Raw genomic sequence first — 57348 nt, forward strand, 5'->3', positions numbered from 1 at the left:
CGCGCCGGCCGTGCCGCGCCCGCAGGAGCAGCGCCACCAGCCCCGCGCCGATCCCGGCGGCGGCCGTGACCCCGACCGCGCCCGCGAGCGTCGCCGCCCCCGTCCGGCGGTCGCCCGTGGCCGCCGCCTCCGGTCCCGCCCCCGGCTCCGCCTCCGCCTTCCTGTCGGCACCGGGTGCCGGTGGTGACGCCGGAGCGGTCGGTGGCGCGGTCGGTGCCACGGGGCGCGGTGGTGGGAGCGAGGCCACCGCGTCGACGTGCCCGGCCGCCCGGAACCCCCAGTCGAGCAGGGAGCGGGCCTCCTCGTACACGGCGAGGCTGCCGCCGTCCTGGGGGTTCATCACCGTGACGACCAGGGTGCGTCCGTCCCTGCGGGCGGCGGCGACCAGCGTGTTGCCCGCGGCGCTGGTGTAGCCGTTCTTGATGCCGATCAGCCCCGGGTACCGGGCGACCCCGTCGCCGGTGAGGAGGCGGTTGGTGTTGCGGATGCCGTACGTCCGGCCGCCCGCCGGGAACTCGGCCTCGACCGTGGCGGCGTACCGCGCGAGCTCGGCCTCGCGCAGCCCGGCCCGGCCGAACACCGTGAGGTCGTACGCCGAGGAGACCTGGTCCGGTGCGTCGTAGCCGTCGGGGGAGACGACGTGGGTGTCGTGGGCGCCGAGCGCGCGGGCCCTGGCCTGCATCCGGGCGGCCGTGGCGCGCCAGCCGCCGGCCAGCTCGGCCAGCACGCGCACCGCGTCGTTGCCGGAGCTGAGGAAGACCCCCCGCCACAGGTCGGACACCCGATAGGTGTGGTGCTCCTGGACGCCGACCAGGCTGCTGCCGGGACCGATGTCCGCCAGCTCCTCCTCGGTGACGGTGTGCCGGAGGCCGGCGGGCAGGGCCGGCAGCACGGTCAGCGCGAACAGGATCTTGAGGGTGCTGGCGGGCGGCAGTCTGCGGTGCGCGTCGTGCGCGGCCAGCACCTCACCGGTGCCGGCGTCGGCCACCAGCCACGACAGTGCGGAGACGTCGTCCGGGACCTGCGGCGCCCCGGGCCGGGGCCGCACCCGTGTCCCGGACCCGCGAGGCGGCGGCTGCCGCTCCACAACCGTGAGTCCCGGCGCGCGCGGGTCCGCCACGGGGGAGGCCGCGACGGCGCCCGGTACGGCGCCCGTCGCTCCGATCACGCAGGTGACGGCGCAGGACACGGCGGCGCGGGCCGAGAATCCGATGGTCATGCCGCCAACGTAGGAACGCGCACCGCGCGCGTCCGGGTGCCGGGGCCGCGCGGGGGCGTCGAGCACTCGGATGCGCACTCGGATGCATCAAGACGTGCATCAAGACGTGCATCAGGGCGTGCGCCGGGTGGTGCATCGGGACACGCGTCAAGAACGGTGCGGCAGCGTGGGCGAGACCTGGCGCAGGAAGGCCGCGTTGTCCGGGGTGGCGCGCAGCCGCTCCAGCAGCGTCTCGAGGGACGCCCGGTCCTGGCCGTCCCGTGACCGCAGGGCGCGCCGCAGTCCGCGTACGGCCGCCGTCTCGCCCGCGGAGAGCAGCAGTTCCTCGCGGCGGGTGCCGGAGGGGACGATGTCGACGGCAGGGAAGAGGCGGCGCTCGGCGAGGGCGCGGTCCAGGCGGAGCTCCATGTTGCCCGTGCCCTTCAGCTCCTCGAAGAAGAAGTCGTCGGCGCGCGAGCCGGTCTCCACCAGCGCCGTGGCGAGGATGGTCAGCGAGCCGCCCTCCTCGGTGCGGCGCGCGGCACCGAAGAGCCGCTTGGGGCCGTGCAGCGCGGCCGCGTCGACGCCGCCGCTGAGGGTGCGGCCACCGGCGGCGGCCGCGTTGTTGTGGGCCCGGCACAGCCGGGTCAGCGAGTCCAGCAGGACGACGACGTCCTCGCCCTGCTCGACCAGGCGCTTGGCGCGTTCCACGACGAGTTCGGCGAGCGCGATGTGCTGCTTCGGAGTCTGGTCGAACGTCGAGGCGAAGACCTCCCCCCGGACGGAGCGCCGCATGTCCGTCACTTCCTCGGGGCGCTCGTCGAGCAGCACCACCATCAGCCGGCATGCGGGGTGGTTGCCGGCGACCGCGGCGGCCAGCTGCTGGAGCAGCACCGTCTTGCCCGTCTTCGGCGGTGCCACGATCAGTCCGCGCTGCCCCTTGCCGACGGGCGCGACGAGATCGACGAGCCGTCCGGCGACACCGCTCGCGGGATGTTCGAGACGGAGGCGTTCGTGCGGGTGCAGCGGTGTGAGGTCGTGGAAGTGCGGGCGGTGGCGCAGGTCTCCGGGCAGGCGCCCGTTGACCAGCGTGACCTCGGCGAGGGCGCGCCGGTCGCCGCGCAGGCCGTCCACGGTGTCGCCCTTGCGCAGGCCGTACCGGCGGACGAGCGCGGCGGGCACCTGGGGGTCGCCGGGGGAGGGCAGGCAGCCCTGGGTGCGCAGCAGCCCCTGGCCGCCCTGCGCGAGGTCGAGGACGCCGGAGACGGGGGCCGGGAGCCGCCGTGGAGTGGTGGGTGTTTCGAGGGTGGTGGTCATGGAGGGTGTCCTTTCGTGACTGCATGGACATGCGTGGACGAGCACAGGGGGGGGGAGGGGTCTGCCGGGAGGCGGAAGGGACACGCCTCGGAACGGCGGGGGGACACCGACGTCGTGATCACACGGTCGTGCGAGGTCGCGGTGTGACGACGTGACGCGGTGATGTGGGAGCCGTTACGCCTGGCCGGCCATCGGTGGCGGGCAGGTCGGAGAACGGGGGAGGAGCAACTGGCACCGGAGCCCGAGAGTGGGCGTGCGCGTGTGCTGGTCACATCGTAGCACGAAAGGAATCCGCGGTGGCGAAAGGCGTACCGGTTGAACTCCGGCCGCCCACGGGCCGTACAGGTGGGCGCGGACCCGGCCTCCCGAGCCGGTGCGCCGCGCCGCCACCGCGTTACCCATCGGAAGGACACTCGGGGTGTCGCTCTTCACGCGTCTCCGCCACTCACCCGCGCCGGACGAGGTGACCGCGGACAAGCCGGTCACGGACGATGACTCCGCCTCGCGCCGCCCGGCCCCGCGCCGTCTGCGCGCACTGCGCGGTCTGCGCGCCAAGTACCCCCGCGCCGCCCGTGTCCTGGCCCGGTCGGGCACCGTACTGGCCGTCGTCGCGGTGCTGTTCGCCCTGCTCATGCCGGGCAACGTCGCCTACTTTGAACCGAAGCAGTTCCTGCGGATCCCGGCCGAGGCGATCCTCGGCGCGGCCCTGCTGATGGTGCTACCGCGCCGACCGCGGCGGATCGCCGCCGTGGTCATGGGCGTCGGCCTCGCCCTGGTGGTGGCGCTGAAGCTGCTCGACATGGGGTTCCGCCAGTTCCTCGGGCGGGACTTCGACCCCGTGCTCGACTGGGGCCTGCTCGACGACGCCACGTCGTACCTTCAGGACACCGCCGGCCGGACGGGCGCGCTCGGCGCCGTGGTCGGGGCCGTGGTGCTGCTCCTGCTGCTGCTCGCCGGGCTGACGCTGGCGGTGCTCCGGATCGCCGGTCTCATGGCCCGCAACAGGCGGACCGCGGTACGGACGGTCGTCACCGCCGGCGCCGTGTGGATCACCTGCTCGGCGCTGGGGCTGCAGCTCCTCGGCACCACGCCGGTCGCCGCCAGGAACACCGTCGCCCTCGTGGAGGCGCGGGGGAAGGGGGTGCGGGCGGCGCTGCGGGACGAGGCCGCGTTCGCGAAGGAGGCGCGGAAAGATGCCTTCGCGGACGTACCGCCCGATCAGTTGCTCACCGCGCTGCGCGGCAAGGACGTCATCTTCGCCTTCGTCGAGAGTTACGGCCGCACCGCGATCGAGGACGAGGCCACCGCCCCCGGAGTCGGCGCGGTGCTCGACGCCGGCACCGAGAGCCTGCGCGAGGCCGGGTACTCCGCCCGCAGCGGCTGGCTCACCTCCGCCACGTACGGCGGCAGCAGCTGGCTCGGCCACTCCACCTTCCTGACGGGACTGTGGATCGACAACCAGAACCGCTACCGCACCGTCACCAACAGCGAGCGGCTCTCCCTCCCCGGAGCCTTCGCGCGCACGGGTGCCTGGCGCACGGTGGGCGTCATGCCGGGCGTGCAGAAGAACTGGCCCGAGGGCCGCTTCTACGGCTTCGACCGCGTCTACGACTCCCGCGACCTCGGTTACCGGGGGCCGAAGTTCAGCTGGTCGACCATGCCCGACCAGTACGCCCTCACCGCCTTCGAACGCCTGGAGCACGGCAGGGAGCAGGACAAGCCGCTGATGTCGCAGCTCATCCTCACCTCCAGCCACCAGCCGTGGGCCCCGCTGCCGAAGATGGTCGACTGGGCGGACGTCGGGGACGGCTCGGTGTACGAGGACATCGAGAAGGCGGGCAAGGACCCGGCGAAGGTCTTCTCCGACTCCACCGAGGTGAAGCAGGAGTACGGCGAGTCCATCCAGTACTCGATGCGCAGCCTCGTGGAGTACGTGGAGCGGTACGGCACCGACGACACCGTGCTCGTCGTCCTCGGCGACCACGAGCCCGTCGCGCGGGTCAGCGGCGACGACGGCGGCCGTGACGTGCCCATCAGCATCGTCGCCCACGACCCGGACGTCCTGGACCGGATCCAGGACTGGGGCTGGGCCGACGGTCTGACACCCGGCGAGGACACCCCGGTGTGGCGGATGGACGCCTTCCGGGACCGCTTCCTCACGGCGTACGGTCCGGGCCGGTGAGGACGGCCGCCGCCTCGACACCTGCCCTGCGGCGGTCCAGCGGTGCGGTTCAGCGGTTCAGCGCGAAGACGCCGAAGCCGAACCCCTGCGCCTTGACCGTGCCGTCGTCGAGGGCCACGCCCGAGGCCTCCAGCACCTCGCCGTCCCCCGCGCCGCTGCACCGTCCCCCCTCCGCCCACGGCCAGCGCGCCTCCTCCCGGCGCGGGTTGATCACCACCAGGTACCGTCCGCCCCGTACGTACACGAACGGCCGGCCCGGGTGGAGCACCTCCACCGAACCGCCGGGACCCAGCTCCGGGGTACCGGCGCGCAGGGCGATCAGACGGCGCACCAGATGGAGCAGCGAGGTGTCGTCGGCGCGCTGCGCGGCGACGGAGGGGCGGTTCGGGGACGGGTCGAGCGGCAGGTAGAAGCGGTCCGCGGGGGCCGTCGAGAACCCGGCGCCGGGGCTGTCGTCCCACTGCATGGGGGTGCGTGAGCCGGCCCGGTTGTACCGGGGGCCGAGGACGCTGCCCTCCTTGTCGGGCAGGCCGGGGACGTAGCGCATGCCGATCTCGTCGCCGTAGTAGATCGCCGGGAGGGTCGGCCAGGTCAGCTGGAACGCGAACGCGGCGGGGAGCTGCTCGGCGGACCGGGGACCGCAGTTGAGGCGGGAGAAGTCGTGGTTGGCGGTGGGCAGGGCGATGAACCCGCCGTCCCCGATGACGGCGGTCGCCTGCCGCCACGCCCGGAGGAAGGGTTCCGTCGAACCCTCCCCGCTCGCCCCGAAGAAGCAGTCGAGGGGAGGCCAGGTCTCCTTGACCGTGCCCGCGCCGTTGTTCCACAGCGAGCGCAGGGCGAGTCCGTCGGCGGGTCCGCCGGTCTGCAGGAAGAAGTCCGCGTGGAAGCCGGCCGGGATCGACACCTCCGGCTCGCCCCACTCCGACAGCAGCACCGCGTCCGGGTGCGCGGTGTCCAGCCAGTGCCGCAGCTCCGTCCACACGCGGGCGGTGCCGGCCCGGCCGGGGTCGTCCTTGACCAGGGAGGCGGCCATGTCGACACGGAACCCGGACACGCCCAGCCGCAGCCAGTGGTCCATGACCGTGCGCAGGGCCGCCCGGTTGGCGCGCGGCCCCTCGGCGTCCTCCGGCTGGCGCCAGGGCTCCGCGGGGTCCTCGCGCGCGTGACCGAAGTTGAGGGCGGGCTGGAAGCCGAAGAAGTTCGGCAGGTACGCACCCGGACGGGTGCCGGGGGAGGGGACGAAACCCTCCGGGCAGCCCTCGGGCGCCCAGATGTAACGGTGGTCGTCCGGGTCGTCGACGGCGGCGCGGAACCACGGGTGCTCGTCGGAGGTGTGGCCGGCGACGAGGTCGAGCAGGACCCGGATGCCGCGCCGGCCCGCCTCGTCGACCAGCCGGGCGAGGTCGTCCGCCGAGCCGTAGCGGGGCGCGGTGGTCAGGTAGTCGGCGACGTCGTACCCGGCGTCGCGGAACGGCGAGACGAAGCACGGATTGAGCCAGACGGCGGTGACGCCCAGCCACACCAGGTGGTCCAGGTGTTCCGTGATGCCGGCCAAGTCGCCGATGCCGTCGCCGTCGGAGTCGGCGAACGACTGCGGGTAGATCTGGTAGAAGACGGCGTCGGCCAGCCAGGCGGGGGCGGGACGGAACGAGGTCATGGAGCGACCATAGGCCGCCGCACCGGCGACGCGCTGCCTCCGGCGCTGCCTCTAGGCTGACGGGATGTTCACTCCGCAAGGTCCCGGCCTCCGTGAACTGGCCGTGCAGGCACTGTCGTCCGTCGAACGCGGCTACGACCTGCTCGCACCGAAGTTCGACCACACGCCGTTCCGCACACCCGACGACGTCCTGGACGCGGTGCGGGCGGCGCTCCCCGCGTGGGGGCCGTTCCGGCACGGGCTCGACCTGTGCTGCGGCACCGGTGCCGGGATGGAGGTGCTGCGCGAGGTGTGCCGGGAGAGCGTGACCGGGGTGGACATCAGCGCGGGAATGCTCGCGGTGGGAAGGGGGAAGTCAGCCCCGGGCGCGGCGGGACGGCCGGCGGGGGACACGGGGCCCCGTACCGCCTGGGTGCGCGGTGACGCCCTCGCCCTGCCCTTCGGGCCCGCCTTCGACCTGGTGGTGAGCTTCGGCGCGTTCGGGCACTTCCTGCCGCGGGACCTGCCCGCGCTGTTCGCGCAGGTCCACTCGGTGCTGCGGCCGGGCGGGCGGTTCGCGTTCCCGCTGCCCGCGCCCGCCCCGCCCGGATCCCGCGGGTACTGGGCCACGCTGGGTTTCGACGCGGCGATGCGCGTGCGCAACGCCGTGTGGCGCCCGCCGTTCGTCATGTACTACCGGCCGTTCCGGCTCGGGCTCGTGCGGCCGGAGCTGGAACGGGCCGGTTTCGACGTGGAGCTGTCCGCGCTGCCCGAGTTCGGACGCACGCACGACGGCGGCCCGCGGTGCCGGCTGGTCGTGGCGACCCGCCGGCCCTGACGGCGACCGCTACACGTGCGACGGCAGCCAGGCCAGCTTGGCCGCCTCCTGATAGGGGCCGCCGCCCTCGTGGTCGTTGAAGTCGTACACCTCGATGTGCTTGTCGTCGCCGGCCCAGGCGTTGAAGGCCGCGAACACCGTCGACGGCGGACACGTCTGGTCCTCCAGGGCCGCGGAGAACAGGGCCGGCGCCCGGCCGCGCGCGGCGAAGTGCACCCCGTCGAAGTAGGCGAGCGTGTGCCGCACCCGTTCGGTGCGGCCGCGGTGGGTCTTCAGGTAGTTGCCGATCTCGCGGTACGGATCACGGTTCGTCAGCGTCGTGGCGCGCGGGAAGTCGCACAGGAACGGCACGTCCGGGGCGACCGCGGCGAGGTCGGGCACCAGGCCGCCGGCCGCGAGGGCGAGGCCGCCGCCCTGGCTCGTGCCGATGACCGCGGTCCGCGCGGCGTCGGTCAGCGGATGGGAGCGGGCCGCCTCCACGGCGCGTACCGCGTCCGTGTACACGCGCCGGTAGTAGTACGTCTCCGGGTCCTCGATCCCGCGGGTCATGTAGCCGGGGTAGGCGGGTGCGCTGCCCACCGGGTCCGCGGTGTCACCGGCCGTCCAGCCGCTGCCCTGCCCGCGGGTGTCCATGACGAAGTGCGCGAAGCCCGCCGAGGCCCACAGCAGGTGGGTGTGCGGCAGGCCCCGGCCGCCGCCGTACCCGATGTACTCGACGACGGTGGGCAGCGGCGCGGTGGCCCCCGCCGGCAGGGTCAGCCAGCCCTTCACCGGGTGGCCGCCGTAGCCGGCGAAGGTGACGTCGTGGACCTCGACCGTGCGCAGGTGCGTCTCGACCGGCGCGAAGACGGCGTCGAGGTCGTGCTCACGGGCCTCCTGCAGCGTCTTCGTCCAGAAGGCGTCGAAGTCCCCGGGCTCGGTCGAAGCGCTTCGATAACCGCGGAGCTGGTCGAGGGGAAGATCGAACAGGGCCATGGATGAACACCTTCTGCGGTCCGTGGGTGCGAGCGATCACACCGTACGGTGCCCGGGCGCCCGCCGCCAGGGTCCCGCTCCGGCGGCTGCGGGCCCGCGTCCCCGGCCCGACCGCGCCCGGCCGGGGGACGTGGCACGGGTGCTCAGCCGAAGCGCTCGATGCGGATCCGGTCGACGGGCTGACCGGCCCCGACCAGGAGCCGTGCGGCGTGTTCGGCGAAGGAGTTGGAGCCGCACACGTAGGCCTCCCAGCCGCCGGGAGGCCCCTCGGCCAGGAGCGGCGCGACGTGGGCGGCCGTCAGACGGCCGACGGGCACACCCGCGGGGGCCCGCCGCGTGAACACGGGCGTCGTCTCCGGGCCGTACTCCCGCGCGTAGAGGAGGTCCTCGGGCGTCCGCGCGGACGCCAGCAGCCGCACCGGCACGGACAGGTTCCGCGCCCGGTGGTGCCGGACCATCGACATCAGCGGGACGACCCCGGAGCCGGCGCCGACGAGCAGCGCGGGCCGGTCGCCCGGCCAGGCGAAGAAGCCGCTGAGCGGGCCCCGCACCTCGATCCGGTCCCCGGCTGCGGCCACCGTGTGGAACCAGCCCGACACCTCGCCGTCCTCGACGTGGTCCAGGGTCAGTTCGATGTGCCCGCTGTCGTCGGGCGCGGACGCGATCGAGTAGTGGCGCTGGGCCACGTGGCCGTCCCCCGCGGTCAGCCGCAGCATCAGGTGCTGCCCGGGCAGGTGCCCCGGCCAGGCGGGCACGGCCAGCCGGAAAGTCGACGCGCGCGGCGTCTCGCGGCGGATCTCCGCGAGCGTCGCGGTCTGCCACACCGAGGCGGCCTGCTCGCTCACGGCGATCCGCCCGGGCACGGCGAAACGCGTCGGGGGAGTGAAGGGGGCCGGGGAGGCCGTGGTCTCAGTCACCGGCGTACCGCTGTTCTTCCCAGGGGTTGCCGCGTGCGTGGTAGCCGTTGCCCTCCCAGAAGCCGGGCTCGTCGTGGTCGAGGAGGTGCAGGCCCGCGATCCACTTCGGGCTCTTCCAGAAGTACAGGTGCGGCACCAGCAGCCGCGCGGGACCCCCGTGCTCGGCGGGCAGCGGCTTCCCGTCGTCGTACGTGAACGCGATCCACGCCCGCCCGCCCCGGAGGTCGGCGAGCGGCAGGTTCGCGGTGTACCCGGTGTGCGCGTACGCGACCGCGTGGGTGGCCGACGCGTCGGGCCGTACCGCGTCCAGGAAGACGTCCAGGGACACGCCCCCGAACCGCGTCCCGAACTTCGACCAGCCCGTCACGCAGTGGATGTCGCCCTCGTAGGCGGAGGCGGGCAGCGCGTGCGCCGCGTCCCAGTCCCAGGTGCGCTCCCCGGCCACCAGGCCGTCGATCCGGAACGTCCAGTCGCCGGGCGCCAGGTCCGGCGTCACCTCGGCGGACAGGACGGGCCAGTCGTCCCCGGCGTCGTACTGGCCGGGCGGCAGCCCCGGGTCGGGGACGCGCGGGCGCCCGGTGAAGCCTCGGGTGACGTGCATACGGTGCGGTGCCTCCAGGCCGGCCGTGCGGGAAGGCGCCGGCCGGGTGCGCGCCGGTGTCGGCGCTGGTCAGTGACTGCTCCTTCCCACCGTACGCGGCCGAGGACCGTGCTCCGTACCGCTGCCCTCCCCGTCGCACCCGCCGTCCGTGGTTCCTGCCGTCCGGCGTCCGTGATTCCCGTCATCTGTGATCATTGCGGTCTCGTGAACGCGCGGGCGGGGCGGGAACAACCGGCGGCCGGCCCTCCTTGTCGCTGGTGCGACCACATGCGATGACAGTGAAGGAGAGGGACACAGCCATGCCCAAGGCGTACGTCTTCACGCGGTACGGCGGCCCGGAGACCGAGGAGCTCGTCGAGCTGGAGCGGCCGGTCCCCGGCCCCGGACAGCTGCTCGTCGCGGTCCGCGCGGCCGGCGTCAACCCGGTCGACTGGAAACTGCGCACCGGTTACGTCCGCCCGGGCGAGAGCGCGCGCGAGTTCCCCGCCGTGTTCGGCAGCGAGGCCGCCGGTGTCGTCGAGGAGGTGGGCCCGGACGTCACCGGGTTCGCCGTCGGTGACGAGGTCTTCGGCAACCCGGTCGCCGGCGGGTACGCCGAGTACGCGCTGCTGCCCGTCGCGATCACCGCGCACAAGCCGGCCTCCGTCCCCTTCACGGACGCCGCGACCCTTCCCGTCGCGGCGGCCACCGCGTACGACGGCGTCCGTCAGCTGGACCTGCCGGCCGGGGCCACCCTGCTGGTCACGGGCGCGGGCGGCGGGGTCGGGGTGGCCGCCGCGCAGATCGCCCGCGCCTTCGGGGTGCGGGTCGTCGGGGTCGCGAGCACGGGCAAGAAGGACCTCGTCGAGTCGTTCGGCGCCGTGCACGTGCCCTCAGGCCCCGGCTTCCCGGAGCGGGTGCGGGCCGCGGCGCCCGACGGCGTGGACGCGGTGTACGACCTGGTGGGCGGCGACGTGCTGAGGGCCGCCGCCGAGCTGGTCCCCGACCGGACGAAGCTGATCACCGCGGGCGGCAAGGACATCGTGGCCGGGCTCGGCGGCGCGCCCGTCGCCCGCGCCCGGAACGCCGCCGTGCTCGAGGAGGTGGCGCGGCTCGCCGCCGACGGCCGGCTGCGGGCCCACGTCACGGCGACGTTCCCGCTGGACCGCGCGGCCGAGGCGCTGCGCACGGTCGAGGCGGGCCACGCCACCGGCAAGACCGTGATCGAGGTCGCCCGATGAGCCCTGCGGCCGGCGGGGGCACGGGCCGGCCGCCCGGCGTCGGCCGCCCCGTGCGGCACATCCTCGACCACCCCGCCCGGGCCTCGCTGACCGGCCCGCACGCCCGCTTCGCCGAACGGCACGGCCGGATCCTGCGCTACCCCGTCGACGTGACCCCGTGGGTGGCCCTGCCCGAGGAGCCGGACGCCGGTGACTGGGCCGTCCTCGCGGCGCTGTCGGGCCCCGGCGCCCAGGTGCCGCTGCTCGGCTTCAACGGGCGGATCCCCAACGGCTGGGAGGTGACGTCGGACATCGAGGGCGTCCAGCTCGTCGACGACGGCGTCGCCGCCGCACCCGACCCGGAGGCGGTCCTGCTCGGGCCCGCCGACGTGCCCGAGATGCTGGACCTGGTGGCGCGCACCCGCCCCGGCCCCTTCCTGCCCCGCACCATCGAGCTCGGCACCTACCTCGGCATCCGCCGGGACGGCGCCCTCCTCGCGATGGCGGGCGAGCGGCTGCACCCGCCGGGCTGGACCGAGATCAGCGCGGTCTGTACCCACCCGGACGCCCGGGGCGAGGGGCTGGCCGGCCGGCTCGTCCGGGCCGTCGCCCACGGCATCCGCGCGCGCGGCGAGACCCCGTTCCTGCACACCGGCGCGGACAACACGAGCGCCCTGCGCGTGTACGAGGCGCTGGGCTTCGCGCTGCGGCGCCGCACCAGGTTCATGGCGGCCCGGGTGCCCGCCGCGGCGGTACGGCGGGACGAGGTGGTGGGGGCCGGAACATGAGGCACGGCGGGTGGCCGTGGACCGTCATCGAGTAGGGTGACGGGGCCGGTCGGCACGGCCTCCGTCGTCGTCGACATGCCGTCAGGTCAACGTCGTCGTCAGGTCAACGTCGTCGTCACGTCGACTTGGTCGTCACGTCAAGCCATCGAGGAGGTGGGACCCATCACCGCAGTGCCAGGTCGGGTGCTCCCTCCTCCCCGCGGCGTGGTGCGCCGCCGGTAGGCCGTACGAGAGCGCCCTTCGCTCGAACGAAAGGCTTCTCGGCGCCATGCCATCCCTTCCGACGTCCCTTCCGGCGTCCGCTGTCGTCGCCGCGCTCCGTTCCGCCGGCTGTGTCTTCGCCGAGGACGAGGCGGAGCTGATACTCTCCACCGCCCGCACCCCCGACGAGGCCGCCGCCATGGTGGACCGCCGGGCGTCCGGCCAGCCCCTCGAACTGGTCCTGGGCTGGGCCGGGTTCAGCGGACTGCGCGTCACCGTCGGCCCCGGGGTCTTCGTGCCCCGGCGCCGCACCGAATTCCTCGTCGAGCGGGCCCTGGCCGCCGCCCCCACGGCGTCGGTCGTCGTGGACCTGTGCTGCGGCTCGGGCGCGGTCGGCGCGGCGCTGGCCGCGTCCCTCGACGGCGTCGAACTGCACGCCACCGACATCGACCCGGCGGCCGTGCGCTGCGCCCGCCGCAACCTCACGCCCTTCGGCGGCCACGTGCACGAGGGTGACCTCTTCGCGGCGCTGCCCGGCACCCTGCGCGGCCGCGTCGACATCCTCGCGGCGAACGTTCCCTACGTTCCCACCGGCGAGATCGCCCTGCTGCCCGCGGAGGCCCGCGACCACGAGCCGCTGGCCGCTCTCGACGGGGGCGCCGACGGCCTCGACGTACTGCGGCGGGTCGCCGCCGGCGCCGCCCGCTGGCTGGCCCCCGGCGGCAGCCTGTTCGTCGAGACGAGTCAACGCCAGGTGCCGCTCGCGCTGGCGGCGTTCTCCCGCGGCGGACTGGACGCGCGCGTGGCGGTGTCGGAGGAGTGGCACGCCCACGTGATCGTCGGCACGAACGGCGGGCGGGCCGTGCAGCCGGGGGCGGACGTGTAGCCGGGTGCTGTCGGCTGTCGGCTGTCGGCGGCTCAGTGGCGGCCCGGCCCGGTGCGGCGGCGCAGGTACCGGACCGCCACGCCCATGCCCGTGGCGACGAGTACCCCGCCGCCCAGCAGGGTGAGGGTGCCGTAGTCCTTCGTGGCACCGCCGAGGCCGCCCAGGACACCGCGCGAGGGCGTGGGCGACGGCGAGCGGAAGGGGGAGGGCAGCGCCGTGGCGGAGATCGTCGGGGCACCCGAGACGACGACCGCCTGGGTACCGGCGGTGCGGCCGTCCCTGCAGACCACGGTGACCGTGTAGGTGCCGGCACCGACGTTCGTCCAGGCGGCGGACTGCGCACCGCTCGTGCCGGTCAGCGTCGCCCGGCTGCCCCGGGCGAAGTCGGTGCGGCCGCCGGCGAGCAGGGAGGCCCGGCCGAAACTGCCGTCGGCGTTCATGGCGGAGCACGCGCCGGTGCTCACCTTGACCGAGGACCCGACGGTACTCACCGAGATCCCCGCCCCGGCCTGCGCGGTGCCCACGAGGAGGAGGGGGAGCGAGGTGGCGGCGGCCGCGGCCAGGGCGGCGCGCGGAAGCATCGGTGCGGTACGCATAGGGCTGCCCTCCGGCGGCACGGCCGGCGGTACGTCTTGCGCCGCCGCAGATCGGGGAGCCCCGTGCTGCCTCAGGCCGAGCCAACGTGTCCGGGGCCCCGCGCGCACCCGGACATCGCCCGGCCGGGTGAGGGATTCCCGCGTCCGGCGGAGGACGGGCCCGGAGCGGCACCGGTCCGCCACCGGTACCGGCCGGCCCGGCAGAGGGTTCCGGCCGGCCAGTCAGGGGGCCGCTGGGCGGACGTTACGCTCGTCCGGCCCCGTCGCGGTGGCCCGCCGCCTCCCGTACCGGCACCGTGGGGCGGGTGACCGTCAACGTCCCCCGCAGACGCTTCCGCCCCGCGAGACGCCTCCGCCGCGCGCGTGTCCCGTCGCTCGCGCTGGCCCTGGCCGGCGCCGCCCTGCTCGCCTCCGCCCCGCCGCGGGACCCGGTACCCGCCGAGGGCGCCGTCGGTGCCGCCGCCCTGCTGGCCGGGCTGGGCGACTGCCGGCCGCTCTCCCAGGGGCACTACCGCAGCGACCGCGGCGCCCGCGCGGACATCCCCGTGTGCGGCACGCGCGAGGTGGTGTTCTGGAAGGCCGACATGGACATCGACTGCGACGGCCGGTCCGGTACCCGCTGCAACCGGCGCACCGACCCGTCCTTCCAGCCGGCCACCGCCTTCCGGCAGTCCGACGGGCGGTACCTGGACGCCGAGACGCTGCCCTACGTGGTCGTGCCCGGTCCGAGCCGCATCTGGGACTACCGCGCCCACGGCATCCGCGGCGGTTCCGTCGTCGCCGTCGTCCACCAGGGCCGCGTGCGGTACGCGGTCGTCGGCGACACCGGCCCGACGGACATCATCGGCGAGGCCTCGTACGCCACGGCCCGGGCGCTCGGCCTCAGCCCGGACCCGCGCAGCGGCGGCGCCGCCGGCGGGGTCACGTACATCGTCTTCAAGAACTCCCGGGTGACCCCGATCGAGGACCACCGGCAGGCGGCGGAACAGGGCGAGGCGCTGGCGCGCGCGTTCCTGCGCGGGGGATGAGGAGCCTTCGTCCCCTCCCGCCCGTCACCACCCCCGTGACCATCCCCATCACCACCCCCGTCATTCCTTCCGGTAGGAGTACGCCTCCCGCGCCGCCGCCTCCACCGCCGTGAGGTCCGCGCCCGCCGAGGCCGTGACGAGCGCCGCCACGGCGCCCTCGACGAAGGGGGCGTCGAGCAGACGGGTGCCGGCGGGCAGTTCGTCCCCCTCGGCGAGGAGCGCCTTCACGGTGAGGACCGCGCTGCCGAGGTCCGTCAGAACCGCTACTCCGGCCCCGCGGTCCACCGACGCGGCCGCCGCAGCCACCCGTTCCGCGCTGGTGCCCAGACCGCCGTCCGCGGTGCCGCCCGCCGCGGCGACCGGAGCGGTGTCACCGCCGCCCGCGAGGCCCACCGCGAGCTCGGCGACCGAGGAGGCCACCGCGGCGCTGTGCGACACGAGCACGATGCCGACCTGCCCGGCGGCCTGCTTGCCCTCAGACATCGGCGGCCTCCACGAGGGCGGCGACCAGCAGGGCGGCGGACGTCGCGCCGGGGTCACGGTGGCCGACGCTTCGCTCGCCCAGATAGCTCGCCCGGCCCTTGCGCGCCCGCAGCGGGATCGTCGCCTCGGCGCCCCGCTCCGCCGCGTCCGCCGCCGCGGCGAACGACTCCCCGAGCGCGTCGACGGCCGGCAGCAGCGCGTCGAGCATCGTCTTGTCCCCGGGCGCCGCCCCGCCGAGCACCGCCACCGCCTCCACGCCCGTACGGAACGCGTCCCGCAGCTGCTCCTCGGTGACCTCGGCCGCGTCGGCGCCGAGCGCCTTGCCGGTGCGGCGCAGCAGGGTGCCGTACAGCGGCCCCGACGCCCCGCCCACCGTGGAGATGAGCTGCCGCCCGGCGAGCTGGAGGACGGCGCCGGGCGTCGGCGGCGCCTCCTTCTCCAGCGCGGCCGCGACGGCGGCGAAACCGCGCCGCAGGTTGCTGCCGTGATCCGCGTCCCCGATCGGGGAGTCGAGGGCCGTGAGCCGCTCGGCCTCGCGGTCCACGGCCGCCGCGGCGGCAGTCATCCAGCGGCGGAAGAAGTCGGCGTCGAGCACGTAAATCTCCTTGCGTGGTACGGGAAGCGGCGGTTGAGGTGGTCGAAGGGGACGGGGACGTGGCACAGGCCCTCAGACGCCCCAGCGCAACCCCGGCGTCCGCACCGGGGCGTCGTACAGCCGCAGCAGTTCCTCGTCGATCTGGCACAGGGTCACCGAGGCGCCGGCCATGTCGAGCGAGGTGACGTAGTTGCCGACGAGGACGCGTGCCACGGGCACACCCCGCTCGGCGAGCCGGCGCTGCACCTCAGCGTTGAAGCCGTACAGCTCAAGCAGCGGGGTGGCGCCCATGCCGTTCACCAGGACCAGCACGGGGTTGCGCGGGTTCAGGTCCTCCAGGACGGCGTCGACCGCGAAGTCGGCGATCTCCCGGGAGGTCATCATGGCGCGCCGCTCCCGGCCCGGCTCACCGTGGATGCCGACGCCGAGCTCCAGTTCCCCGCCGGGCAGGTCGAAGGTGGGGCTGCCCTTCGCCGGGGTCGTACAGGCCCCCAGCGCGACACCGAAGCTGCGCGCGTTGTCGTTGACCTTCCGGGCCAGCGACTCGACCTGCTCCAGGGGCCGGCCCTCCTCGGCGGCCGCACCCGCGATCTTCTCCACGAACAGTGTGGCACCGGTGCCACGCCGGCCGGCGGTGTAGAGACTGTCGGTCACGGCGACGTCGTCGTCGACCAGGACCCTCGCGACCTGGATGCCCTCGTCCTCGGCGAGTTCCATGGCCATGTCGAAGTTGAGCACGTCACCGGTGTAGTTCTTCACCACGAAGAGCACGCCCGCACCGCTGTCCACCGCGGCCGCCGCGCGCACCATCTGGTCCGGAACGGGCGACGTGAAGATTTCCCCCGGACAGGCCGCGGCCAGCATGCCCGGCCCCACGAACCCCCCGTGCAGCGGCTCGTGCCCCGAGCCGCCACCGGAGACGAGCGCCACCTTCCCCTCCACCGGCGCGTCCCGGCGTACGACCACCCGGTTCTCGACGTCCACGGTCAACTCGGGATGGGCGGCCGCCATACCCCGCAGGGCGTCCGCGACGACGGTCTCCGGGACGTTGATGAGCATCCTCATGGGTACCTCCTGGTGAGGTTATCGGGTGCGGCTGTGACCTGCGTTTTGCCTGGTCAGACAGGGTGGTGCGAGTCGTCGATCCTGACGGTCCGTGGCGGTCGGAAGCGGTCTCCGGCGGTACTGATGCTGACTTGACGCCCTTTTTGATGACGGTCCGTCAGATCTGTGGGCTGCTGCGGGCTGGTTGGACGCCGGTCGGCGGGGCGCTCGCTATCGGCAGTATCGACCTTGCAGCAGCGAAGGTCACGTGCGAAGGGGCGTGGGTGTGCTGGGGGCTGGGCTGCCGGTTGCGCCGCGACGCGCCAGGACGCCGAGAGATTCAGAAGCGGCGGGTCTCGGTGGCCAAATCGCCCTGGTTCCGGGCGCGGTGCTGCTTGGGCAGGCTGTGTCTGAGGTCGGCGTTGACCAGCTCGTCGGGGTTCAGCTCGGGCGAGTACGGCGGCAGGAGGTGCAGCTCGACGTCGTCGGGGTGGGCGGCGAGCCAGTCGCGGGCCTTCTTGGAGCGGTGCGCGGAGTGACCGTCGACCACGAGACGGACCTTGCGGTCGAAGTGGCCGGCGAGGCGCTCCAGGAAGCGGCACATCACCTCGGGGGTGAAGTGTGCTCGGTGAAGACCATGAAGCGCATCCGGCCCTTGGTGCTGATCGCAGACATCGCGTTCACCGAGAACCGGTTCCCGCTCCGCCGCACCACAGGAGTCCTCCCCTTCTCGTCCCAGGTGCGGCCAGTGACCTGGTCCGAGCGGATGCCGACCTGGTCGGCGAAGAGGATCTCGCCGCCGTCCTCCTTCACCTTCGCACCGGTCTTGGGCCAGGTTTCCTGGTGCCGGCGCCGGACAGCTTCGGGGTCCTGCTCGACGGCCCGCATGTCGGGGCGCTGGAATGACAGCCCCCACCGCTTCTGGTACTTGCCGACCCCGGGCTCGGTCAGCCGGTATGCGCTTGGGATGGGCGGCTGCCCTCGTAGCTCGCCGAGCTTGATTCGGGCACGCCGCCAGGAGCAGAAGGCAGGCTCTCGCAAGGCCGCCCACCTTCTCGGAGTTCACGCAGAACCGGCTCGGCTCGTCGGTGTCAGCGACACATGGTGCCGCAGTTCACCGGCGCGGTCCTCACAGCTTGAGGACGACCTTCTCGCAGCGGTCCTTCTTGTTCTTGAACAGGTCGTAACCGGTCGGTGCCTCGGTCAGGGGCAGCCGGTGGGTGATGACCCGGGTGGGGTCGATCCTGCCCTGCTCGATCAGGCCCAGCAGCGGTTTCATGTACCTCTGCACGTGGCACTGTCCGGTGCGCAGGGTCAGGGACCTGTTCATCCAGGCGCCCGCCGGGAACTTGTCGATCATCCCGCCGTAGACACCGATGACCGACACCACGCCGCCGCTGCGGCAGGACAGGATGGCCTGGCGCAGGGCGTGCGGCCGGTCGGTCTCGGAGCGGACCGCCTGCTTGGCGCGGTCGTAGAGGTGGACGTGGGAAGCACCGTGGGTGGCCTCCATGCCGACCGCGTCGATGCACTTGTCGGGGCCCCGGCCGCCGGTTATTGCGAGCAGGGCCGACCGTACGTCGGTGTCCTCGAAGTCGATGGTGGTGTAGCCCTGGGCGGCGGCCATGTCGAGCCGGTAGGTCTCCTTGTCGATCGCGATGACCTTCTCCGCACCCAGGACCCGGGCGCTGTCCATGGCGAACTGGCCGACGGGACCGGCGCCCCAGACGGCGACGACGTCGCCTTCCTGGATGTCGCACATGTCGGCGCCCATGTATCCGGTGGGCAGGATGTCGGACAGGAACAGCACCTGCTCGTCGGTGAGGTCCGACTCGATCTTGAGGGCGTTGGCGTCGGCGAGCACCACCCGGGCGTACTCGGCCTGGCCGCCGGCGAAACCGCCGGTGAGGTGGGAGTAGCCGTAGATACCGGCGGTGGGGTGGCCGAAGAACTTCTCCGAGACGCCGGCGTTGGGATTGGTGTTCTCGCAGCACGAGTACAGCTCCGCGCGGCAGGACGCGCAGGCGCCGCAGGCGATGGGGAAGGGCACGACGACCCGGTCGCCGACGCGCAGTGTGCCGTCGCTGATGCCGGGGCCCACCTCGACGACCTCTCCCATGAACTCGTGGCCCAGGATGTCGCCCTTCTCCATGGTGGGGACGTAGCCGTCGACCAGATGGAGGTCGGAGCCGCAGATCGCCGTAGAGGTGATCTTCACGATGGCGTCGCGGCTGTTCAGGATGGAGGGGTCGGGGACGTCCAGCACCTCGACGGAGTTGCGTCCCGTCCAGCAGTTCGCCTTCATGCCAGGGCCTCCTTCAGCTCGTCCTCGGTCAGCGGCCGGGCCGGGTGCTGCGGGAACTCCCCGCGGGCCCGCTTGCCGCCGGGTGCGCCCTCGGAGCGGACGACCTCGCCGGTCTCCGCGATCTGCTTGAAGCGGCGCAGGTCGTCGTCCAGCTGCTGGTGCGGTTCCTCGCCGAAGTAGCGCGCCACGGCCTTGCCCAGCGCTCCGCCGGGCAGGTCGTAGCGCAGGGTCACCCGGATCTCCGTCCCCCGGCCGCCGGGGGCCGCCACGAAGCGGACCTCGCCGGAGTTGTCGATGTCGGCACCGTCCACCGACCGCCAGGCGATCACCTGGCCGGGAACCTCCTGCGTGGTCTCGGCGTCCCATTCGACCGCCTTGCCGAAGGGCGCGCAGGCCCGCCAGTGGCTGGTGCGGGGGCCGGTGACGCGCACCTCGTCCAGGTGCGCCATGAAGTCCGGCAGCCGCTCCAGATCGCTCCAGAGGGCGTAGACCTCGTCCGGGGGTCGGTTGACGGTGGTGGCCGCGGTCAGTTCCATGGGGGTGTTCCTCCGGGTGCGGGTCACGGCCGCGTAGACGTCCGTGGCCGTGATGGCGGTGACCGCGGCGGTCGCGGCGACGGTGCGTCCGAGACCGCGACCGTCGTGGTTCTTCAGGGCCCGGGCCAGCATGGTCAGGTCCATGAGGTCGCCGCCGACCCGGCCCCAGAGCCAGGCGGGGTGCGGCCGCCCGAGCAGCCCGGTCGCCGCCGCCAGCTCGCGCACACCGACGGCGGTCGTGGCCGAGCGGTGCCGGAAGGCGTCGTCCACGCCCAGGGCCCGGGCGAAGCCCGCCGGGGCGACGACCTGGGGCACGCCCAGGAGCGCACTGGCCCAGCCGAGGCCGCGCACGAGCGGATCGTGCCGTAGGCGGGAGGTGGAGCGGGTGTCTGTCTTCATGAGTGCTCCCCGCGTGCGGTGAGGTGAACGGAAGGCGGGCCACTTGAGTGAGAAGGCGAAGCGCGCATAGTGGACAACACCGGAGTTTCCGCGTGGCCCGCATTCAATCCTCGACTCCCGTCTCGTCGGCTGCCCCGACGACCGCCGGTGGCCCTTGGGGTGTGCCACGGTGCGCAAGAAAGTTCGCGGCTGCGGAAACGGCCAGGACGGAGTCGCGTTACCGAACACCAGCTCGCCGGCAGGCTCAAGGTCGGCATCGACCGGCGCCGGTGTGCGCGCACGGTTCCAGGTCATGGCCGTGCCGGTGCCGACCTTGGTTCCGTTCGACAAGGGAAGAGACCCTCGCGGGCCGAGGCTGACCGGTCCCGCCAGGAGTGCCACGACCGTGACGCCCTGCGACGACACCCGCATGACCGGATCCTCTTTCCCGGTCGGCGGTTCGGGCGCCGCCGAACGGCTACGGCAGTACGGAGCGGCGAGTTCGGCAGACGGGATGTGAGGTGGTTCCACTCGCCTTCGCTGACGTGGCGTTCCGGGGGCCTCGACAACAGGCGGCACTGCCGCGCACCCACGAACGCGAGACGTGTGCCCGGGTGCCGCTCCGGCCCGGCGGGCGAGCGTCCCGCTCTGGTCCAGGACAAGGAGGGTCGGCACCGCCCGCACCTTGAACCGTCGGCTGACCCGTGGATCTTGTCGATTCGCCCCACGAGCACGGGAGAAAGAACCCACACCTCTCGGGTGAGCCGACCCTGGAACGGGTACGCGAAATGGTGCTCGCCTCCGAAGGGACGGAGTGATCCCATGGCCGGCAGTCGGGCGTACAGCCTGTACCACCGCTACTCCGGCCGGAAGGGCAGTCTTCTGCGGGGCAGCACCGGACGGCACCCCACGGCCCGCCCGTCCGCTCGCACGCCGGCCGACCATGCCCTCTTCGAGCTGGTCGCGCTCTCCCGTGCCCTGTTCGACACTTGGGACGAAGGCGAGACTCTGCGCGTGGCCATGGACCACATAGCCGCTGCGGGGCCGTACAGCGTCGAGGCCGGATACCTCAAGGTGGGCGGCGACCTGGTCCCCAGCCCGAGGAACGGACAGATGCATGCCCTGGCCGTGGGCCGGAAGGTGCGGGAACTGGCCGGGCAGGACGGCGACGTGACCGTACCCGGCAGGCCCTGGGGCCGGGCCCTGGGACTGCGCGGACCTGAGGGACTCCACGGCTACCTCGTGGTGACGTCCCGCTCCCGGCCCACCGAGGCCGAGCGATCTCTGCTCGCCACGCTCGTCCGGCACACCGCTGCCGCACTGTCCGTCGCCTTCGCACACCGCCGCCGACGCGAGGACGCGCAGGAGCTGCACCAGCTGAGGGAGGAACGCACAGCCCTCCAACGGCAGCTGATCTCCGTGGTGGCCGAGCTGGGCTACGAGCGAGCCGTTCACGCTCTCATGGCGGACGTCGCTGCCTCGGGTGGCGGCGAGGAAGCTGTCACCCGCGCACTGCACAGGCTCACCGGACTTCCCGCGCTGGTCGAGGACCGCTTCGGCCGGCTGAGGTCCTGGACCGGCCCCGGCCGCCCCGACCCGTATCCCGAACCGGATCCCGTCCGTCAGGACGAAATGCTGCACGCCGTCGCCAAGGAGGCCGGGCCGGTGCGGGTGAAGGACCGGCTGATCACCCTCGTCCGCCCGCACGGCGAGATCCTGGGCGTGCTCGCACTGGTCGATACCCGGGACGAGGCCGACGAGCACACCGTACTCGCACTTGGGCATGCCGCCACGTCGCTCGCAATGGAGCTGGTGCACCTGCGTGATCTGGCTGAAGTGGAGCTGAGGCTGCACCGTGAGCTGGCCGACGACCTCCTGGCAGGGACGGACGAGGCGAGCGCCTACGCCCGGTCAGAGGCGGTCGGACACGACCTGCGGCGCAGCCACCACATCGTCGTGGTGCAGTGGTCGAACCGGACCGCCGACGATTCCTTCGCGCAGACCGTGGGCCGGGCGGCCTCCGCGGTGGGCATGCGCTCGCTGCTGACCCGCCGCTCCGACCACGTCGTCCTCATCGTCGGCGACAGGCCGCACGCCCGCGCGCTGTACGAGGCGCTCGCCCAGGAGACCGGGACAGCGTCCGGGACGATCGGGGTGAGCGCCCCTTGCGACTCCGTGGATGACATCCCCCACCGCTACCAGGAGGCGCAGCGGGCTCTGGAAGTGCGCCGCCACTCCCGCGAGCGCTACGGCACGTCGTTCTTCGACGAGCTCGGCCTCTATCGCATCCTGGGACCCGGCAGCGGTCACCGGGAACTGGAGACGTTCGTCCGAGAGTGGCTCGGGCAGCTCATCGACTACGACTCCCGGCACCACGCGACCATGGTGGAGACCCTGTCCCGGTACTTCGACTGCGGCGGCAACTACGACGAGACCGCGGAATCCCTCGCGATCCACCGCAGCACGCTGCGCTATCGGCTCCAGCGCATCCGCGACATCAGCGGCCACGACCTGGCGGACGTCGAGGACCGGCTGAACCTCCAGGTAGCGACCCGAGTGTGGAAGATCGTGCTGGGCGGGCCCTGCTGACGCCTCGCTTGAACTCACGTGGAAGTGGTGTCAGCGGCAGTTGGGCGGGCTGCCCTGCTACACGCTGCAGCCCCGGCTCGGAAGAGTTCTTCTGTGACCTCGCACCTCGCACCTCGCACCTCGCACCTCGTGCCGGGCCGGACCCTGAGTACCCCGCCGTGAGCCACCGACCTGAATCGTCGTCCCGCCACCTGTCCTCGCAGACCGACCGTCGGTGCCACTTTTCGCCCCGTCGGGCGCAGGCGGGGTGACCGAGCGAACAGCCACTCTGGAGCCTGCGGGGATCGTCCGTCGGTCCACCGGAGAAAAGGTGGCCATGATCGAGGAGGCTCGGACGACCGATGCCTCGTAGGCGACGTACCAGGAAGCCGAACGTGCCGTCGATCACCTCGCCGACCGCGGGCTTCCCATACGGAAAGTGCCCGTCAGCGGTCGGGACGTGCGCACAGTCGAACAGGTGATCGGCCGAATGGGTTACGGCGCGGCGCGGACACGGTGAGCGCCTCCGGGGGCCGCCGCCCGCGCGGTGACCCCGCTCCCAGCTGAACGAGTCCCGAAGCCGGGCGGACAGGGCCCGCAGGATGAACGGTCGCCGACAGACGTCGACCGCCGCGGAAGGAGTTCCTCATGGCCAAGGCAGTGGGCATCGACCTCGGCACCACCAACTCGGTGATCGCCGTGTGGGAGGGCGGCGAGCCGTCCGTCGTCCCCAACAGCGAGGGCAACCGCACGACGCCGTCCGTGGTGGCCTTCACCGACACGGGCGAGCGCCTGGTGGGGCAGCTGGCCCGCCGCCAGGCGATCCTCAACCCCAAGGGCACCATCTACTCGGCCAAGCGGTTCGTCGGCCGGCACTTCGACGAGATCCCCGAGGAGGCCAAGGCCGTCACCTACGACGTCGTACCGGGAGACAACGGCGAGGCCCGCTTCAAGGTGCGTGACAAGTTGTACGCGCCCGAGGAGATCAGCGCCCTGGTGCTGCGCAAACTCGCCGACGACGCCTCCAAGCAGCTGGGGGAACGGGTCACGGAGGCGGTCATCACCGTGCCCGCCTACTTCAACGACGCCCAGCGCACCGCGACCCGTGACGCCGGACGGATCGCGGGACTGGAAGTGCTGCGGATCATCAACGAGCCGACGGCGGCCGCCCTCGCGTACGGCATGGACAAGAAGCAGCACGAGACCGTCCTCGTCTTCGACCTCGGCGGCGGCACCTTCGACGTGAGCATCCTCGACGTCGGCGACGGCGTGGTGGAGGTGCGTTCCACGGCGGGCGACAGCCATCTGGGCGGCGACGACTTCGACCGGCGTCTGGTGGATCACCTCGCGGACGACTTCCAGCAGGAGAACGGCATCGACCTGCGCAAGGACCCGCAGGCGCTGCAGCGTCTGTTCGAGGCGGCGGAGAAGGCCAAGACCGAGCTCAGCTCCGTCACCCAGACCCAGGTCAGCCTGCCGTTCATCACCGCCGACGCCTCCGGGCCCAAGCATCTCACCGCCTCGGTCATGCGGTCCACGTTCGAGCAGATCACCGGTGACCTGGTGGAGCGTTGCCTGGGGCCGGTCCAGCAGGCCATGACCGACGCCAAGGTCGGCGAGAACGACATCGACGAGGTCATCCTCGTCGGCGGTTCCACCCGCATCCCCGCCGTCCAGGCGCTGGTGCGCCGGCTGACCGGCGGCAAGGAACCCAATATGAGCGTCAACCCCGACGAGGTCGTGGCCCTGGGTGCCGCGATCCAGGCCGGAGTGCTCAAGGGCGAGGTCAAGGACGTCCTGCTGCTCGACGTCACTCCCCTGTCGCTGGGCGTGGAGACGCGCGGCGGAGTGATGACGAAGATCATCGAGCGGAACACCACCATCCCGGTGCGCCGCAGCGAGACCTTCTCCACCGCCGAGGACAACCAGCCCGCCGTCGACATCGTCGTCCTCCAGGGCGAGCGCGAACGGGCCGCCGACAACCGGGTCCTCGGCCGCTTCCAGCTCACCGACATCCGGCCGGCGCCGCGGGGCGAAGCCCAGATCGAGGTCACCTTCGACATCGACGCCAACGGCATCCTCAACGTCAGCGCCCGCGACAAGGACACCGGCAAGGAACAGGGCATCACCATCAGCGAGAGCTCCAACCTCGACCGCGGCGAGGTCGAACGCATGGTCCAGGAGGCCGAGAGCAACCGGGGCCAGGACCAGGCACTGCGCGAAGCCGTCGACGCCCGCAACGAACTCGACGCGATCGCCTACCAGGTCGAGAAGCGCGTGAACGAACTGGGCGAGGCCGCGCCCGCGCACGAGAAGGCGCGAGCCGAGATGCTGGTGGCGGAGGCCCGCGACGCGGTCAAGAACGAGGCCGGAGCGGACAAGGTCAGGCCGCTGATCTCCGAACTCCAGCAGGTCCATGCCGGGCTCGCCGCCCACCAGGCCGGAGGGGCGACGGCGAGTGGCCCGTCGGACACCACCGGACCGGACAGCTCCGGGCAGGGCGGGGCCGGCACCGACGAAGACGTGATCGACGCCGAGTTCGACAAGGGCTGAGGTGCCCGCCATGCCCATTCCTCCCCAGGACCGATCGTCCGACCCGCCGCCCGAAGGCGCCGCACAACCGCCGCAGGGACACCTGCCCGAGCCCGCGCCGCCGACCACGCAGGCCGAACCGGGACCCGACACGGCCACCGGTCCGGCCGGGGCCGAGGACGACTACGCGGCCGCGCTGAAAGAGGTCGAGGACCGCTGGCGACGTGCCCTCGCCGACCTCGACAACCTGCGCAAGCGACACGCCAGGGAACTGGACCGGGAGCGCGCGGCCGAACGCGCCCGCACGGCCGCGGCCTTCCTTCCCGTCGTCGACAACCTCGAACTGGCCCTGAACCACGCGGGCTCCGGCCCCGGGGCGATCGTCGAGGGGGTTCGCGCCGTACGCGATCAGGCCGTGTCCATCCTCGAACGCCTTGGCTACGAGCGTCACGCCGAGACCGGCGTCCCGTTCGACCCCTCTTGGCACGAGGTCGTCGGCGTGGTCCAGGACCCCGACGCCGAACCGAACACCGTGGCGCAGGTGCTGCGCCCCGGCTACGGCGCGGCCGAGCGGCAGCTCAGGCCGGCCGCCGTGACCGTCGCCAAGCGGGAGTGAGCGGCCATGGCACGCGACTTCTACGAAGTTCTCGGGGTCCCGCGAGACGCCGACAAGGACGAGATCCAGCAGGCGTATCGCAAGCTGGCCCGCAAGCACCATCCGGACGTCAACAAGAACCCCGCGGCGGAGGAGCGGTTCAAGGAGATCAACGACGCCTTCAGCGTCCTGTCCGACCCCGACCAGCGGGCCCGCTACGACCGCTTCGGCGAGGACTTCCGGAAGGTCCCCGAGGACTGGGAGGAGCGGGTCGGTGCGGGCGCGGGACCCGGTGGCGGCTTCCGCCGGCCCACCGGGGGAGGCGCCCGGGTCCGGTATGCCACCGGCGGCTCCGGCGCGGAGGGCGTCGACGTCGACGACCTGTTCGGCTCGTTCTTCGGGGGCGCCGGACGGGTGCGCGCCCCCGGAGCCGACCAGGAGGCCGAACTGCCGCTCACCGTCGAGGAGGCCTACCGCGGAGGCCGCCGCACCGTCACGCTCGCCGGACCCTCCGGGCAGCGGCGCTACGAGGTCGACGTGCCGCCCGGCGTGGTCGACGGGCAGCGCATCCGGCTGGCGGGCGAGGGCGGCAGAGGCAGTGGCGACGGCTCCGCGGGGGACCTGTATCTGCGGGTGCGGATCCAGCCGCATCCCCGGTTCCGCCTGGACGGCCGGGACGTGTACGTGCAGCTTCCGGTCACCCCCTGGGAGGCCGCGCTGGGCGCGACGGTTCCGGTGTCCACGCCGGGCGGGGCGACGGCCAAGGTGACCGTGCCCTCCGGGTCCTCCAGCGGCCGGCGGCTGCGGCTGCGCGGCGAGGGCATGCCGAACCCGCGCGGCACGAACGGCGACCTCTACGCCGAGCTCCGGATCATGGTGCCGTCCAGGCCCGGCGACCGGGAGCGCGAACTGTTCGAGGAGCTCGCCGCCGTCTCCTCGTTCGACCCCAGGAGGACACGATGAGCGACCCACGCCTCGAAGCGCACCAGGCGTCCCGGCCGACAGCTCCCGCGCCGGCCCGCGGCCGGTACGCGATCGTGCCGGTGCCCAGGCTCTCCCTGCAGACCGTGGCCCGCCGCTCCGGCGTCCATCCCGACCTCGTCCGCCGGTTCGTCGCTCTGGGCCTGGTCGAGGCCGGGCGTGACGCCTCCGGAGGGCTGGTGTTCGAACCCACGGCACCGGCCGCCCTCGCCCGCGTCCAGCGGCTGCGCACCGGGCTGTGCCTCAACTACGCATCCATCGGCCTGGTGCTCGACCTGCTGGACCGCATCAGCCTGCTCGAAGCCGCCCTGCGTCGCACCGGTACGAGGAGTGAAACACCCCCATGGACATGAACCGTCTCACCCAGAAGTCCCAGGAAGCCCTCCAGGAGGCCCAGACCGCGGCCGTCCGCATGGGGCAGACCGAGGTCGACGGGGAACACCTGCTGCTCGCTCTCCTCGACCAGGATGACGGCCTGGTCCCGCGACTCGTGCAACAGGCGGGCGGCGAGCCCCAGGAACTGCGGGCCGCCGTAGAGGAGGAACTGTCCCGGCGTCCCAGGGTCACCGGCCCCGGCGCGGCACCCGGCCAGGTCTTCGTCACCCAGCGCCTGTCCCGCCTGCTCGACGCGGCCGAGCGGGAGGCCAGGCGCCTCAAGGACGAGTACGTGTCCGTGGAGCACCTCCTGCTAGCCCTGGCCGAGGAGGGCTCGGCGACCGCCGCCGGACGCCTGCTCAAGGAGCACGGCGTGACCCGCGAGTCGTTCCTGAGCGCGCTCACCCGGATCCGCGGCAACCAGCGGGTCACCTCCGCCAACCCCGAAGTGGCCTACGAGGCCCTGGAGAAGTACGGCCGCGACCTGGTCCTCGAGGCCCGCTCCGGGCGGCTGGACCCGGTCATCGGCCGGGACGCCGAGATCCGCCGCGTCACCCAGATCCTCAGCCGCAAGACCAAGAACAACCCCGTCCTCATCGGCGACCCCGGCGTCGGCAAGACCGCCATCGTCGAGGGCCTGGCCCAGCGCATCGTCCGCGGCGACGTACCCGAGGGCCTGCGCGACAAGACGGTGTTCGCCCTCGACATGGGCTCCCTGGTCGCCGGCGCCAAGTACCGCGGCGAGTTCGAGGAACGCCTCAAGGCCGTGCTGTCCGAGGTGAAGGCCGCCCAGGGGCGCATCCTGCTCTTCGTCGACGAACTGCACACCGTCGTCGGCGCGGGCGCCGCCGAAGGGGCCATGGACGCGGGCAACATGCTCAAGCCGATGCTCGCCCGCGGCGAACTCCACATGATCGGTGCCACCACCCTCGACGAGTACCGCCAGCACATCGAGAAGGACGCCGCCCTCGAACGCCGTTTCCAGCAGGTCCTGGTCGACGAGCCGAGCGTGGAGGACACCATCTCCATCCTGCGCGGACTGCGCGAACGCCTGGAGGTCTTCCACGGCGTGAAGATCCAGGACACCGCGCTGGTCTCCGCGGCCACCCTCAGCCACCGCTACATCACCGACCGGTTCCTGCCCGACAAGGCCATCGACCTCGTCGACGAGGCGTGTGCCCGGCTGCGTACCGAGATCGACTCGATGCCCGCCGAACTGGACGAGATCACCCGTCGCGTCACCCGCCTGGAGATCGAGGATGCGGCCCTGTCCAAGGAGACCGACCCCGCCAGCAAGGCCCGCCTGGAGGAGCTGCGCAGGGAACTGGCCGACCTGCGCGGCGAGGCCGACGCGAAACGCGCCCAGTGGGAGGCCGAACGGCAGGCCATCCGCCGTGTGCAGGAGCTGCGTCAGGAACTGGAGCAGGTCCGCCACGAGGCGGAGGAGGCCGAACGCGCCTACGACCTCAACCGCGCCGCCGAACTCCGCTACGGCCGCCTCCAGGACCTGGAGCGGCGGCTCGCCGCGGAGGAGGAGCAACTGGCCGCCAAACAGGGGCAGAACCGGCTGCTGCGCGAGGTCGTCACCGAGGAGGAGATCGCCGAGATCGTCGCCGCCTGGACCGGCGTCCCCGTCGCCCGCCTCCAGGAGGGCGAACGCGAGAAGCTGCTGCGCCTCGACGAGATCCTGCGCGAGCGCGTCATCGGCCAGGACGAGGCCGTCCAGCTCGTCGCCGACGCCATCATCCGCGCCCGCTCCGGCATCCGGGATCCGCGCCGCCCCATCGGCTCGTTCATCTTCCTCGGCCCGACCGGCGTCGGGAAGACCGAGCTGGCCAAGACCCTCGCGGCGGCCCTGTTCGACTCCGAGGAGAACATCGTCCGCCTCGACATGAGCGAGTACCAGGAGCGGCACACCGTCAGCCGGCTCATGGGCGCACCGCCCGGATACGTCGGCTACGAGGAGGGCGGCCAGCTCACCGAGGCCGTCCGCCGCAAGCCGTACTCGGTCGTGCTGTTCGACGAGATCGAGAAGGCGCACACCGATGTCTTCAACACCCTGCTGCAGGTCCTCGACGACGGCCGCATCACCGACTCCCAGGGCCGCACCGTCGACTTCCGCAACACCGTGATCATCATGACGTCCAACATCGGCTCCGAGCACCTCCTCGACGGCGTCAGCGCCGAGGGCGAGATCCAGCCCGACGCCCGCGCCCTGGTGATGGGCGAGCTGCGCGGGCACTTCCGCCCGGAGTTCCTCAACCGCGTCGACGACATCGTGCTGTTCAAGCCGCTCGGCGAGCGGCAGATCGAGCGCATCGTGGACCTGCAGTTCGACGAGCTGCGCCACCGCCTCGCCGACCGCCGCATCACCGTCGAACTGACCGAAACGGCGAAGGAGCACATCGCCAAGCAGGGCTACGACCCGGTGTACGGGGCCCGGCCACTGCGGCGTTACATCTCCCACGAGGTCGAGACACTCGTCGGACGTGCCCTGCTGCGCGGCGACGTCCAGGACGGCGCGACGGTCCGCGTCGACGCCGAGGCGGGGGAACTGGTGGTCACCTACGACCGGCCCGAGGACGTGAAGGGAGCGCGGACGGCATGAGCACGCTGCAGGCGACGACCGTCGGTTGTCCCCACTGCGGGCGCACCAACCGGGTGCCCGTGGCCGCGGAGGGCCGCCCCGCATGCGGCCAGTGCAAGCAGCCCCTACCGTGGGTGGCGGACGCGGGCGACGACGACTTCACCGAGGTCGCCGAGCGGGCCGACATCCCCGTCGTGGTCGACCTGTGGGCCACCTGGTGCGGCCCCTGCCGCATGGTCAGCCCCGCACTGGAGAAGGTCGCCACCGATCTCGCCGGCCGCATCAAACTCGTCAAGGTCGACGTCGACAGGAACCCGCGGCTGGCGCAGCGGTTCGAGGTCCAGGCCGTACCGACACTGCTGGTCCTCGACCAGGGCGAGACGGTTGCCCGGCAGACGGGGGCGGCGCCCGCCCCCGCTCTGCGCCAGTGGGTGGAGCAGTCGATCACACCCCGAGAAAGGTGATCCGGATGACCCAGTACGCAGACCCCTGCCTCGCGCTTGTCCGGCCGGTCCAGTCGCTGACCCCGCAAGGGTGTCAGGGGTGTCTGCTGCTCGGCTCCCCGTGGGTCCACCTGAGGCTGTGCCTGACTCGCGGGCACGTCGGCTGCTGCGACTCGTCGCCGAACAAGCACGCGCGCAGGCACGCCGCTGCCGACGCCCATCCGATCGTGCAGTCGTTGAAGCCCGGCGAGGAACCGGTGCCGGGGAAGCGGGCTCCGGACCCGCCGGCCTCGCTGCCGCGGTGCACGCCGCCTCCGAGGGCCTGAGCTGTCGTTTCAGGTCCGGCCGGAGCATGGCGATCGCCCCCAGCCCCGTCCGGCGGACGGGCGATCGTGTCTCCTACCGCTTGTGGCCGTTGCCGTGTCCGTCGGGATGCAGGACCACCTTGGTCCAGCCCTCGTCACGGGCGTCGAAGTGCTCGTAGGCGGTGGGGGCCTCGTCCAGGCCGAGCTCGTGGGAGACGACGAAGCTCGGCTTCGCCTTCCCACCGGCGATCAGATCCCGCAGCGCCCGGTTGTACTTCTTCACCGGAGCCTGCCCGGTCCCCATGCGCTGGCCCTTGAACCACATCTTCCCGAAGTCGATCGGGACCTTGCCCTGGGCCTCCAGCTCGCCCTGGGCCTCCGTGCCGCCGGGGTCCTCGGGCAGGAACACGCCCACCACGCCGATGTCGCCGGTGAACCTGACCGAGTCGATCAGCCCGTTGAGCGTGAGGCCGGCGTCCTCACGGCCTTCGTGGTCGTGGGCCTGGTAGCCGACGCATTCACAGCCGTTGTCGGCGCCCAGCCCGAGGGTGGCCTCCTTGACGACCTCCGCCGGGTCCTGCTCGGCGGTGTTGATCGGGATGGCCCCGAGCTCCTCCGCCTTGCGCAGCCGGTCGGGCTGGTGGTCGGCCGTCCAGACGCGGCCGGCGCCCTTGAGGAGTGCGGAGTAGGTCGCCATCAGCCCGACGGGACCGGCCCCGAAGACGATGGTCTGGTCGCCCGGCTTGACGTGGGCCATCTCGGTGGCGTGGTAGCCGGTGGGGAAGATGTCGGCGAGCATCACGTAGTCGGCCTGCCGCTCGGCGGCGTCCTCGCCCAGACGCAGCGCGTTGAAGTCGCCGTAGGGCACGCGCAGCAGCTCCGCCTGGCCGCCCTGGTAGGGGCCCATGTCGGCGAAGCCGTAGGCGGCTCCGGCGAGGGACGGTTCCGGCTGCATGGTCAGGCAGTAGTTGGTCAGGCCCCGCTCGCACTGTTTGCAGAAGCCGCAGGCGATGTTGAAGGGCAGGACCACGTACTGGCCGACCTGGACCTTGCGGACGGCCGAGCCGACCTCCACGACCTGGCCCAGGTTCTCGTGTCCCAGCGTGCGGCCGGACTCGAACGAGGTGCGGCCCTCGTACATGTGCAGGTCCGAACCGCAGATGTTGGTAGTGGTGATCCTGACGATGATGTCGCAGGGGTGCTCGATCTTCGCGTCCGGTACGTCCTTCACGATGACCGTGCGCGGTCCTTCGTATACCGCTGCTCTCATGATGACTTCCCTTGGTGTCGCGGCATGACCGCTGCACGGCGGTGACGGAGAGGGCCCGAGGAGCCTGACTCGCGGGCTTGCCACGCCGGGGCCGTGGCTACGGTGCGCCTCTGCGGGCCGTTCACCTGTGGTGCCGCCATCGGCCCGCCAGGCGGAGCTTCGGTGCTCCGGCGGCCTGCCGTGCGGGTCCCCGTCGGCCTCCGACGCGAAACAACCACGCACCGATCGATCAGCGGATCCTCCGCATCCAGCCGGTCACCAGCCGGTCACCGACCGAAGACACCTTCTTGACTCAGGTCACCGGCTGGTCACCGTGGTCGTCCTCCAGCATGCGGCGACGTTCCTGCTCGCGCTTGGAATAGGCGGCCGCCCGGATCGCCTCGTCGCTCTCCAGGCCCGATCCCAGCGCGCCGCCCACCGTGGCGATCGAAGCGACGAACCAGGACAGCGTCCAGTAATCCGTGGCGTGCAGCGGGGTCCGTGTCACGGAGGCGAATACTTGGCCGTTGAGGATGAACAGCGCCCACACCAAGTTGATGACCAGCAGACCCGCATAGCAGACCAGCACCCCGACACCCACGGTCACGACCGTGGATGCGTTGTACAGAGCCGTCCTCTTCCTCGCCTCCGGCGAGTCCTCCGCTGATCGATCCCACAGGTTCGCGTCCACGATCAGCCAGCCGATCATGAGCGCGACGGACCCGACCATGGCGACCACGAGGCGTGGCGTGCCCAGGGCCCCGGACAGGCTCCAGATGGTGGAGTCCACGGTGGCGACCGCCCCCGTGGCCAGTGCGGCTGCCAGGGCTTTCGACAGCCCCGGCACCAACCGCCACGGCCGGTTGGCGCGGACCATACCGCCGAGCACCCTCAGATAACCGCGCGGCCCGCTGACGACGTACCGCTGATCAGCCGTCTCCTCCTCACCGATCGGGTCCGGGTGAACAGGCGCAAGACGACTGGTGAAACGTCCCAGCGGCTGACGCCGGGGAGGTCCCTCAGCCCCGGTGGCCCGCGGACTCGCCAAGCTGAGCACTGCTTCTTCCACCGCCCGCAGGGCCCTGCTCCGAAAGGTCATGCCCCCCAGCGACGGAAGGGACAGCAGCGCCGAGCCGTGTTCATGACTCAGCTCCACCACGAGCTTGCGCCCGTGCGAGTACAACGGAAGGTCGGTGAGCGCCACGACGATGTCCCAGTGCTCCGCACGCCCGCGGTCCATGATCCGGCGCGTCACCGTGGACAGGTCCTCGGCCCCCGCGGTGAAGGGCTCACTGACCACCTCGACGTCGAACCGTCGCCCCCGGCCCGACTCGTCGGCAAGCCGAGCAGGGAGTACCCGGGCCATGTACCGCGCGATCTCCGTCGGTGCATCCGGATCCGCCAAGAGCGCCACGACCGTCACGCCCTGCGACGACTCCCGCATGACCGGACCCTTTCCGTCGGCTGCCCACCAGTGCCCAGGATGTCCCCGGAATAAGGTCGGTGCCCCATGACACGCTGGCCCCCTATCGGCAGGCGATCGGCAGGCAGAGATGGACTGCCCTTCTCAACACAGGACCCGCACGCATCGCCCAGTCGCGATCGTGTGCACCGGTGGCGGCATGTGATGCGGGCCGGGGCCGTGCCGGAGTGGATGCACCCGAAGGAACGCGATCTATCCGCACCCGCTGGACGTCAGACAACGGCAGACCCGACCCATCGATCCCATGATCCGAACGAAACGGCCAGGAGCGCAGGAAGTCCCGTAGGGGCAGGCTGACCACGTGGGTTCCCTGCCCCGACGGGGCTCGGTCGGCCGGGCGGCGGGTCACCGGCGCCCGGCAGAAGCCGGTGCCGTGTGCGGCGCTCCCCGGCTCAGCCGAAGTTCACGTCGCTGCACCACATGTAGGCCTGGTCGAGGTGCGAGGCCTGCCAGATCACGAACAGGATGTGGTGTCCGGTGCAGCCCGAGGTCCGGACGGGAAACGTGATGTCCTGCGCCGGGGCGAAGCGGTCGGTCCGCGTGATGAAGTCGAGGTTGCCCCAGCCCAGGGTCCGGGTCTTGGGGTCGAAGCCCTGCTTGCTCACGTAGACCTTGAAGTAGTCGGCACAGTGGAACGCCTGGTCGTGCAGCTGGACCCAGGTGATCACCACCGCATTCGAGCGACTGAAAGCATTTCCGGTCCCCGGCTGACCAGCATCGACGTCCTGTCCCGACGAGACATTCCCAGCCGGAGCCGTGGAACCCGGCGCCCACCCGACGCGAGAGCCGGGCCGTCGGCCTGCCCTCCACCGGCCCGCGGACGGCGAGAGCCCACAGGACCACTACGTGGGCCTCACCGCCGGAACCGCTGCGCCTGACGCGGACTGTTCCCCACGCCAGCGCTCGGCGGTCGCCGGCGAATCCGGCTGACCACCCCGTACATGTCACTCCTCGCGGACCGCCCGCAGGACGAGGCGCTCGGCGTTCTCGTCATAGGGGCGGCCGTCGAAGCCGCCGAACACCTCCACCCGGCCGAAGCCCGCCTCCTCCACCATCCTCCGCAGCTCCACGGCGCTGTAGACGAACCACACCAGCGTGGCCCTGGTCACCCGCTCACCCCGGACCAGCACCCAGTCACTGCGCAGCCGCGCCCAGTCGTCCAGCACGGTGTCGGTCTGCACCATCAGGTCGTCGCCGCGCCGCACCACTTTGGGCGGGGTGACCTTGCGGGCCAGCAGTTCCTTGCCTGCGAGGTCCAGGACGAGGGTGCCGCCGGGCGCCAGACAGGTGTGCATGGTGCGCAGAGCGCGGGCGTTGTCGGCGGGGTCCTCGAAGTACCCGAACGAGGTGAACAGATTGAGGACGACGTCGAAACGGCCCGGCGCCTCGTACTCGCGTGCGTCGGCCCGTACGTACGTGACCCGGGTGCCGGCGTCGGCCGACCGTTCGCGGGCCCGGTCCAGCATCGCCGGGCTCAGGTCCACCCCGGTCACGTCGTGGCCGCGGCGGGCGAGCGGCACGGTGAAGACACCCGGACCGCAGCACAGGTCGAGCACCCGTGACCCGGGCGGGAAGGACAGGTGCGGTGAGGTGTCGAGCAGTTCCTCGGCCTGGGCCTGGCGCTGCTCGGAGAACAGGAAGTCGTGGAACTCGGTCCAGAAGTCGTCGTCCTGGAATCCGCCCGTCCGTGTCATGGGTCCGCATCGCTCCTTCGTAGTGGTCTCTGTGGGGGCAGGGGGCTGTTGCTCACCCGACGGAACTGCCGGAACCGATGGGGTTGAGGGTCGGGGCGGTGGTCGGGTAGGGCTCGGTGAGGACGCGTACGGTGTTGGCGGCGGCCACCGCGTGGTGTGTGGCGAGTTCGGCGGTCTCGGCCTCCGCGTAGACGATGCCCGCGTACCCGCGGCTGTCGTCCAGGTGCTCGACGCGGTCGCCGGGCTGCTTGACCGGGTACCAGGCCGGGGAGCCCGGCATGTCCGTCAGCCGGTCCAGCCCGGTGACCTCGGTGAACACGCCGGGTGCGGCCGGATAGCCGAGGACGAAGGCGACGGCCGGGCCGCCGGGCAGGTCCGCGTCCATCAGGCCGGGGCGGCGGCCCAGCGCGGCCTCGATCATCGCCTCGTACACGTTGACGCCGAGCGCCCGGCACAGGCCCTCGCCCACCAGGGCGCCCCCGATCCGGGGGTTGACCTCCACCACTTCCGGGCCGTCGGCGGTCAGCACGAACTCCACGTGCGCGAAGCGGTCGGTGTAGCCGATGGCCGCGAGCACCTGGCCTATCCACTGCTCCAGCGAGGCCCGCCGCGCTTCCGGGAAAGCCACGGGAAAGGCGGTGATCTCCTCGCGGAAGTGCGGCTCGGGCGACATCAGCCGGCTGGAGACACCCAGCAGCCGGGTGCCGCCCGCCCAGCTGAGGGTCTCGGCGCTGTACACCGGACCGCTGAAGTAGGGCTCGGTGAACAGCCGTCCCTTCAGGCTCCGCCCGGTCGCCTCGGCGAGGGCCGCGTCCAGTTCGGTCCCGTCGCGCACCAGCCAGACGTTCTGGCTGCCGGTGCCCGCCGTGTCCTTCATGATCGCGGGCAGTCCGGTCTCCTTGAGTACCTGCTCCCGCAACCCGAATCCCGTTCCGGTCCCGGCGTCGGTGGGCTCGACGGCCCGCCCGCGCGTGAGCCCGGCATCGTGGAGCCGGTTGCGCACGGCGGCCTTGTCGCGGGTCAGCCGCAGTACGGCGGCATCGAGCCCGGGCAGCCCGAACCGGGCGGTGAGCTCGGCGCCGACCAGCGTCCAGGTGTCGGTCGAGCTGATCAGACCGCACAGGTGCGGAACGCGGTGCAACGCGTCCGCCACCCGCTCCTCGTCAAAGGTGTCGGTCTCGACGACGTCCAGGGCGTCGGCGGGCAACCGGTCCAGCTCGTACACGTAGTAGGCGGGATCGCGGGTCAGCAGGACCAGCCGCTCGCCGAGCGCGTCGGCGGCGCGGACCAGGTGTCCGAGGCCGAAGGTGAGGGACTCCAAGCAGACGACGCTCACGCCGCTCGCTCCTTCCAGTGCGCCGGGCAGGCGGCGCGCCGCCAGGCCATCCTGGACCAGGGCATGGTCATCTCCTCGGGCGTGCCGACCTCCACGGGTTTGAGCGCTGCCGGGTCGAGGGCTTCCGGGTGCCGGGCGAAGACGCGGTCCACGTAGCGGTGCCCGGTGTCGGCGCCGATCACCAGGTGCAGCCGGTCGGGGTGGCGGCGTGCCTCGTACGTCGCGGTCAGGTACCCGGCGCCGGTGGACAGTCCGGCGAAGACGGCATGGTCGCGCAGCAGGGCGACTGTGCCGGACATGGCATGGGTGAAGTCCAGCCAGTGAACGGCGTCGTAGAGGTGGTGGCGGACGTTGTCGAAGACGATCGACGAGCCGATGCCGGCGATGATCGCCTCCGGGTCGTGGTGGTCCTGGCTGCCGAAGGTGACGCTGCCGAACGGCTGCACCCCCACCAGCCGCACCGAGGGGTCGGTGGCTCTCAGGCGTTCCACGAGGCCCCCGGTCGAGGCTCCGGAGCCCACGCCGCCGACCACGGTCAGCGGGCGGCCGGGGAACGCGGCGGTGATGCGGTCGGCGACCTCGTGGTAGCCGAGGTAGTGGACGTCGTCGTGGTACTGCCGCATCCAGCGGCAGTCGGGGCGTTCGGCGAGGATCTCCTTCACCCGCCGTACCCGTAACTCCTGGTCGAGCTTGAGGTTCCGCGACGGCGTGACCTGTTCGACGGTGGCGCCGAGGATCTCCAACTGGGCGCGGGTGGTGGTGTCGACCGTGGTGGACGCCACGATGTGGCACCGCATGCCGTACCGGTGGCAGGCCAGGGCGAGGGCGTAGGCGTAGATGCCGCTGGAGCTGTCGATCAGGGTCTGACCCGGGCGGACCGTGCCCCGGTCGAGCAGATGACGGACGGCGGTGAGCGCCGAGTAGATTTTCATCGACTCGAACCGCATCAGGACCAGGCCGTCGGTGAGCCGGACCAGGTCGGGGACCTTCAGGGCGTCGGCGATGTGGGGGTGGATCACCCGTAGCCTCCTTGGGCGAATGAGCACTGGTGGCCGAGCGAGTGGAAGAACGCGGACAGGCCGGACTTGACGCCGGCGCCGGGACGGCGGCGGAAGAGGTAGCCGATCAGGGAGCCGGTGTGGGCGACGAAGACGCCGTCGGCCCCGAACCGCTCGCGGTGCGCCAGCACACTGTCGAACGTCGACTTGGGCAGCACCCGCTGCGACAGGGCGGCGCTGGTGGTGGCCGCCCGGGCGACGACGGCCGGGTCGCCGGAGGCGAAGCCCTTCAGCAGGTCGGCCAGGCACCGTTCGTACTCCTCGCCGTGCCGCCGGTAGTGCGCCAGCAGCAGGTCGGTGACGGCAGCGGTGTCGACCGTGCCGGGCTCGGTGACGAAGGCGGTGTGGAAGCCGATGTCCGTCCCCAGCCGCCTCACCACCCGGTGCCGACCGCTGAGGTGGAGCGCGAACTCGTCCAGGAACACGCTGTCGGCCCGCTCGATCGCCGCCAGGATGCCCAGGACCACATCCGTGTCGTACGGCAGGTGGAAGAGCCCGAACAGGCAGCGCAGCGTCGCCACGATGTCGGCGGTCGAACTGGCCATGCCCACCCCCACCTGCAGATCGGAGTGGGTGGTCCAGCGACCGGGCGGCAGGGTGAGCCCGAAGTGCTGCAGGAACAGCCGGGCCGCTGTCGCCGACTTCTCTCCGAGAGGCGGCGGGCCCGGCGCGTGCGATTCCCGGGTGCCTCGGGTGCTCCGGGTGTCGTGGGCGCTGTGGGTGAAGTACACCCACGAATGCCGGTCGACGGGGAAGGACACCACTGCGATGTCCGGGGCGGGGCCCGCTCGCAGAGGGCCTTGGTACAGCTCGCCCAGGGTGCCGTGGCAGACGCCGGACACGGTGCGGCCCGGCCGGTCCGGTGGTGCCGCGCGGAGCTTCCCGGCCGGCGGTGTCAGCACAACCCGTTCCGCTCGCCCTGGTCGCGGGCCGACCGCGTTCTGGCGCGGACGGCGAGGACTCGCGTGATCACGGATCCGTCCTCCTGTCGGTTCCCAGCCCTGCACGCCGACCGGGAAGGAGACGTGGTCGCGCGTATGCCGTGCCGTCGTCCGTGCCGTCAACCTGGTCCGCGAGGTCACCGTGCGCTGCGCAGCCCGCGCCTGCCGCGCGGGTGCAGTGGCAGGTCTTCGGACTCGTGGGCACGTCCGCCGACGAGCCCGGCGGGCGCCCACTGCCGTCGCTTCTCCGGCCCCGAAGGGCTCAGCGCTTCGACGGCGTTCGTTCCCACACACCGCTGCGGGACAGTCCCGGATTCACACCGGGTTCCCTCTGCGTCGCGCCGTCGCACGCCTGATGGGGCGCCGGACGCGAACCGACTGCGTTACTCAGGCTAGGGGCACCTGTGACGTTGCGACAGAGGTTGTTCGCGGGTTGTCCTGATGTGGTAGACGGTTGAAGTGCCCGATGTGGGCGCAAGGCTGGACGTGCCGTGGGATGCCGACGTGGTGCGAGGCGCTGCGTTCCGCGCGCGCGATCGTGTACCCGAGCCGTGGAGAAGCACGAGCCGGGTCACCCCGCGATCCGGGCACCCGATTCCTGCGTCGTCGGCTGTCAGGACAACGGGTTTTCAGCCTGATGACCCGTCCGCTGTGGCTTGATCGAGTCTCTGCGGGCCCCAGAACCGCCGTGCCGACCGCCGTCGTGCCGTCTGCTGTCGTGCCGTCTGCCGTCTGCCGTCGTCGCCGTGCCGTCCGGCGCCTCGCGCGTCGGCCTGGACGCCTGTCGGTCTCAAGTCGCTGGCCGGCCTCGAGTCGGTACCGGCCGTGCCGGACGAACGCTTCTTCGTCATGTCCTACGGCGACGCCGTCAGCGGCCCGCGCAATGTCACGGGCGCCGAGAACCTGGGCCGCTACCTGCGCTCGGTCGGGCGGTGACGGCGGCGGAGACCTGAAGTCCGGCCTTCCGTGCCCGCGGTGTCCGTCCTCAGCGCTCAGCGAAGCGCCTGGGCCGCGTACAGCGCACCGACCGAGGCGGCGAGGGCGCCCAGCAGCAGACGGAGGAACCGTTCGGGCAGGCGGTGCTGGAGGTGAGCACCCAGGTAGCCGCCGATCAGCCCGCCCAGTCCGCAGGCCAGTCCGAGGAGCCACTCGGGGGCGATGTTCTCCCCGTCGGTGAGGGACAGCAGTGCGTAGGTACCGGCACCGACCAGTGAGGTCAGGAAGGTGGAGGCGAGGGCGGCCGGGGCGACCTGGGCGACGGGAAGGCCACGGCCGACCAGGAGGGGGCCGAGGAGGGAGCCGCCGCCGATGCCGTAGATGCCGCCGACCGTGCCGACCGCCACCGCCAGGACGGTGACGGAGCGCGCTGACGGCTCGGCCGGTCGGGGTGTGGCATTGGGGCGCAGGGTGCGGACCATGAGCCAGGTGCCGAGGGGGAGCAGCAGGGCGGCGACCAGGAGCCGGAAGACGGTCGGCCCGGGCAGGGCGAAGACACGGATGACCGTGCCCAGTACGACTCCGGGCAGGGTGCCGGCGATCAGGCGGCGGGTCAGCGGGCCGTAGAGGCTGCCGTCACGGCGGTAGCGCAGCAGGGCGCCGGGACCGGCGACGACGTTGTAGAGGAGATTGGTCGGGGTGACGGCGGGGCTGGGCACACCGAGCACGCTCAGCTGGACCGGCAGTAGGAACACGGCGCCGGAGACTCCCACCGGCGCGGTGACGAGTGCGATGAGCACGCCTGCGGCGAAGCCGGCAATTCCCGTTGGCCAGTCCACTGTTGTCCCTCTGTGGTATCCGTCGCACGCTCCGGCGATCGATCGTCAGGGGACATCCTGCGGTGGCTGCTCGCTGCCGGAAGCCTTCCGTGGGCGTGGGCGCGGGCGCGGGCGCGGGCGCGGGCTGCGGGAGAAGTGGCGGGCGCTGGGTACCAAGGCGGCGGCGGCCGGTGCGACAAAACACGTGAGCGCGCACACCAGGAGGATCTCCCGGGCACCGAAGGTGGCGATGGCGGGGGCGATGAGGGCGAGGCCGAGCGGGGCGAGGCCGTAGGAGAGCAGGAAGTCCAGGGAGGAGACCCGGGCCAGCTTGTCGGGTTCGACCTCGCGCTGGGTGGCGGTGAACCACGGCACGTTGAACAGTTCGATCCCGATGCCGGCGACCGCGTAGGCGGCCAGTACGGCGGCGGGGTGCGTCGGGAACACCAGGCTGAGCGGGGCGAGACCGTAGGCGGCGAGTCCCGCCAGAGCGATCCAGCCCTGCGAGCACGGGCGCCAGCGCCCCATGAGCAGGGCTCCCGCCAGGGCGCCGGCCGTGTATGCGGTCAGCGCCCCGGCGAGGACGGCTTCCGTGCCGTACGCGTCGCGGCTGACCAGGGGCAGCGCGACGCCGGTGGCGGAGTAGCCGGTGGCGATGACGGCGGTCAGCGCGGCCAGACCGGAGAGGAACCACGGATGCCTGCGGGCCTCGCGGAGGCCGTCGGCGAACTCGCCGAGGAACGAGACTCGTCGGGTGCGGGCAGTGTTCTGGGTACCGCTGACGACTTCGAGACCGGCGGAACCGGCGGCATCGGCGGAACCGGCCGCATCGGCGGAGCCGGGCCCAGGGACGAGTGCGGCGACGAGCCAGAGCAGGCCGATGCCCACCAGCAGCGTCCGCAAGCTGAGGAACAGGGCGAGCAGGGCGGTCAGTGACGGCCCCGTGAGGGTGGTGACGCGGACCGCCAGGGTCATGGCGGCGTTGGCCTGTTGCCTGCGGTCGGCGTCGACGACCTCGGCGGTGAGTGCCTGGAAGGCGGGCCGGCACGCGCCCTGCCCCGCACCGGCCAGGACGGCGGCCACCGCCATGAGCGCCAGCGAGCAGCCGAGCCCGACCGCTATCAGCGGAGCCGCGGCCCCTGCGGCCAGTCCCGCCCACAGGACGACGCCCCGACGGGAGTACCGGTCGGCCAGCACCCCGGCCACGGGCACCGCCGCGAGGAAGCCCACGGTACGGGCCGCGAGCAGCAGACCGAGGCCGGTGGCGGTGAGCGTGCGGTCGAGCACCGCGAGCCCCAGCACGAACGGCAGGGCCCAGGTGGCCAGGCCCGAGGCAGTGGCACCCGACCACAGCCGCAGGAACGTGGAGTCGAGCAGAACGGAGGGTCGCTTCTCGGGGCGGGTCTCGCGGGCTGCGGGCCGTACGGATTCCGTGGGCACGTCTGGCGCTCCCGTCGTTCTCGGCGGACTGGCGGACTGGCGGACTGGTCCGGATGGTCGTCATCCTGTCCGATGCGGCTGCTCCGCAGCCCACGGTTCTGTCCAGAGGACGTCGAGGGACGGCGCTCTCTGTCCTTGGCTCCCACGGAAACGGACGGGACCTGCCGCGCCGCCTCAGGCGCCGACGACCAGGCCGCCGCCCTGCGCGAGTTCCGCCGAGCCGCCGCCCCGGCCGCTCAACAGCCGTTTGGCCAGGGCGGACGCATCCTGCCCCGCGGCTCGCGCGGCGCTGTTGACCGCCGCTACCAGCTGCCCATTGGGCGCCGAGCAGTTCCGCGACAGCCACCTCTACTCGCCCGAGCGGGTACGGCACACCAGCCAGCGCCGGTCGAGCGTGATCGCCGAGCCGGCACGGGCGTTTGTTACGCTGCCCCAGCCTCCCGTGGGGGAAGTCCGGTGAGAGTCCGGCGCTGACCCTCCCCCAAGCTCTCGGCTCCGCTCGAGCAGGGGGTGCCCCCATCGGTGTGCGCGACGACCTGGTGTTTCGTCGCGTGAGCCCGATCGCCCGTGGGTGGTGCGACCCGTTGACTGCTCGCCGTGGACTGCGAGAGGGGACCGCGCGGCCGGTGCGCCGTACGGGCTGCCTCCTCCCCGACCTTCTTCCGGCGGCCCGAGGTGAAGGACCGCCACCACCGTGCCACCGAGTACCACAGTGCGAGCCGATCACAGCCGGAAGTCCACGGCGCCGCTGGTCATCGGACTCGCGGCCGTGCTGTTGGCGTCGCTGGTGTGCGGGGTGGGTCTGGGGGCCGCCGGGATCGGCTGGGGCGGGGTCTTCCGGTTCCTGTGGGCCGGGCTCACGGGCGGCACCGTGCACACGGAGGACGTCGCCGCGTACACCATCGTCTGGGAGATCCGGCTGCCGCGTGTCGTGCTCGGCGCGGTCGTCGGTGCGGGCCTGGCGTCCGTCGGCGTGGCCGTGCAGGCCATGGTCCGCAACGCGCTCGCCGATCCGTTCGTGCTGGGCATCTCCTCCGGTGCGGCCGTGGGCGCCAACGCCGTCATCCTGCTCGGGCTGTTCGCCGGACTGGGGGTGTGGGCGCTGTCGGTGTCGGCGTTCGCGTCGGCGCTCGCGGCCATGGTGCTGGTGTACGCGGTGGCCCGCTCGCCGTACGGGCTGACGCCGCTGCGGCTGATCCTCACCGGAACGGCGCTGGCGTTCGGCTTCGAGGCCGTCACCACGGTGATGGTGTTCAGCGCGGCCCGGGGCGAGGCGGCCCGTGCCGCGGTGATGTGGCTGCTGGGCAGCCTGGGCGGCGCGACCTGGGCCCAAGTGCCCCTGGCTGCCGTGACGGTGGCCGCCGGTTGGGTGTGGCTGCGCGTGCGGGCCGAGGCGCTCAACGCGCTGGCCATGGGTGACGAGACGTCAGCGGCGCTCGGTGTCCCACCGGGGCGGTTGCGCAGGGAGATCTTCCTGGTCACCGCCGCCGTGACCGGGACCGTGGTCGCGGTCAGCGGGGCGATCGGCTTCGTCGGGCTGATGGTGCCGCACCTGGTGCGGATGCTGGTGGGCGCCGACCACCGGCGGGTGCTCGCCGTCGCGCCGCTCGCCGGGGCCGTCCTGCTGGTGTGGGCGGACGTGCTGTCCCGGCTGCTGCTCGCGCCGGCGGAACTGCCGGTCGGAGTGATCACCGCGGTGGTCGGTGTGCCCGCCTTCCTGCTGCTGATGCGGCGCGGCGGCTACGCGTTCGGAAGCCGCTGACAGCGGCGGGGGAGGGGTATCCGGTCATGCGGTTGGACATCGAGGACGTGACGGTCGAGGCGGCCGGGGCCCGGCTGGTGGAGGACATCCGGCTCACCGTGGCCGACGGCGCCTTCGTCGGACTGGTCGGCCCGAACGGCAGCGGCAAGTCGACGCTGCTGCGCTGCGCGTACCGGGCGCTGCGTCCGGCGGCGGGCGCCGTGCGGCTCGACGGGGACGACGTGCACGCGCTGGCGCCCCGGGCCGCGGCACGGGTGCTGGCCGCGCTGCCGCAGGAGTCGGCCGCCGAGTTCGACTTCACCGTCGCCGAGGTGGTCGCGATGGGGCGGCTGCCGCACCGGGAGCGGACCGCCGCCGAGGACCGGGAGATCTGCGCGCGGGCCATGGACCGTACCGGGGTCGGCCACCTCGCCGACCGCGGGTTCCTGGCCCTGTCCGGCGGCGAGAGGCAGCGGGTGCTGATCGCCCGCGCGCTCGCCCAGCGGCCCCGGGTGCTCGTCCTCGACGAACCCACCAACCACCTCGACATCGCCCACCAGCTGGACGTGCTGTCCCTGGTCCGGGCCAGCGGCCTGACCGTCCTGGCCGCCCTGCACGACCTCAACCTGGCCGCCGCGCACTGCGACGTGCTGTACGTGATCGCCGGCGGCCGGATCGTCGCCTCCGGACCGCCGCACGACGTCCTCCGGCCCGAGCTGCTCGGCGAGGTGTTCGGGGTGCGCGCGCACCCCGTGCGGCATCCGGAGACCGGCGCCGTCCAACTGCTCTTCGACCTGCTCCCGACCACCCCCTGAGCCCTGAGGATGCCGCCCATGCGCAAGCTGTTCACCGTCTCCCTCTCCCTCCTCACGACGGTCACGGTCACCGGCTGCGGTGCCACGGTCGAGTCGGACCCGCCTGCCGCCGAGAACTCCGCGAGGTCCGGGGTCACTCTCGAGAACTGCGGCCGCGACGTCACCTACGACAAGCTCCCGGAACGCGTCGTCACCAATGACGTCGGCATCACCGAGCTGATGTTCGCCCTCGGCCTGGAGGACCGCATGGCCGGGTTCGCGATGGCCGACGACAAGGGTGACGTGAGCGACCTGCCGTACAAGGACGCCTACGACAAGGTGAAGTGGCTCTCCAAGGACCGGCTGACCAAGGAGAACGTGCTCGACGCCCGCGCCGACCTGGTCTTCGCCGGCTGGAACTACGGCTTCAGCGAGGACACCGGTCTTACGCCCGACGCCCTGGAGGAGCTGGGCATTCCCTCCTACCTCCTCACCGAGTCCTGCCGCAACGGCCGCAGCGACACCTCGCGCGGCATCATGCCGCCCCTGGACGCCCTGTACACCGACCTCGCCAACCTCGGCAGACTGTTCGGGGTCGAGGAGCGGGCGGAGAAGCTGATCGCCGACTACAGGCAGCAGGTCGCCGTCGTACGGGCGAAGGCTCCCCAGGGCGAGGACCGGCCCACCGTCTTCCTCTACGACAGCGGTGAGACCCAGCCCTTCACCTCCGGCCGTTACGCCGGCCCCGAACAGATCATCAGCGAGGCCGGCGGGGTCAACGTCATGCACGACGTCGAGGACTCCTGGACCACCGTCGGCTGGGAGACCGTCGTCCAGCGCGACCCGGAGACCATCGTGGTCTGCGACTACGGCGACGTGAGCGCCGAACGGAAGAGGGACTTCCTCCTGTCCTACGCGCCGCTGCGCAACGTCTCGGCCGTCAAGAACCGGCGGATCTTCACCCTGGACTACGCGGATCTGGTCGAGAGCCCGCGCAACCCCTCGGCCGTCGCGGCCCTCGGCGCGTACCTGCGGAAGGTGGCCGGTGGCCGGTAGCAACACGTAATAACAGGCCCTTTGGTCTCATCGGATCGACGAGACGAACAGAACCAACCAGCAGCGAACCAGAGGGGATGACCTATCTGTCGGGCGCGTTCGGGGCGGTGTCCAGGGGAACGGGCGGGGCCTGGTCGAGGACGGCGCGGCGCAGTTGTTCCAGCTTGGGCGGCAGCAGTGGGGCCATGGCGTAGCGGGCCCTGCCACGGCGGTAGCTGAGGAGCAGGCCCTTCTCCTCCAGCGGCATCCCGGGCGGGCGCAGCACGGCCTCGCCGTCCTCGCGCAGGGTGCCTGCGTGGTTGACGAACAGGCTGACCCAGAGCCGGCTGGTGCCGTGGGCCTGCTGGACCAGCGGTGTGCGCACCGCGAGCCAGCGTTCCAGCGCGGCGCGGGCGATGGGGGAGAGGGCGTACCAGGCGTCGTCGGCCTGACGCGCGCCGGCGTTCTGGGGGCGCCGGGCGACGTACACCGCCTCGTTGCCGGGGGCGAAGTGGGACAGGCGCAGCGCGGTCAGCTCCCCGGCGCGCGGCGCCGTGTCCAGGACCAGGGCGAGCAGGGCGGTGAGCCGAGTGAGTGCCGGGGACATCGCGCTGTGGACGTTGTGGTCGAGTTCGCGGCGCAGGGCCGCCAGGGTGCCGTAGTCGGGGGTGGGGCGCAGCGGCACCCGGCCGCCGGACCCGAGCCGCAGCGGGGGCAGCCCGTGCGCCTTGCGCAGCAGGTCCAGGCAGTGCAGCCGGGCCGCGTTGGTGGCCTCCGAGGTGGGCGGGGAGCCGCCGCCCGCTGCCTGGCGGGCGCGCAGCGCGCCGGACTCCGCCAGCCGCAGGTACGTCGTCAGCGTCTCCCGCTCGAGCAGCCGCCGCAGGCTGCGCCGGGCGGGCACGGGCAGCCCGCCCCGGACCAGGGCCCGTTCCAGTTCCCCACGGACCATCGTCAGCTGACGCCGCCGCGCCTGACCGACCCTCAGGTCGGCGAGGAGCGCGTCGAGCGTGGCGATCGAGGCGTACTGAGACATGCTTTCGATTGTGGCGCACCGGGGCGGTGTGGTGGTGGAGACGGTTCCGCATCGACCGCGGGGCGGGCCCCGGACAGGTGTGTCCGGGGCCCGCCCCGTGGGGTCAGGAGCGTGAAGAGCCCGCCGTCGTGAGCGACGGCTCCGCCGTCTCCGGCGGCCGGGGGCCCGCCTCGCTGAGGCCGTAGCGCTGGTGGAACGTGCGCAGGAAACGGGGCGCGTACCAGGCGGCGGTGCCGAGCAGGCGCATCGCCGCGGGGACGAGCACCCCGCGTACGGCGACCGCGTCGATGAGGATGGCCAGCCCGCTGCCCAGGCCGAACATCTGCATGAAGCTCAGCTCGGCCGTGCCGAAGGCGAAGAAGCTCACCGCGAGCAGGCAGGCCGCCGCGCTGACGATGCGGCCGGTGTGCCCGAGGCCGTCGGCGACGGCCGTCACGTTGTCCGCGCCCTCGTCGTGGAGCTCCTTGATCCGGCTGGTGACGAACACCTCGTAGTCCATCGAGAGACCGAAGGCGATGCAGAACATCAGCACCGTCATCGACACCTCCATCGGCTGCGCGGTGAAGCCCAGCAGGGAGGAGAGGTGGCCGTCCTGGAAGATCCAGGTCATCACGCCGAGCGTCGCCCCCAGGCTGATCATGTTCAGGGCCAGGGCGCGCAGTGGCTGCACGATGCTGCCGGTGAACAGGAAGAGCAGGACGAACGTGGTCAGCAGGACCAGGCCCACGGCGAGGGGAAGCCGGTTGCTGATGGCGTCCTTGGAGTCGACCAGTTCGGCGTCGCTGCCGCCCACCAGAGGCTGCGTCCCGGCGGGCGCGTCGAGTGCCCTCACCTGCCCCACCAGGTCCTGGGCCGCGTCCGACTTCGGCGTCAGGCCGCTCACCACGTTGATCTGCTGGGCGTCGGGGCGGCCGAGCGCGGTGTTGCCGGGGCCGGTCGCCGCGGTCCGCCCGTCGGCGTAGGTCCCCGCGCCGGTCTCCACGCGGACGACGTCCGGGAGACCGGACAGTTCGACCGCGTACGACCGCAGCGCGGCCTCCTCCACGGGTTCGTCGAACACGACGCGCAGGGCCGCGTCGTCGTTGCCGTCGAACTTCTCCCGCAGGACCGTCGCCACCTGGCGGCTCTCGGCGCCCTCGGACAGCACGCGCTCGTCCGGTGTGCCGAAGGAGATGCCCAGCAGCGGGCCGGCCGCCAGGAGCAGTACCGCGAGCACGGGCAGGGTGGTGAGGGCGGGCCTGCGCATGACGGCGCGGGCCAGCCGCCCCCACAGGGGCGCCCGGGCGCCGGAGCGCTTCCGGGCTGTCCAGGGCAGCCGTCCGCTGTTGACCCGGTGTCCCAGGACGGTCAGGAGGGCGGGCATCACGAAGAGGGTGCTGACGGCGGCGATGACGACGACGCCGATGCCGGCGTAGCCGAACGAGCGCAGGAAGTACTGCGGGAAGACCAGGAGCGCCGTGAGCGCGGCCGCCACGGTCGCGGCGGAGAACGCGACCGTCCGGCCCGCCGTGTGCACCGTCCGCCGGACGGCGTCCTCCACGGACGCCCCCGCCCCCAGCTGCTCGCGGAACCTGCTCACCATCAGCAGCGCGTAGTCGATGCCGAGGCCCAGACCGAGCGCCGTGGTCAGGTTGACCGCGAAGATGGAGACGTCCGTGACGCTCCCGAGGACGTACAGCTCGGCGAAGGTGCCCATGATGGCGATGAGCCCGATGGCCAACGGCAGCAGCGCCGCGACCACGCTGCCGAAGACGACGAGGAGCAGGACGAGGGTGAGCGGTACGGCGATCGCCTCGGCCAGGAGCAGGTCCTCGCCCGACTGCGTCCCCATCTCGGTGTTCACGGCGGCGCCGCCCCCGGCACGGACGGTGAGCCCGTCGCCGTACGCTCCCGTGTAGGCGTCGATGACGCTCTTGGCGTGCTCGCTCTGCTCGGTCTCGTCGCCCTCGACGTGGGCGAGGATCAGGGCCTCGCGGCCGTCCTCCGAGCGGAGGGGGGCGCTGCCGGTGTCCCAGTAGGAGAGGACGTTCTCCAGGTCCTGCTCCTTCTTGAGGTCGGCGACCAGGGCGCGGCCGTCGCGCTGCACCGCCGGGTCGTCCACGCCGCCCTCCGGCACGGTGACCAGCAGGAGCAGGTTGGTCTCGCCGCCGAACCGCTCCTCGACGACCTCCTGGGCCCGGCTGGACGCGGAGGCCGGGTCGTCGTAGCCGCCTCCCAGTAACTTGCCGAACGCGCCGGCGCCCACGGCCCCCATGAGAGCCAGGCCCACCACGGCGGTGACGAGCACCAGCCGGGCCCTGCGGATCGCCAGTTCGGCGATGCGGTCAAACACGTGTGTTCTCCTCTGTGACCTTGCGCGAAGTGGAAGCGCGATGCCGGACAGCCAGGCGGAGCGGGGGGACTCGGCGGCTCGCCGGCATCGCGACGACGACGCTAACGGGGGGAAGAGGAGATTGGCAGTGTGAGAATTACCTGACACCGCACGCGACTTCGGGCATGGGTCGGGGCACCCCTCGGTTCGGTGCGCCGGGAGCAGTGGCGGACCGTTGACAGGGCGCGGGTGGCGGCGCAGACTCGGGCCATCGCCCGTCGCTGTGAAAATAACTTCACTATGCGAACAACGTCCTCGACGACGAGGAGAACAGTTCATGCACACGACCGTCGGCATCATCGGCGGCGGCCCCTCCGGGCTGCTGCTCGCCCGCCTGCTGCACCGCGCCGGGATCGACAGCGTCGTCCTGGAGCGCCGCGACCGTGCCTACGTCGAGCAGCGGCAGCGCGCCGGCATCCTCGAGCAGGCGACGGTGGACGTCCTGCGGGCGGCCGGCGCGGGGGAGCGGCTGGACCGCGAGGGCATGCCCCACGACGGCATCGAACTCCGCTTCGGCGGGCGCGCCCACCGCATCGACTTCCCCGAGCTGACCGGCGGCCGCCGGGTGTGGGTCTACGCCCAGACGGAGGTCGTCAAGGACCTCATCGCCCTGCAGCTCGCCGAGGGCGGACCGCTGCACTTCGGGGCCGAGGTGCGCACGGTCGAGGGCGTCGACACCGACCGCCCCGTGATCCGCTACCTCCACGAGGGCCGGGAACAGACCCTGACCTGCGACTACGTGGTCGGCTGCGACGGCTTCCACGGGGTGGCCCGCAGCGCGGTGCCCGAGGCGGAGAGGAGGACGTACGAGCGGACCTACCCGTACTCCTGGCTGGGCATCCTGGCCGACGCCCCGCCCGTCTTCGAGGAGCTGATCTACGCCCACTCCGAGCGGGGCTTCGCGCTGGCGAGCATGCGCTCCGAGGCGGTCAGCCGGCTCTACCTCCAGGTCCCGAACGGCACCGACCCGGACGACTGGCCCGACGAGCGGATCTGGGACGAGCTGGACGCCCGCCTCAGTCTCGACGCGGACCCGGGGTGGCGGCTCGAGCGCGGCCCCGTCACCGCCAAGTCGGTGCTGCCGATGCGCAGCAGCGTCACCGAACCGATGCGGTACGGCCGGCTCTTCCTGGCGGGCGACGCCGCGCACATCGTGCCGCCCACCGGCGCCAAGGGTCTGAATCTGGCCGCCGCCGACGTCACCGTGCTGGCCCGGGCCCTCGCGCACCTGAAGGACACGGGTTCGGACCGGCTGCTCGAGGCGTACTCGGCGACCTGTCTGGAGCGGGTGTGGCGGGCCGAGCACTTCTCGTACTCCATGACCACCACCCTGCACGCCGACCCCGCGCAGTCCCCCTTCGAGACGAAGCTCCAGCTGTCGCAGCTCGACCGCGTCGCGGCCTCCCGGCACGCGGCGGCCGAACTGGCGGAGAACTACACGGGGTTGCCGTTCGGCGCAATTCCGTCAGAAGCGCCCTAGGTGCGGTTGCCCTTGGGCTTCGCCGGCTGGTCGGGCGTACCGTGCGGCGGCGGGCTGAACGGCTCCGGCGAGGTCGCCGGCGTGACGGGGGAGCCCGCACGGTGGGCGCCCACCTCGGGGCGCAGGGCGCCGGGATCGCCGGACGTCGGTTCGGCGCCCGCGCGCAGCTGCTCCAGCCGGGCCGTCAGTGCCTGGACCGCCGGGAGCCGGTCGGCGTGCTCGCGCTCGTACGCCAGCAGCCGTTCCACCTCCTCGACGGTGAGCGAGCGCACCCGGCTCTCCACACTGCCGATCGGCAGCTGGTCGTAGTCGGGCAGCGGCAAGGTGCTGCGGTCGGCCATGACTGGCACTCCTCCCTCAAGTCCTGCTGATGCTCGTCCTGCTGATGCACGTCCTGGTGGTCCCGTGGCGGGTGACGCCGTGCGCGGTGACGCCGTGCCTCACGAGCGGGCCCTTCCGGCCGTGCCGGGCACCGGCACGGCCGTCGTCGACGCCGGGTGCGCCCCGTGGGGAGCGTGCCCGTCAGTGGGCGCCCAGTCCGCCGCTGCCGAAGGAACCGCTGCCGCCGTTGCTCCAGCGGTGCCGGGCGTTCCCGCTGGGCCGCGAGGAGGAGTTGCCGAAGCCGTGCAGATCGTGCGGGAGTGTCCGAGTGTCGCTCTGCGGCATCTCGTCCGGCTCCCGGCACATGCTCTCCTCGTACACCGGCCCGCCGTCGGGCAGCTTGGGCTGCTCCTCGGGCAAGGGCCGTGGCAGCTCACGGCGCCAGATCCGCCTGCCCAGAAAGAGGGCACCGATCAGCACCGCCACCACGACCAGTCCGGCCACGAACGGGCCTATACCGATCATGTGATCCCGGTTCACGGCGAGATCCATCAGTTCCGTGTTCATGCGACGCGAGTACCCGTGGCCGCACCGCCGAACCAGTGCTTCCGGTTTACTTCTCCCGGGCGATGCGCGTCTGCGAACGGTTCGCCCGGCGGATCGCGTCGAGCAGCTCCGGCTTCGTCATCCGTGACCGCCCGCCTATGCCGAGCCGCCGGGCGACCTCGTAGAGGTGCTGCTTGGACGCGTCCTCGTCGACACCCTCACCGCTGCGCCCGCCCTGTCGCCGGGGCCGCGCGGACCGCGGGTCCGAGGGGCCCCGGCGGCCGCCCTCCTTGCGTTCCCAGTGGTCACCGACCTTCTCGTACGAGTGCTTGAGCGCACCGTAGGCGACGCGGTGGGCGCGCTCGCCCTCGCCGTAACTGCCGACCGCCGCGTCGTGCGCCGCGATCCAGGTGCGCCGGGCCTCCTCGGGGGAGCGCTGCAAGGTCGAGGGCAGCTCCTGCCGTCCGGGCATGACCGCTCACCTCCTGTACCGGGGTGTGCACGGGTGCCCGGCCGTATTCCGCGAAAACAGATGCGGCGAGCGCCGGTTTGGTGTAAGCCGCCACGGCTACCCGCCCGGTGTGACCTCAACGACTTCCCAGCAGGAACTCTTCCGCTTCCTCGAGGACCGCTTCGCATGTGCGCAGGCGTGCACCGAGTGCGCGCGGGCCTGTGCGCTGCGCGCCAGCCTCGTGGATCCGGACGGGTCCACCGACCAGGAACGCGTACGGCGCAAGGGCATCATGTGCGCCGAGGTGTGCGACGCGACGTGCCGGATGCTCTCCGAACAGGCGGGGCAGGACGAGGCCACCCTCCGCGCGCAGGTGGAGTGGTGCCGCACCGTGTGCCTGGAGACCGCGCAGGCCTTCGACGAGCACCCCGGTGCGGAGGACGGCGCGAAGGCGTGCCGCGAATGCGCCCAGGCCTGCACCGACTTCCTGGCGACGCTGGACGCCTGACCCCCGCACGCCCGACCCCGCACGCCTGATCCCCGTACGCCTGGCTCCGCACGCCTCTCCCCCGTACGCCCGGCGCCCGCCGTCCGACGCCCGCCATCGCGACCCGGGGGCGGCCCGCGCCACCACGCTTCCCGTCCGGCACCGTACGAACCCGGAGCACACGCCGCCATACTGGACGGGCTGGGGCGGGGCCGGACACACCGGGGGGCGGTCGCAGGCGATGGCGGACTCCAGACTGATCCAGGGCCGGTACCGGTTGCTCGACCGGATCGGGCGCGGCGGGATGGGCGAGGTGTGGCGCGCGCGGGACGAGTCCCTGGGGCGGCAGGTCGCCGTGAAGTTCCTCAAGCCGGGGCAGCCGCAGTCCGGTCACACCTTCGCCCGGGTGCTCAGGGAGCGGTTCCGCCGCGAGGCCCGGGTCGCCGCCGCGCTCCAGCACCGCGGGGTCACCGTCGTGCACGACTTCGGCGAGGCGGACGGCGTGCTGTACCTCGTGATGGAGCTGCTGGAGGGCCGCGACCTCAGCCAGCTCCTCGCGGACAACCGGCACCATCCGCTGCCCGTCGCCGACGTCGTGGACATCGCCGGGCAGGGCGCCGCCGCCCTGGCGTACACCCACCGGCAGGGCATCGTGCACCGGGACCTCAAACCCGCCAACATCATGTGGCTCACCGACGGCACGGTGAAGATATGTGACTTCGGCATCGCCCGGCTCGGCCACGACATCGGCCTCACCTCCCGGCTCACCGGCACCGGCATCGCCATGGGCACCCCGCACTACATGTCCCCCGAGCAGATCGGCGGCGACCCGGTCGACCACCGCAGCGACCTGTACTCGTTCGGCTGTGTGCTCTACGAGATCGCCACCGGGGTGCCGCCCTTCGACCTCGACGACGCGTGGGCCGTCCTCGTCGGCCACCGGGACACCCCGCCCGAGCCGCCGCGCGGCCACCGGGCCGAGCTGCCCGGGTACCTGGAGCGGATCATCCTCGACCTGCTCGCCAAGGAGCCCGACCGACGCCCCCGGGACGCCGGCGAACTGGAACGCCGACTCGGCGAGGAACGCAGCGGCGCCCCCGCCCCCGTGCCGACGGCCGTGCCGTACCCCGTGACGGCCGTGTCGTACCCCGTGACGCCCATGCCCCGGCCGCGCTCGAGCCAGGAACCCTCCCGGGCGTCCCGCCTTCCGTCCTGGACGCGAGGCATGACCACCGGGCACAAGGCGACCGGTGCCGGGCTGCGCACCACCCCGCCGGACCCCTCCGCGGGCCTCAGCGGTGAGTGGATCGCCCGCCCCGCCACCGGTCGCGCCGAGCAGCTCGTCCCCGAACGGCCCGCCCCGTCGCTCGCACTGCTCACCGCCCTGGCGGGACGGCACGACGCGGGCATCGGCCTGGGCCGTCTCGGCCGCTGGGCGGAGGCGGGCGAGGTGCACCGCGTGGTCGCCGCCGAACGCGAGCACGCCCTCGGCCCCGACCACCCCGACACCCTCACCAGCCGCTACGAGGTCGGCTTCACCCTCGGCCGCACCGGCCGACCCGCCGACGCACTGCGCGAGTACGAGCACGTCGCCCGCGCCCGGGAGCGGGTCCTCGGCCCCGAGCACCCCGATACGCTCGCCGCCCGCCAGGAGACGGCCTACGCCCTCGGCAGGCTGGGCCGCCACTTCGAGGCCCACCAGGCGTACACCTCCGTGCTCGCCGTCCGGACCCGCGTCATGGGTCCCGACCACCCGGACACCCTCCGCTGCCGCCACAACCTCGCCTTCAACCTCAGCCGGCTGGGCCGCCTGGAGGACTCCTGCGCGATGGCGTCCGAGGTGGCCGCCGCCCGCGCGCGGGTGCTCGGCCCGGACCACCCCGACACGCTCGTCACCCGGTACGAGGTCGCCTACCTGCTGGGCCAGTCGGGCCGCTGGCCGGAGGCGCTGCACGGGTACCAGGAGGTCGCCGGGGCCCGCGCCCGCGCGCTCGGTCCCGACCACCCCGACACCCTCTCCGCCCGCTACGAGGTCGGCATCAGCCTCGGCCGGCTCGGCCGCAGCGCCGAGGCCCTGACGCTCTACCGGGACCTCGTCGACGACCGCACCCGCGTCCAGGGACCCACCCACACCGAGACCCTCCGTGCCCGCCACGGCCTCGGCGTCAACCTCGGCCGGCTCGGCCGCTGGGAGGAGGCGCTCGCCGAGTCCCGCGACGTGTGCGCGACACGCGAGCACGTCCTTGGCCCGGACCACCCGGACACCCTGGTCAGCCGCCGCGAGGTCGCCGTGGGACTCGGGTGGCTGGGGCGCTGGGCCGACGCCCTCACCGAGTACCGGCGGGTGGCCGACGCCCGGACACGCGTCCTCGGCGCGGGCCACCCCGACGCGCTCGCCAGCCGCAACGACGAGGCGCACTGCCTGGAGCGGCTCGGGCACGGCCAGGAGGCCGCGGAGCTGTACCGGAGGGTGGCGGCCTGGCAGGAGCGCGCTCCGGGCGGCCACTGACAGCCGGCTCGGGGCGTGCTACCAAGGACCCGGGTTGCCTACGACCGGGAGGGCGGGAGTGACCGGGGGCCGGAAGGATGGGAGTGGCCGGGAGGGCGGGAGTGGCCGAAGCGACCATGGTGACTAAGCCGGCCGAGGGAACCGTCGAGCGCCGCCCTTACGACGTCGTGATCGTCGGCGGGGGCCACAACGGACTGGTCGCCGCCGCCTACCTCGCCCGCGCCGGGCGGTCCGTGCTCCTGCTGGAACGGCTGGCCGCCACCGGCGGCGCCGCCGTCTCCGCGCGGCCCTTCCCGGGCGTCGACGCGCGCCTGTCGCGCTACTCCTACCTGGTCAGCCTGTTGCCGCGGAAGATCGTGCGCGACCTCGGCCTGGGCCTCCGGCTGCTGCGGCGCCCGGTCTCCTCGTACACGCCCGCCGAGCGCGCCGGACGGCCCACCGGGCTGCTCGTGGGCGGCGGCGCGCGGCGCACCCGGGCGGCGTTCGCGCGGCTGACCGGGTCGGACCGCGAGTACGAGGCCTGGCGGCGCTTCTACGGCATGACGGGCCAGGTCGCCGAACGGGTGTTCCCGACCCTGACGCGGCCGCTGCCCACCCGGGACGAACTGCGCACCCGGATCGGTGACGAGGACGCCTGGCGCATGCTCTTCGAGGAGCCCGTCGGCGTGGCGATCGAGGAGCACTTCGCCGACGACCTGGTCCGCGGTGTCGTCCTCACCGACGCCCTGATCGGCACCTTCGCCGACGCCCACGACCCCTCCCTGGCGCAGAACCGCTGCTTCCTGTACCACGTGATCGGCGGCGGGACGGGCGACTGGGACGTGCCCGTCGGCGGCATGGGCGCGCTCACGGACGCGCTGGCCGCCGCCGCGCGGAAGGCCGGCGCCGTCCTCGCCACCGGGCACGAGGCGGTGCGCATCGCCACCGACGGGCGGACCGCCGAGGTCACGTACCGCACGGCGGACGGGGCGGGCACGGCCGCCGCCCGGCACGTGCTGGTGGGCGCCTCGCCCCGGGAACTGGCCGCCCTGACCGACGACGAACCGCCCGCCCCCGCCGAGGGCGCCCAGCTGAAGGTGAACATGCTGCTCACGCGGCTGCCGAGACTCCGCGACCCCTCCGTCGACCCGCGCGAGGCGTTCACCGGCACCTTCCACGTCGCCGAGGGGTACGAGCAGCTGGCGGCCGCCCACGCCCAGGCGGCGGCAGGGCGGCTGCCCGGGGCGCCGCCCTCCGAGATCTACTGTCACTCCCTCACCGACCCGAGCATCCTCGGCCCGGAACTCGCCGGGCGCGGCTACCAGACGCTCACCCTCTTCGGGCTGCACACTCCGGCCCGGCTGTTCGCCCGCGACAACGACGGCACCCGCGAGGAGCTGCTGCGGTCCACCCTCGCGCAACTGGACGCGCACCTCGCCGAGCCGATCGCCGACTGCCTGGCCACCGACGCCGACGGCCGCCCCTGCGTCGAGGCGAAGACCCCGCTCGACCTGGACCGCGACCTGCGACTGCCCGGCGGCAACATCTTCCACGGCGAGCTGTCCTGGCCGTACGCGCAGGAGGGCACCGGCCGCTGGGGCGTGGCGACCCGTCACGCGAACGTACTGCTGTGCGGGGCGGGCGCGGTGCGGGGCGGCGCGGTCAGCGGGGTGCCGGGCCACAACGCGGCGATGGCGGTGCTCGGCCGGTGAGGTGACGCCGGCTCCGAGTCCTCCGGCCGCATGGTTCGTACGGTGCGTGCTGGGTACCGCGTCATGTCCGGATGTGACCCGACATGCGCCCCACAGGGAGAAGCAAGCCATGGCCGAGCTCAGCCCCATCGACGTGCAGAAGGCCCTCAAGGGCATGGACTACCCGACGGACAAGAAGGCGCTGGTGGACTGCGCCCGCAAGAACAAGGCCGAGGACAAGGTCGTCAGCCGCCTCGACGAACTCAAGACGGAGCACTTCGACGGCCCGAACGAGGTGACGAAGGCCGTCTTCAACGACAAGTGACAGGCGTGTGCCGGCGGACGTTCAATCTGCCGACAGGCTCCAGCCCGTAGCCTCCACGCGCCCGGCGTCCGCCGGGCGCGCCCCGTCGAAGACGACCGCGTCGCCGTCGAGGACGCGCAGCCCGTCCACGTACGCGCCCCGGCCCCCGTACAGCCGGTCGGTCGTGTACCGCCAGCGCAGCACGGTCCCGGGCGACCGTGGCAGCTCGGCGGCGACCCGGTGCCAGACCCGGCCCGACCATCCGGTCACCGAACCGTCCGGGTTTGCCGAGGGGGCCTGCCCCGGGCGGACGGTCGTGAAGGGCACCGGCCGCCACGTGCCGCCCCCGTCCGTGGAGGCCTCCAGGAAGAGGGCGTCCGCGCGCGGCTCCGTGTCCCACCACAGGGCGCAGCGCAGCCGGGGGCGGGCACCGGTCAGGTCGAGCGGCGGCAGCGCGAGGGTCGCCGTGGTGCCGTTCGCCGTGCCGGAGAACCAGGACGCGCGGCCTTGGGCGGGGCGCACGGGGACGGCCCGCGCCAGGTGGTCCGCCGCCACGACGCGCGGGGCCGAGCCGGACCGCCAGGTGCGCACCGGGTGCACCGAGTTGCCGAGGACGACCAGGAAGGAGTCGGTCGTCGGGTCGAGCACCAGCGAGGTGCCCGTGAAACCGGTGTGGCCCGCGGTGCGCGGCGTGGCCATCGCCCCCATGTACCAGTGCTGGTACAGCTCGAAGCCGAGCCCGTGCTCGTCGCCGGGGAAGCCGGTGTTGAAGTCGGTGAACATCAGCTCCACCGACTCCGGCCGCAGGATGCGCGCCCCGCCGTACACGCCGCCGTCGAGCAGGGTCCGGCCGAGCACCGCGAGGTCCCAGGCGGTCGAGAAGACGCCCGCGTGGCCCGCGACCCCGCCGAGGGCGAAGGCGTTCTCGTCGTGCACCTCGCCCCACACCAACCCGCGGTCGAGGCCCGACCACGGCGGACGGGAGTCCTCCGTCGCCGCGATGCGCGGCCGCCAGGAGGCGGGCGGGTTGTAACGGGTGCGGCGCATGCCGAGCGGGGCGGTGATCTCCTCGTGCAGCAGGACGTCCAGGGAGCGTCCCGTGATCCGCTCCAGCACCAGCTGGAGGGAGATGAGGTTGAGGTCCGAGTAGAGGTACGCGGAACCCGGCGAGCTGACCGGTGCCTCGTCGAGGACGAGCCGCAGCTTCCCCTCGTGCGTGGGTTCCCCGTACAGCGGCAGCCAGGAGCGGAACCCCGAGGTGTGGGTGAGCAGCTGGCGGACCGTGACGTCCTGCTTGCCCGCGGCGGCGAACTCCGGCACGTACGAGGCGACCGGGGCCCGCAGCTCCAGCGTGCCGCGCTCGATCTGCTGCACGGCGAGGATCGAGGTGAACAGCTTCGACACCGAGGCCAGGTCGAAGACGGTGTCCCTGCGCATCGGGATGCGTTCCGACGCGGGGAGCTCGACACCCGTGTCGGTTCTCTCGTCGTACGCCCGGTAGCGCACCGCCGTCCCGATCGGCCGGTGCAGCGCCACCGTGGAGCCGCGTCCGGCGAGCAGGA

48 protein-coding genes, 3 pseudogenes and 1 riboswitch (1 of these 52 only partly in view) are annotated in these 57348 nt (G+C 72.7%); of the genes and pseudogenes, 23 read left to right on the forward strand and 28 right to left on the reverse strand.

Going from position 1 to position 57348, the window contains the following annotated elements; translation table 11 throughout:
• Together UW392_RS62760 and rho are read right to left on the reverse strand one after the other, a co-directional pair.
• On the reverse strand, positions 1–1219 hold a 1219-nt coding region (locus UW392_RS62760), incomplete at its 3' end, for a D-alanyl-D-alanine carboxypeptidase family protein (RefSeq protein WP_320784474.1).
• Positions 1220–1366: 147 nt separating this feature from the next.
• Complete coding sequence (gene rho, locus UW392_RS62765) at positions 1367–2515, reverse strand: transcription termination factor Rho (protein ID WP_320784475.1); 1149 nt, start codon at positions 2513–2515, stop codon at positions 1367–1369.
• 418 nt (positions 2516–2933) lie between these two features.
• Between rho and UW392_RS62770 the strand changes: the two genes are divergently transcribed.
• Positions 2934–4697, forward strand: a complete 1764-nt coding sequence (locus UW392_RS62770; RefSeq protein WP_320784476.1) for a sulfatase — start codon at positions 2934–2936, stop codon at positions 4695–4697.
• Between the two features lie 49 nt (positions 4698–4746).
• Here the strand turns inward: UW392_RS62770 and UW392_RS62775 are convergent, their stop codons facing one another.
• Positions 4747–6354: an alpha-amylase family glycosyl hydrolase gene (locus UW392_RS62775; protein ID WP_320784477.1), complete on the reverse strand. Its 1608-nt coding sequence runs from the start codon at positions 6352–6354 to the stop codon at positions 4747–4749.
• 64 nt (positions 6355–6418) lie between these two features.
• Here UW392_RS62775 and UW392_RS62780 point away from each other — a divergent pair, with 64 nt between their 5' ends.
• Positions 6419–7171 (forward strand): class I SAM-dependent methyltransferase, encoded by a 753-nt coding sequence (locus tag UW392_RS62780; protein ID WP_320784478.1) that lies wholly within the window; start codon positions 6419–6421, stop codon positions 7169–7171.
• A 9-nt stretch (positions 7172–7180) separates the two neighbouring features.
• Here UW392_RS62780 and UW392_RS62785 read toward each other — a convergent pair whose 3' ends face one another.
• The 3 genes from UW392_RS62785 to UW392_RS62795 form a co-directional block, all read right to left on the reverse strand.
• Positions 7181–8146 (reverse strand): acetylxylan esterase, encoded by a 966-nt coding sequence (locus tag UW392_RS62785; RefSeq protein ID WP_320784479.1) that lies wholly within the window; start codon positions 8144–8146, stop codon positions 7181–7183.
• Between the two features lie 143 nt (positions 8147–8289).
• Positions 8290–9063 (reverse strand): ferredoxin reductase, encoded by a 774-nt coding sequence (locus tag UW392_RS62790; protein WP_320784480.1) that lies wholly within the window; start codon positions 9061–9063, stop codon positions 8290–8292.
• Positions 9056–9664, reverse strand: coding sequence for a sulfite oxidase-like oxidoreductase (locus UW392_RS62795; protein ID WP_320784481.1), 609 nt, complete (start codon positions 9662–9664; stop codon positions 9056–9058). The genes UW392_RS62790 and UW392_RS62795 overlap by 8 nt, the downstream gene beginning before the upstream one ends.
• A gap of 299 nt (positions 9665–9963) precedes the next feature.
• Between UW392_RS62795 and UW392_RS62800 the strand changes: the two genes are divergently transcribed.
• The 3 genes from UW392_RS62800 to UW392_RS62810 all read left to right on the forward strand — a co-directional run bounded on the left by UW392_RS62800 (position 9964) and on the right by UW392_RS62810 (position 12738).
• Positions 9964–10884: an NADP-dependent oxidoreductase gene (locus tag UW392_RS62800; RefSeq protein WP_320784482.1), complete on the forward strand. Its 921-nt coding sequence runs from the start codon at positions 9964–9966 to the stop codon at positions 10882–10884.
• Positions 10881–11651 (forward strand): GNAT family N-acetyltransferase, encoded by a 771-nt coding sequence (locus UW392_RS62805; RefSeq protein ID WP_320784483.1) that lies wholly within the window; start codon positions 10881–10883, stop codon positions 11649–11651. The genes UW392_RS62800 and UW392_RS62805 overlap by 4 nt, the downstream gene beginning before the upstream one ends.
• A 268-nt stretch (positions 11652–11919) precedes the next feature.
• Entirely contained in the window at positions 11920–12738 is an 819-nt protein-coding gene (locus tag UW392_RS62810) for a putative protein N(5)-glutamine methyltransferase (protein ID WP_320784484.1), read from the forward strand.
• A 32-nt stretch (positions 12739–12770) separates the two neighbouring features.
• On the opposite strand, the gene UW392_RS62815 is transcribed toward UW392_RS62810, so the two are convergent.
• Positions 12771–13334 (reverse strand): hypothetical protein, encoded by a 564-nt coding sequence (locus tag UW392_RS62815; protein ID WP_320784485.1) that lies wholly within the window; start codon positions 13332–13334, stop codon positions 12771–12773.
• A gap of 305 nt (positions 13335–13639) precedes the next feature.
• Here UW392_RS62815 and UW392_RS62820 point away from each other — a divergent pair, with 305 nt between their 5' ends.
• Positions 13640–14362, forward strand: coding sequence for a glycoside hydrolase family 75 protein (locus tag UW392_RS62820; protein WP_320784486.1), 723 nt, complete (start codon positions 13640–13642; stop codon positions 14360–14362).
• Between the two features lie 60 nt (positions 14363–14422).
• On the opposite strand, the gene UW392_RS62825 is transcribed toward UW392_RS62820, so the two are convergent.
• From UW392_RS62825 to UW392_RS62850, 6 genes and pseudogenes are all read right to left on the reverse strand, one after another.
• Positions 14423–14845, reverse strand: coding sequence for a PTS fructose transporter subunit IIA (locus tag UW392_RS62825; protein WP_320784487.1), 423 nt, complete (start codon positions 14843–14845; stop codon positions 14423–14425).
• The gene (gene dhaL / locus UW392_RS62830) at positions 14838–15440 is read right to left on the reverse strand and encodes a dihydroxyacetone kinase subunit DhaL (RefSeq protein WP_320784488.1); all 603 of its coding nucleotides are present in this window, start codon (positions 15438–15440) and stop codon (positions 14838–14840) included. Before dhaL ends, UW392_RS62825 begins: the two co-directional genes overlap by 8 nt.
• Positions 15441–15512: 72 nt before the next feature.
• Complete coding sequence (gene dhaK / locus UW392_RS62835) at positions 15513–16505, reverse strand: dihydroxyacetone kinase subunit DhaK (protein WP_320784489.1); 993 nt, start codon at positions 16503–16505, stop codon at positions 15513–15515.
• 322 nt (positions 16506–16827) lie between these two features.
• Positions 16828–17438 (reverse strand): annotated as a pseudogene (locus tag UW392_RS62840) (IS630 family transposase); the annotation flags it as partial.
• A gap of 175 nt (positions 17439–17613) precedes the next feature.
• Complete coding sequence (locus tag UW392_RS62845) at positions 17614–18789, reverse strand: zinc-dependent alcohol dehydrogenase (protein WP_320784490.1); 1176 nt, start codon at positions 18787–18789, stop codon at positions 17614–17616.
• A complete protein-coding gene (locus tag UW392_RS62850) occupies positions 18786–19724 on the reverse strand; it encodes an SRPBCC family protein (protein WP_320784491.1) in 939 nt (312 codons plus the stop codon). Before UW392_RS62850 ends, UW392_RS62845 begins: the two co-directional genes overlap by 4 nt.
• Before the next feature lie 801 nt (positions 19725–20525).
• Between UW392_RS62850 and UW392_RS62855 the strand changes: the two genes are divergently transcribed.
• The 9 genes and pseudogenes from UW392_RS62855 (at position 20526) to UW392_RS62895 (ending at position 30110) form a co-directional block, all read left to right on the forward strand.
• On the forward strand, positions 20526–22292 hold the full coding sequence (locus UW392_RS62855; protein ID WP_320784492.1) for a PucR family transcriptional regulator: 1767 nt from the start codon (positions 20526–20528) through the stop codon (positions 22290–22292).
• Between the two features lie 367 nt (positions 22293–22659).
• Positions 22660–22791, forward strand: a pseudogene (locus UW392_RS62860) (hypothetical protein); the annotation flags it as partial.
• Between the two features lie 128 nt (positions 22792–22919).
• Complete coding sequence (gene dnaK / locus UW392_RS62865; protein ID WP_320784493.1) at positions 22920–24824, forward strand: molecular chaperone DnaK; 1905 nt, start codon at positions 22920–22922, stop codon at positions 24822–24824.
• Between the two features lie 10 nt (positions 24825–24834).
• Positions 24835–25419: a nucleotide exchange factor GrpE gene (gene grpE, locus UW392_RS62870; RefSeq protein WP_320784494.1), complete on the forward strand. Its 585-nt coding sequence runs from the start codon at positions 24835–24837 to the stop codon at positions 25417–25419.
• A 6-nt stretch (positions 25420–25425) separates the two neighbouring features.
• Positions 25426–26361, forward strand: a complete 936-nt coding sequence (locus UW392_RS62875) for a J domain-containing protein (RefSeq protein WP_320784495.1) — start codon at positions 25426–25428, stop codon at positions 26359–26361.
• Positions 26358–26732 carry a chaperone modulator CbpM gene (locus UW392_RS62880; protein WP_320784496.1) on the forward strand — a complete coding sequence of 125 codons (375 nt, stop codon included), beginning with the start codon at positions 26358–26360 and terminating at the stop codon, positions 26730–26732. Before UW392_RS62875 ends, UW392_RS62880 begins: the two co-directional genes overlap by 4 nt.
• Positions 26723–29362: an ATP-dependent chaperone ClpB gene (gene clpB, locus UW392_RS62885; protein ID WP_320784497.1), complete on the forward strand. Its 2640-nt coding sequence runs from the start codon at positions 26723–26725 to the stop codon at positions 29360–29362. The genes UW392_RS62880 and clpB overlap by 10 nt, the downstream gene beginning before the upstream one ends.
• On the forward strand, positions 29359–29805 hold the full coding sequence (gene trxA, locus UW392_RS62890; RefSeq protein ID WP_320784498.1) for a thioredoxin: 447 nt from the start codon (positions 29359–29361) through the stop codon (positions 29803–29805). Before clpB ends, trxA begins: the two co-directional genes overlap by 4 nt.
• Positions 29806–29810: 5 nt before the next feature.
• On the forward strand, positions 29811–30110 hold the full coding sequence (locus UW392_RS62895; protein ID WP_320784499.1) for a UBP-type zinc finger domain-containing protein: 300 nt from the start codon (positions 29811–29813) through the stop codon (positions 30108–30110).
• Positions 30111–30183: 73 nt separating this feature from the next.
• On the opposite strand, the gene UW392_RS62900 is transcribed toward UW392_RS62895, so the two are convergent.
• The 9 genes and pseudogenes from UW392_RS62900 to UW392_RS62940 all read right to left on the reverse strand — a co-directional run bounded on the left by UW392_RS62900 (position 30184) and on the right by UW392_RS62940 (position 41044).
• Positions 30184–31359, reverse strand: coding sequence for a glutathione-independent formaldehyde dehydrogenase (locus tag UW392_RS62900; protein ID WP_320784500.1), 1176 nt, complete (start codon positions 31357–31359; stop codon positions 30184–30186).
• Between the two features lie 292 nt (positions 31360–31651).
• Positions 31652–32782: a hypothetical protein gene (locus UW392_RS62905; protein ID WP_320784501.1), complete on the reverse strand. Its 1131-nt coding sequence runs from the start codon at positions 32780–32782 to the stop codon at positions 31652–31654.
• A gap of 431 nt (positions 32783–33213) precedes the next feature.
• Positions 33214–33477, reverse strand: a pseudogene (locus tag UW392_RS62910) (lytic polysaccharide monooxygenase); the annotation flags it as partial.
• 288 nt (positions 33478–33765) lie between these two features.
• Complete coding sequence (locus tag UW392_RS62915) at positions 33766–34515, reverse strand: class I SAM-dependent methyltransferase (protein ID WP_320784502.1); 750 nt, start codon at positions 34513–34515, stop codon at positions 33766–33768.
• Positions 34516–34567: 52 nt separating this feature from the next.
• Positions 34568–35851 carry an ATP-grasp domain-containing protein gene (locus UW392_RS62920; protein ID WP_320784503.1) on the reverse strand — a complete coding sequence of 428 codons (1284 nt, stop codon included), beginning with the start codon at positions 35849–35851 and terminating at the stop codon, positions 34568–34570.
• Entirely contained in the window at positions 35848–36870 is a 1023-nt protein-coding gene (locus UW392_RS62925) for a cysteine synthase family protein (protein ID WP_320784504.1), read from the reverse strand. Before UW392_RS62925 ends, UW392_RS62920 begins: the two co-directional genes overlap by 4 nt.
• Positions 36867–37811, reverse strand: coding sequence for a hypothetical protein (locus UW392_RS62930; RefSeq protein WP_320784505.1), 945 nt, complete (start codon positions 37809–37811; stop codon positions 36867–36869). Before UW392_RS62930 ends, UW392_RS62925 begins: the two co-directional genes overlap by 4 nt.
• 222 nt (positions 37812–38033) lie before the next feature.
• A riboswitch (cobalamin riboswitch) is annotated at positions 38034–38183 on the reverse strand.
• A 659-nt stretch (positions 38184–38842) separates the two neighbouring features.
• Complete coding sequence (locus tag UW392_RS62935; RefSeq protein WP_320784506.1) at positions 38843–39625, reverse strand: sulfite exporter TauE/SafE family protein; 783 nt, start codon at positions 39623–39625, stop codon at positions 38843–38845.
• A 45-nt stretch (positions 39626–39670) separates the two neighbouring features.
• Positions 39671–41044: an MFS transporter gene (locus tag UW392_RS62940; RefSeq protein ID WP_320784507.1), complete on the reverse strand. Its 1374-nt coding sequence runs from the start codon at positions 41042–41044 to the stop codon at positions 39671–39673.
• Between the two features lie 712 nt (positions 41045–41756).
• On the opposite strand from UW392_RS62940, the gene UW392_RS62945 reads away from it, so the two are divergent.
• The 3 genes from UW392_RS62945 to UW392_RS62955 are packed head-to-tail and all read left to right on the forward strand — an operon-like array spanning position 41757 to position 44635.
• Positions 41757–42806 (forward strand): FecCD family ABC transporter permease, encoded by a 1050-nt coding sequence (locus UW392_RS62945; protein ID WP_414497707.1) that lies wholly within the window; start codon positions 41757–41759, stop codon positions 42804–42806.
• A 26-nt stretch (positions 42807–42832) separates the two neighbouring features.
• Positions 42833–43600, forward strand: coding sequence for an ABC transporter ATP-binding protein (locus tag UW392_RS62950; protein WP_320784509.1), 768 nt, complete (start codon positions 42833–42835; stop codon positions 43598–43600).
• An 18-nt stretch (positions 43601–43618) separates the two neighbouring features.
• Entirely contained in the window at positions 43619–44635 is a 1017-nt protein-coding gene (locus UW392_RS62955; RefSeq protein ID WP_320784510.1) for an ABC transporter substrate-binding protein, read from the forward strand.
• A gap of 82 nt (positions 44636–44717) precedes the next feature.
• On the opposite strand, the gene UW392_RS62960 is transcribed toward UW392_RS62955, so the two are convergent.
• Both UW392_RS62960 and UW392_RS62965 read right to left on the reverse strand, forming a co-directional pair.
• Positions 44718–45647, reverse strand: a complete 930-nt coding sequence (locus UW392_RS62960; RefSeq protein ID WP_320784511.1) for a hypothetical protein — start codon at positions 45645–45647, stop codon at positions 44718–44720.
• Positions 45648–45750: 103 nt separating this feature from the next.
• Complete coding sequence (locus tag UW392_RS62965; protein WP_320784512.1) at positions 45751–47979, reverse strand: MMPL family transporter; 2229 nt, start codon at positions 47977–47979, stop codon at positions 45751–45753.
• A gap of 316 nt (positions 47980–48295) precedes the next feature.
• Between UW392_RS62965 and UW392_RS62970 the strand changes: the two genes are divergently transcribed.
• Entirely contained in the window at positions 48296–49498 is a 1203-nt protein-coding gene (locus tag UW392_RS62970) for a 4-hydroxybenzoate 3-monooxygenase (RefSeq protein WP_320784513.1), read from the forward strand.
• Here UW392_RS62970 and UW392_RS62975 read toward each other — a convergent pair.
• The 3 genes from UW392_RS62975 to UW392_RS62985 form a co-directional block, all read right to left on the reverse strand.
• Positions 49495–49839 (reverse strand): hypothetical protein, encoded by a 345-nt coding sequence (locus UW392_RS62975; protein WP_320784514.1) that lies wholly within the window; start codon positions 49837–49839, stop codon positions 49495–49497. The two genes, UW392_RS62970 and UW392_RS62975, sit on opposite strands and share 4 nt — an antisense overlap.
• Before the next feature lie 181 nt (positions 49840–50020).
• A complete protein-coding gene (locus UW392_RS62980; protein WP_320784515.1) occupies positions 50021–50386 on the reverse strand; it encodes a DUF6479 family protein in 366 nt (121 codons plus the stop codon).
• Between the two features lie 46 nt (positions 50387–50432).
• The gene (locus UW392_RS62985; protein WP_320784516.1) at positions 50433–50837 is read right to left on the reverse strand and encodes a ChaB family protein; all 405 of its coding nucleotides are present in this window, start codon (positions 50835–50837) and stop codon (positions 50433–50435) included.
• A 109-nt stretch (positions 50838–50946) separates the two neighbouring features.
• Between UW392_RS62985 and UW392_RS62990 the strand changes: the two genes are divergently transcribed.
• From UW392_RS62990 to UW392_RS63005, 4 genes are all read left to right on the forward strand, one after another.
• Entirely contained in the window at positions 50947–51324 is a 378-nt protein-coding gene (locus UW392_RS62990; RefSeq protein WP_320784517.1) for a ferredoxin, read from the forward strand.
• 220 nt (positions 51325–51544) lie between these two features.
• Positions 51545–53812, forward strand: a complete 2268-nt coding sequence (locus UW392_RS62995) for a serine/threonine-protein kinase (protein ID WP_320784518.1) — start codon at positions 51545–51547, stop codon at positions 53810–53812.
• A 116-nt stretch (positions 53813–53928) separates the two neighbouring features.
• Complete coding sequence (locus UW392_RS63000; RefSeq protein ID WP_320784519.1) at positions 53929–55503, forward strand: NAD(P)/FAD-dependent oxidoreductase; 1575 nt, start codon at positions 53929–53931, stop codon at positions 55501–55503.
• Between the two features lie 109 nt (positions 55504–55612).
• Complete coding sequence (locus UW392_RS63005) at positions 55613–55807, forward strand: DUF2795 domain-containing protein (RefSeq protein WP_320784520.1); 195 nt, start codon at positions 55613–55615, stop codon at positions 55805–55807.
• A gap of 21 nt (positions 55808–55828) precedes the next feature.
• Here UW392_RS63005 and UW392_RS63010 read toward each other — a convergent pair whose 3' ends face one another.
• Positions 55829–57348, reverse strand: partial view of a serine hydrolase gene (locus tag UW392_RS63010; protein ID WP_320784521.1) — the 3' portion only. The gene runs 304 nt beyond the window's last position; the window shows 1520 of its 1824 coding nt (coding positions 305–1824); the start codon falls outside the window, past its right edge — the gene reads right to left on this strand; it ends in the stop codon at positions 55829–55831.

Source organism: Streptomyces sp. CRN 30 (assembly GCF_034105845.1).

Bases quoted from the DNA above. Each gene is read 5' to 3' on its own strand.
- UW392_RS62900 (WP_320784500.1), bottom strand. From the start codon at position 31,359: ATGAGAGCAGCGGTATACGAAGGACCGCGCACGGTCATCGTGAAGGAC.
- UW392_RS62970 (WP_320784513.1), top strand. From the start codon at position 48,296: ATGCACACGACCGTCGGCATCATCGGCGGCGGCCCCTCCGGGCTGCTG.
- UW392_RS62855 (WP_320784492.1), top strand. From the start codon at position 20,526: ATGGCCGGCAGTCGGGCGTACAGCCTGTACCACCGCTACTCCGGCCGG.
- UW392_RS62980 (WP_320784515.1), bottom strand. From the start codon at position 50,386: ATGAACACGGAACTGATGGATCTCGCCGTGAACCGGGATCACATGATC.
- UW392_RS62815 (WP_320784485.1), bottom strand. From the start codon at position 13,334: ATGCGTACCGCACCGATGCTTCCGCGCGCCGCCCTGGCCGCGGCCGCC.
- dnaK (WP_320784493.1), top strand. From the start codon at position 22,920: ATGGCCAAGGCAGTGGGCATCGACCTCGGCACCACCAACTCGGTGATC.
- UW392_RS62795 (WP_320784481.1), bottom strand. From the start codon at position 9,664: ATGCACGTCACCCGAGGCTTCACCGGGCGCCCGCGCGTCCCCGACCCG.
- UW392_RS62985 (WP_320784516.1), bottom strand. From the start codon at position 50,837: ATGCCCGGACGGCAGGAGCTGCCCTCGACCTTGCAGCGCTCCCCCGAG.
- clpB (WP_320784497.1), top strand. From the start codon at position 26,723: ATGGACATGAACCGTCTCACCCAGAAGTCCCAGGAAGCCCTCCAGGAG.
- UW392_RS62960 (WP_320784511.1), bottom strand. From the start codon at position 45,647: ATGTCTCAGTACGCCTCGATCGCCACGCTCGACGCGCTCCTCGCCGAC.
- UW392_RS62875 (WP_320784495.1), top strand. From the start codon at position 25,426: ATGGCACGCGACTTCTACGAAGTTCTCGGGGTCCCGCGAGACGCCGAC.
- rho (WP_320784475.1), bottom strand. From the start codon at position 2,515: ATGACCACCACCCTCGAAACACCCACCACTCCACGGCGGCTCCCGGCC.
- UW392_RS62905 (WP_320784501.1), bottom strand. From the start codon at position 32,782: ATGCGGGAGTCGTCGCAGGGCGTGACGGTCGTGGCGCTCTTGGCGGAT.
- UW392_RS62785 (WP_320784479.1), bottom strand. From the start codon at position 8,146: ATGGCCCTGTTCGATCTTCCCCTCGACCAGCTCCGCGGTTATCGAAGC.
- UW392_RS62950 (WP_320784509.1), top strand. From the start codon at position 42,833: ATGCGGTTGGACATCGAGGACGTGACGGTCGAGGCGGCCGGGGCCCGG.
- UW392_RS62850 (WP_320784491.1), bottom strand. From the start codon at position 19,724: ATGAAGACAGACACCCGCTCCACCTCCCGCCTACGGCACGATCCGCTC.
- UW392_RS62915 (WP_320784502.1), bottom strand. From the start codon at position 34,515: ATGACACGGACGGGCGGATTCCAGGACGACGACTTCTGGACCGAGTTC.
- dhaK (WP_320784489.1), bottom strand. From the start codon at position 16,505: ATGAGGATGCTCATCAACGTCCCGGAGACCGTCGTCGCGGACGCCCTG.
- UW392_RS62845 (WP_320784490.1), bottom strand. From the start codon at position 18,789: ATGAAGGCGAACTGCTGGACGGGACGCAACTCCGTCGAGGTGCTGGAC.
- UW392_RS62880 (WP_320784496.1), top strand. From the start codon at position 26,358: ATGAGCGACCCACGCCTCGAAGCGCACCAGGCGTCCCGGCCGACAGCT.
- trxA (WP_320784498.1), top strand. From the start codon at position 29,359: ATGAGCACGCTGCAGGCGACGACCGTCGGTTGTCCCCACTGCGGGCGC.
- UW392_RS62825 (WP_320784487.1), bottom strand. From the start codon at position 14,845: ATGTCTGAGGGCAAGCAGGCCGCCGGGCAGGTCGGCATCGTGCTCGTG.
- UW392_RS63000 (WP_320784519.1), top strand. From the start codon at position 53,929: ATGGTGACTAAGCCGGCCGAGGGAACCGTCGAGCGCCGCCCTTACGAC.
- UW392_RS62895 (WP_320784499.1), top strand. From the start codon at position 29,811: ATGACCCAGTACGCAGACCCCTGCCTCGCGCTTGTCCGGCCGGTCCAG.
- UW392_RS63005 (WP_320784520.1), top strand. From the start codon at position 55,613: ATGGCCGAGCTCAGCCCCATCGACGTGCAGAAGGCCCTCAAGGGCATG.
- UW392_RS62995 (WP_320784518.1), top strand. From the start codon at position 51,545: ATGGCGGACTCCAGACTGATCCAGGGCCGGTACCGGTTGCTCGACCGG.
- UW392_RS62775 (WP_320784477.1), bottom strand. From the start codon at position 6,354: ATGACCTCGTTCCGTCCCGCCCCCGCCTGGCTGGCCGACGCCGTCTTC.
- UW392_RS62805 (WP_320784483.1), top strand. From the start codon at position 10,881: ATGAGCCCTGCGGCCGGCGGGGGCACGGGCCGGCCGCCCGGCGTCGGC.
- UW392_RS62975 (WP_320784514.1), bottom strand. From the start codon at position 49,839: ATGGCCGACCGCAGCACCTTGCCGCTGCCCGACTACGACCAGCTGCCG.
- UW392_RS62955 (WP_320784510.1), top strand. From the start codon at position 43,619: ATGCGCAAGCTGTTCACCGTCTCCCTCTCCCTCCTCACGACGGTCACG.
- grpE (WP_320784494.1), top strand. From the start codon at position 24,835: ATGCCCATTCCTCCCCAGGACCGATCGTCCGACCCGCCGCCCGAAGGC.
- UW392_RS62800 (WP_320784482.1), top strand. From the start codon at position 9,964: ATGCCCAAGGCGTACGTCTTCACGCGGTACGGCGGCCCGGAGACCGAG.
- UW392_RS62810 (WP_320784484.1), top strand. From the start codon at position 11,920: ATGCCATCCCTTCCGACGTCCCTTCCGGCGTCCGCTGTCGTCGCCGCG.
- UW392_RS62780 (WP_320784478.1), top strand. From the start codon at position 6,419: ATGTTCACTCCGCAAGGTCCCGGCCTCCGTGAACTGGCCGTGCAGGCA.